38 protein-coding genes and 1 other annotated feature are annotated in these 51,389 nt (G+C 38.0%); of the genes, 11 read left to right on the top strand and 27 right to left on the bottom strand.

Annotated elements, in window-relative coordinates:
- Positions 1–137 precede the first annotated feature (137 nt).
- The gene (gene tyrS, locus ACQKOF_RS21290) at positions 138–1,406 is read right to left on the bottom strand and encodes a tyrosine--tRNA ligase (RefSeq protein WP_427561438.1); all 1,269 of its coding nucleotides are present in this window, start codon (positions 1,404–1,406) and stop codon (positions 138–140) included.
- Positions 1,407–1,489: 83 nt separating this feature from the next.
- Positions 1,490–1,694: a binding site (T-box leader), on the bottom strand.
- Positions 1,695–1,796: 102 nt separating this feature from the next.
- On the opposite strand from tyrS, the gene ACQKOF_RS21285 reads away from it, so the two are divergent.
- Both ACQKOF_RS21285 and ACQKOF_RS21280 read left to right on the top strand, forming a co-directional pair.
- Complete coding sequence (locus tag ACQKOF_RS21285; protein ID WP_427561435.1) at positions 1,797–4,886, top strand: transglycosylase domain-containing protein; 3,090 nt, start codon at positions 1,797–1,799, stop codon at positions 4,884–4,886.
- Between the two features lie 90 nt (positions 4,887–4,976).
- Positions 4,977–5,858 (top strand): NAD-dependent epimerase/dehydratase family protein, encoded by an 882-nt coding sequence (locus ACQKOF_RS21280; RefSeq protein ID WP_427561433.1) that lies wholly within the window; start codon positions 4,977–4,979, stop codon positions 5,856–5,858.
- A gap of 352 nt (positions 5,859–6,210) precedes the next feature.
- On the opposite strand, the gene ACQKOF_RS21275 is transcribed toward ACQKOF_RS21280, so the two are convergent.
- The 4 genes from ACQKOF_RS21275 to argC all read right to left on the bottom strand — a co-directional run bounded on the left by ACQKOF_RS21275 (position 6,211) and on the right by argC (position 10,537).
- Positions 6,211–7,341, bottom strand: coding sequence for an acetylornithine transaminase (locus ACQKOF_RS21275; protein ID WP_427561430.1), 1,131 nt, complete (start codon positions 7,339–7,341; stop codon positions 6,211–6,213).
- Positions 7,342–7,479: 138 nt separating this feature from the next.
- Positions 7,480–8,250, bottom strand: coding sequence for an acetylglutamate kinase (gene argB / locus ACQKOF_RS21270; protein ID WP_427561427.1), 771 nt, complete (start codon positions 8,248–8,250; stop codon positions 7,480–7,482).
- Positions 8,213–9,445, bottom strand: coding sequence for a bifunctional glutamate N-acetyltransferase/amino-acid acetyltransferase ArgJ (argJ, locus tag ACQKOF_RS21265; protein WP_427561425.1), 1,233 nt, complete (start codon positions 9,443–9,445; stop codon positions 8,213–8,215). The genes argB and argJ overlap by 38 nt, the downstream gene beginning before the upstream one ends.
- 57 nt (positions 9,446–9,502) lie before the next feature.
- Entirely contained in the window at positions 9,503–10,537 is a 1,035-nt protein-coding gene (argC, locus tag ACQKOF_RS21260; RefSeq protein WP_427561423.1) for an N-acetyl-gamma-glutamyl-phosphate reductase, read from the bottom strand.
- A 504-nt stretch (positions 10,538–11,041) separates the two neighbouring features.
- On the opposite strand from argC, the gene ACQKOF_RS21255 reads away from it, so the two are divergent.
- Positions 11,042–11,413, top strand: a complete 372-nt coding sequence (locus tag ACQKOF_RS21255; protein ID WP_427561420.1) for a hypothetical protein — start codon at positions 11,042–11,044, stop codon at positions 11,411–11,413.
- Between the two features lie 97 nt (positions 11,414–11,510).
- Here the strand turns inward: ACQKOF_RS21255 and acsA are convergent, their stop codons facing one another.
- Positions 11,511–13,238 (bottom strand): acetate--CoA ligase, encoded by a 1,728-nt coding sequence (gene acsA / locus ACQKOF_RS21250; protein ID WP_427561417.1) that lies wholly within the window; start codon positions 13,236–13,238, stop codon positions 11,511–11,513.
- 342 nt (positions 13,239–13,580) lie between these two features.
- Here acsA and ACQKOF_RS21245 point away from each other — a divergent pair, with 342 nt between their 5' ends.
- The 3 genes from ACQKOF_RS21245 to ACQKOF_RS21235 are packed head-to-tail and all read left to right on the top strand — an operon-like array spanning position 13,581 to position 16,045.
- Positions 13,581–14,213, top strand: coding sequence for a GNAT family N-acetyltransferase (locus ACQKOF_RS21245; RefSeq protein ID WP_427561414.1), 633 nt, complete (start codon positions 13,581–13,583; stop codon positions 14,211–14,213).
- A 24-nt stretch (positions 14,214–14,237) separates the two neighbouring features.
- A complete protein-coding gene (locus tag ACQKOF_RS21240) occupies positions 14,238–14,888 on the top strand; it encodes an acetoin utilization AcuB family protein (protein ID WP_427561411.1) in 651 nt (216 codons plus the stop codon).
- A complete protein-coding gene (locus ACQKOF_RS21235; protein ID WP_427561408.1) occupies positions 14,885–16,045 on the top strand; it encodes an acetoin utilization protein AcuC in 1,161 nt (386 codons plus the stop codon). Before ACQKOF_RS21240 ends, ACQKOF_RS21235 begins: the two co-directional genes overlap by 4 nt.
- A gap of 92 nt (positions 16,046–16,137) precedes the next feature.
- Here ACQKOF_RS21235 and ccpA read toward each other — a convergent pair whose 3' ends face one another.
- The gene (gene ccpA / locus ACQKOF_RS21230; RefSeq protein ID WP_100542405.1) at positions 16,138–17,142 is read right to left on the bottom strand and encodes a catabolite control protein A; all 1,005 of its coding nucleotides are present in this window, start codon (positions 17,140–17,142) and stop codon (positions 16,138–16,140) included.
- 628 nt (positions 17,143–17,770) lie between these two features.
- Positions 17,771–18,856 carry a bifunctional 3-deoxy-7-phosphoheptulonate synthase/chorismate mutase gene (locus ACQKOF_RS21225; RefSeq protein WP_427561404.1) on the bottom strand — a complete coding sequence of 362 codons (1,086 nt, stop codon included), beginning with the start codon at positions 18,854–18,856 and terminating at the stop codon, positions 17,771–17,773.
- A 181-nt stretch (positions 18,857–19,037) separates the two neighbouring features.
- Here ACQKOF_RS21225 and ACQKOF_RS21220 point away from each other — a divergent pair, with 181 nt between their 5' ends.
- Positions 19,038–21,191, top strand: a complete 2,154-nt coding sequence (locus ACQKOF_RS21220) for a cell division FtsA domain-containing protein (RefSeq protein WP_427561400.1) — start codon at positions 19,038–19,040, stop codon at positions 21,189–21,191.
- A 51-nt stretch (positions 21,192–21,242) separates the two neighbouring features.
- Here the strand turns inward: ACQKOF_RS21220 and ACQKOF_RS21215 are convergent, their stop codons facing one another.
- From ACQKOF_RS21215 to ACQKOF_RS21180, 8 genes are all read right to left on the bottom strand, one after another.
- A complete protein-coding gene (locus tag ACQKOF_RS21215; protein ID WP_427561397.1) occupies positions 21,243–21,743 on the bottom strand; it encodes a YtxH domain-containing protein in 501 nt (166 codons plus the stop codon).
- A gap of 134 nt (positions 21,744–21,877) precedes the next feature.
- Positions 21,878–22,384 (bottom strand): DUF948 domain-containing protein, encoded by a 507-nt coding sequence (locus ACQKOF_RS21210; protein ID WP_427561395.1) that lies wholly within the window; start codon positions 22,382–22,384, stop codon positions 21,878–21,880.
- Between the two features lie 110 nt (positions 22,385–22,494).
- Positions 22,495–23,808 carry a UDP-N-acetylmuramate--L-alanine ligase gene (gene murC / locus ACQKOF_RS21205; protein ID WP_427561392.1) on the bottom strand — a complete coding sequence of 438 codons (1,314 nt, stop codon included), beginning with the start codon at positions 23,806–23,808 and terminating at the stop codon, positions 22,495–22,497.
- Between the two features lie 220 nt (positions 23,809–24,028).
- Positions 24,029–27,163 carry a DNA translocase FtsK gene (locus ACQKOF_RS21200; protein WP_427561389.1) on the bottom strand — a complete coding sequence of 1,045 codons (3,135 nt, stop codon included), beginning with the start codon at positions 27,161–27,163 and terminating at the stop codon, positions 24,029–24,031.
- Positions 27,164–27,438: 275 nt separating this feature from the next.
- Positions 27,439–28,053 carry a YtpR family tRNA-binding protein gene (gene ytpR / locus ACQKOF_RS21195; protein WP_427561386.1) on the bottom strand — a complete coding sequence of 205 codons (615 nt, stop codon included), beginning with the start codon at positions 28,051–28,053 and terminating at the stop codon, positions 27,439–27,441.
- Complete coding sequence (locus ACQKOF_RS21190) at positions 28,050–28,874, bottom strand: DUF1444 domain-containing protein (RefSeq protein WP_427561383.1); 825 nt, start codon at positions 28,872–28,874, stop codon at positions 28,050–28,052. Before ACQKOF_RS21190 ends, ytpR begins: the two co-directional genes overlap by 4 nt.
- Before the next feature lie 400 nt (positions 28,875–29,274).
- A complete protein-coding gene (locus ACQKOF_RS21185) occupies positions 29,275–29,796 on the bottom strand; it encodes a DUF84 family protein (protein ID WP_427561380.1) in 522 nt (173 codons plus the stop codon).
- A 74-nt stretch (positions 29,797–29,870) separates the two neighbouring features.
- Positions 29,871–30,947, bottom strand: a complete 1,077-nt coding sequence (locus tag ACQKOF_RS21180) for a M42 family metallopeptidase (RefSeq protein WP_427561377.1) — start codon at positions 30,945–30,947, stop codon at positions 29,871–29,873.
- Between the two features lie 313 nt (positions 30,948–31,260).
- Between ACQKOF_RS21180 and ACQKOF_RS21175 the strand changes: the two genes are divergently transcribed.
- On the top strand, positions 31,261–31,575 hold the full coding sequence (locus ACQKOF_RS21175) for a hypothetical protein (protein ID WP_376071568.1): 315 nt from the start codon (positions 31,261–31,263) through the stop codon (positions 31,573–31,575).
- Between the two features lie 81 nt (positions 31,576–31,656).
- Here ACQKOF_RS21175 and ACQKOF_RS21170 read toward each other — a convergent pair whose 3' ends face one another.
- The 7 genes from ACQKOF_RS21170 to pepV form a co-directional block, all read right to left on the bottom strand.
- Entirely contained in the window at positions 31,657–32,883 is a 1,227-nt protein-coding gene (locus tag ACQKOF_RS21170) for an ATP-grasp domain-containing protein (protein WP_427561374.1), read from the bottom strand.
- 607 nt (positions 32,884–33,490) lie between these two features.
- The gene (locus ACQKOF_RS21165; RefSeq protein ID WP_427561371.1) at positions 33,491–34,354 is read right to left on the bottom strand and encodes a YtnP family quorum-quenching lactonase; all 864 of its coding nucleotides are present in this window, start codon (positions 34,352–34,354) and stop codon (positions 33,491–33,493) included.
- An 11-nt stretch (positions 34,355–34,365) separates the two neighbouring features.
- Complete coding sequence (gene trmB / locus ACQKOF_RS21160) at positions 34,366–35,013, bottom strand: tRNA (guanosine(46)-N7)-methyltransferase TrmB (protein WP_427561368.1); 648 nt, start codon at positions 35,011–35,013, stop codon at positions 34,366–34,368.
- Positions 35,014–35,481: 468 nt separating this feature from the next.
- Positions 35,482–36,432, bottom strand: a complete 951-nt coding sequence (locus ACQKOF_RS21155; protein ID WP_427561365.1) for a diacylglycerol/lipid kinase family protein — start codon at positions 36,430–36,432, stop codon at positions 35,482–35,484.
- A 3-nt stretch (positions 36,433–36,435) separates the two neighbouring features.
- Positions 36,436–37,440 (bottom strand): nuclease-related domain-containing protein, encoded by a 1,005-nt coding sequence (locus ACQKOF_RS21150; protein WP_427561362.1) that lies wholly within the window; start codon positions 37,438–37,440, stop codon positions 36,436–36,438.
- Between the two features lie 311 nt (positions 37,441–37,751).
- Positions 37,752–38,597 (bottom strand): D-amino-acid transaminase, encoded by an 846-nt coding sequence (dat, locus tag ACQKOF_RS21145; protein ID WP_427561359.1) that lies wholly within the window; start codon positions 38,595–38,597, stop codon positions 37,752–37,754.
- A gap of 3 nt (positions 38,598–38,600) precedes the next feature.
- Positions 38,601–40,031: a dipeptidase PepV gene (pepV, locus tag ACQKOF_RS21140; protein WP_427561356.1), complete on the bottom strand. Its 1,431-nt coding sequence runs from the start codon at positions 40,029–40,031 to the stop codon at positions 38,601–38,603.
- Positions 40,032–40,384: 353 nt separating this feature from the next.
- Between pepV and ACQKOF_RS21135 the strand changes: the two genes are divergently transcribed.
- Positions 40,385–40,606 carry a DeoR family transcriptional regulator gene (locus ACQKOF_RS21135; protein ID WP_036118795.1) on the top strand — a complete coding sequence of 74 codons (222 nt, stop codon included), beginning with the start codon at positions 40,385–40,387 and terminating at the stop codon, positions 40,604–40,606.
- A 581-nt stretch (positions 40,607–41,187) separates the two neighbouring features.
- Entirely contained in the window at positions 41,188–42,363 is a 1,176-nt protein-coding gene (locus ACQKOF_RS21130; RefSeq protein ID WP_427561353.1) for an MDR family MFS transporter, read from the top strand.
- Positions 42,364–42,709: 346 nt separating this feature from the next.
- On the opposite strand, the gene ACQKOF_RS21125 is transcribed toward ACQKOF_RS21130, so the two are convergent.
- From ACQKOF_RS21125 to asnB, 4 genes are all read right to left on the bottom strand, one after another.
- Positions 42,710–44,224 carry a GGDEF domain-containing protein gene (locus ACQKOF_RS21125; protein WP_427561350.1) on the bottom strand — a complete coding sequence of 505 codons (1,515 nt, stop codon included), beginning with the start codon at positions 44,222–44,224 and terminating at the stop codon, positions 42,710–42,712.
- A gap of 174 nt (positions 44,225–44,398) precedes the next feature.
- Positions 44,399–45,112 (bottom strand): pseudouridine synthase, encoded by a 714-nt coding sequence (locus tag ACQKOF_RS21120; RefSeq protein WP_427561348.1) that lies wholly within the window; start codon positions 45,110–45,112, stop codon positions 44,399–44,401.
- Between the two features lie 9 nt (positions 45,113–45,121).
- Positions 45,122–46,735, bottom strand: coding sequence for a putative polysaccharide biosynthesis protein (locus ACQKOF_RS21115; RefSeq protein ID WP_427561346.1), 1,614 nt, complete (start codon positions 46,733–46,735; stop codon positions 45,122–45,124).
- 747 nt (positions 46,736–47,482) lie between these two features.
- Positions 47,483–49,330 (bottom strand): asparagine synthase (glutamine-hydrolyzing), encoded by a 1,848-nt coding sequence (gene asnB, locus ACQKOF_RS21110; protein WP_427561343.1) that lies wholly within the window; start codon positions 49,328–49,330, stop codon positions 47,483–47,485.
- Between the two features lie 604 nt (positions 49,331–49,934).
- On the opposite strand from asnB, the gene ACQKOF_RS21105 reads away from it, so the two are divergent.
- A complete protein-coding gene (locus ACQKOF_RS21105; protein WP_427561340.1) occupies positions 49,935–51,185 on the top strand; it encodes an NAD(P)/FAD-dependent oxidoreductase in 1,251 nt (416 codons plus the stop codon).
- Positions 51,186–51,389: the final 204 nt, after the last annotated feature.

Below are 51,389 nucleotides of genomic sequence, written 5' to 3'. Positions count from 1 at the left end.
ATCCAATGAAACGCTCATGAAGTGTTTCGAAATAGTTCGGTTTTTCTATTTATCGTGTTTTGTTAATTTAGAGATTATTCGGCTTTATGAAGGAAGTATTTAGTTATGTCCCAGCCTCTTCTTTTTGTGAGTCTGAATTAAACAAACTTCACCATATGGTATTTTTTCTTACCACGACGAACAATGCTGAATGCATCTTCTAAACGATCTTTGCCGTCGATTACATATTCTAATTCAGTGACCTTTTCACCATTCACGCTAATCGCACCATTCGTTACGTCTTCACGGGCTTGACGTTTTGAAGGTGAAATACCTGCTTCCACTAGTAAGTCCACGATGTTTTTATCTTCTTTCGCCATTTCAATAGAAGGAACATCTTTAAATGCATCCTTCATTTCATCGGCAGAAAGTGCTTTTAAGTCACCAGAGAATAAAGCAGCTGTAATGCGGATTGCTTGGTCTAATGCTTCTTGACCATGAATTAAGCGAGTCATTTCTTCAGCTAGTGCTTTTTGTGCCTTACGTAAATGTGGTTCCTCATCTACAGATACTGCTAACGCTTCGATTTCTTCACGAGAAAGGAATGTGAAGATTTTTAAGTATTTTACAACATCAGCATCCGCAGCATTAATCCAGAATTGGTAGAACTCGTATGGAGATGTTTTCTTACTATCTAACCATACAGCACCACCTGCTGTTTTACCAAACTTCGTACCGTCTGCTTTCGTTACTAAAGGAATTGTTATGCCAAATGCTTTCGTCTCTTCCTCATGTGTTTTACGAATAACTTCTAAACCTGTTGTAATATTCCCCCACTGGTCAGAGCCACCTACTTGAATGCGACAGTTGTAATGGTTGTATAAATGATTGTAATCAATACCTTGAATTAAAGTATACGCAAACTCAGTAAATGAAATCCCTGTATCAAGGCGTGATGCAATCGTATCCTTTGCTAACATGTAGTTCACGTTAATTAATTTCCCATAATCACGTAAAAACTCAATCGTATTTATATTGCCAATCCAGTCACGGTTATTAACTAACTGAGCACCATTACCATCTTCTGCAAAATCAAAAATACGCTCTAATTGACTACGGATACCTTGAACATTTTTATCAATTTGCTCAACTGTTTGTAATTGGCGTTCTTCAGAGCGACCCGATGGATCTCCAATCATACCCGTTGCACCACCAACTAACAAAATTGGACGGTGGCCTGCTTTTTGGAATCGACGTAGCGTTAAAAGAGGCACAATATGCCCAATATGCATAGAATCCGCAGTTGGATCAACACCACAGTATAAAGATACGGATTGTTCATCTAATAATTTGGTCATACCTTCAGCATCAGTTTGTTGGTATAACAATCCGCGCCATTCTAAGTCTAGTAATAATTCGTTCGTCATTTTTATTCCTCCTAAGTGTTTAATATTTCGTGTAGGGAGAATTATTTTAGAAACAAAAAGTCCCTACACGCAAAAACATTGCATGCAGGGACGTTAATAACTAACGCGGTACCACCCGGCTTGAAGATGTCATCCATCTTCCTCTTCATTCAATCGCCTTTATCGCAGGCGCGCACGTCTAAGCTCCAAGCACGTAATTCGTCTCTACATTATGACCAGCTTTCACCAACCGCTGGCTCTCTAAACAGGGAATAATAGACACTACTGCAAGCTCTTCATCACTAGAAAACTATAAGCATTATTCTATACGATTCTTTTTCATTGTCAATAACTATGTTCGACCTAAATCAATATGTGCTATAATAGACAAGATTTTAGGAGGTCGATACATTGAAAGATTGGATTGAGAAAATCAATGCAAAGATCGATGAATTAATTCAACAAAAATGGATGAAGAAATTACGTATTTCAGGAAGTGTTGCCTGGAACTTATTTTTACTATTTTTAGTCTTTGCATTGGTAGGTACTGTATTTGCTGGTTCAGTTGGCGCTGGCTATTTTGCGTCACTTGTAAAAGAAGAGCCACTACGCTCAAAGCAAGAATTACGAAATGAAATTTTTAACTACGATTCAACAAGTGAGATTTATTTTGCCAACGATATTTATATCGGAAAATTACGTACAGATTTGGACCGTCGAGCAACAACATTAAGCAATGTCGCACCTGATGTTCTTAATGCGGTATTAGCGACAGAGGACGAGTATTTCCGTGAACATAACGGAATAGTTCCGAAGGCCGTCATCCGAGGACTACTTCAAGACGTAACAAACTCTTCCACTCAAACTGGTGGTTCTACATTAACACAGCAGCTTATTAAAAACCAAGTATTAACAAACGAAGTATCTTATGAACGAAAAGCAAAAGAACTTTTACTTGCTATGCGTATAGAGCACTTTATGTCAAAGGAAGAAATTTTAGAGGCCTATTTAAACATAGTTCCTTATGGTCGTAACTCTTCCGGTCGAAACATTGCAGGAGTTGAAACAGCTGCTGAAGGTATTTTCAATGTAAAAGCAAAGGATTTAACGCTTCCTCAAGCAGCGTATATAGCTGGTATTCCTCAATCACCTTTTACTTACACACCTTTTACAAATACAGGTGTACTTAAAAGTAAAGAAGCACTTCAACTGGGTATTGATCGTATGAAAATTGTACTTTATCGTATGAAAGACGCTGGTTACATTAACGAAGCTCAATATAAAGAAGCACTCGCTTATGATATTACTGCTGACTTCCGTTCACCAGAGATGCGCACGGAGGATCGCTACCCATGGCTAACGTATGAGCTTGAAAGTCGCGCGACAGAAATTATTGCTGAAAAACTAGCAGTAGAAGATGGTATTGATCCAGAACGCTTAAAAAATGAAAAAAAATTAAAAGACAAGTATATGATCCTAGCAGATCGTGATGTCCGCTCAAAAGGTTATCGTATCTATTCAACAATTAATAAGGATATGTACGATTCGATGCAAAAAGCAGCGGAAAATTTTCAAAATTACGGTCATACTTACACCGTTAAAGACAAAGATCCTGCAACAAGTGAAGAAGTTGATGTTCAAATGCCTGTACAGGTTGGTAGTGTTTTAATTGAAAATACTACTGGACGTATTTTAAGCTTTGTCGGTGGTCGTGACTTTGAATTAAAAAGTTATAACTACGCTACACAGGCAAAACGCTCAAATGGCTCGACAATGAAACCACTACTCGTATATGCACCTGCAATAGAATACGGTGTAATCGGTGCAGGTAGCCCCTTAGTCGACGTAAAATTCTCTGTTGGCGGTTGGAGTCCTAGTAACTATATTACTAGTGATGAACGAGGACTAATCCCTGCTCGTGAAGCATTAGCCGATTCACAAAACTTATCTGCTTTACGTCTATATAATGATATTCTTAACAGACGTCCTGCCGATTATTTAGTAAAAATGGGGATCTCAAGCTTGCAGCCTGATGACTTCACAAACCTTGCAGCTGGGATTGGTGCAGTAAAAGATGGTATTACTGTTGAAGAGAACACCAATGCCTTTGCAACCTTCGCAAACGGCGGACAATTCATTGACGCTTATATGATTGATAGAATTGAAGATCAAAATGGAAATATCATATATAAACACGAAGTCAAACCTGAACAAGTATTTAGTCCTGAAACTTCTTATATCGTTACAGATATGTTACGAGATGTGTTAACAAAAGGTACTGGTACAGTTGCAAGAAATACGCTGAAATTCTCTGCAGACTTTGCCGCTAAAACAGGTACTTCACAAAATTATAAAGATGTTTGGCTAGTTGGCTATAACCCGAATGTTTCTCTTGGTGTATGGATGGGTTATGATAACAATCAATCACTGTATACATTTAATAATACGTATCAGCAACCTAGTGTACGAATTAACAAACTATGGGGAACATTAATGAATTCTGTGTATGATGTTGATCCACAATTAATTGCCCCTAAAACTAGATTTAAGCAACCGAAAAACGTTGTCACTGCATCATTCTGTGGTATTTCTGGTTTAGCGCCTTCTGCAGCATGTGCTAATGCTGGTCTCGTGCGCTCTGACTTGTTTAACGCGAAAGTATTTTTACCTTCTCAGCCTGATGATAGCTTAGCTTCCTCAAGCGTTGTTACGATTAAAGGTAAAACCTATAATGCACTCCCTAACACACCGCCAGAATTTGTAAAACCAGGTGGTGCAGGTATTAATCAAGCATTTATTAAACGTATGCTAGGTAGACTTGGCGGTAACCCAGGCAGCCTATTACCAAAAAATTCGTCATTATCGAATTCATCGGTATCAGCTGTTGATTTCCCGGCAGATAACAATTCACCAGCAGCAGTAACTGCTTCAATTAATGGTAATACATTATCTTGGACAGGCTCTTCAAATGACGTAGTCGGTTATCGAATATATAAAGTAACAAACGGTGGTAGAACTCTTGTCGGATCAGTGCTTGAATCATCACAAAGTATGACGGTAGCAAGTGGTCAAGCCTATGTTGTTGTAGCTGTAGATATTACAGGTTTAACTTCATCGCAATCTAATGTCGTTTCTACTGGTGGTAGTGCGGATGAAAGACAACCTGAAAAAGACAATCAAGAAAAAGTTCCACCAACTACCCCACCTACTAACGACAATGATTCGAACCATAATGGAAACGGTTCGGAAAATGGCAATGGCTCAAATGGTAGTAACGGGAATGGCTCGAATAGTGGTAATGGTTCCGGAAATAACGGAAACGGCTCTAATAACGGCAATGGTTCCGGAAATAACGGAAATGGCTCTAATAACGGCAATGGTTCCGGGAATAACGGAAGTGGCTCTAATAACGGCAACGGTTCCGGAAACACCGGGAATGGCTCTAATGGAGGAGACAACGGAAATACAACTCCTCCGACTGATCCACCACCTACCCAATAATAAACATGCAGGCATACTACAAAGTAATTGTAGTATGCCTGTTTTTTTGTCATTATAAAGGGGACTACTAATTTGAAGGGGTGGAAATAATTGAACATTTTAGTTTTAGGAGGCACTCGTTTTTTCGGTAAAACGCTTGTTGAACTCTTTCTTCAAAATGGCCATAGCGTAACTATTTTAACGCGTGGACAAAGCGGAAATCCTTTTGGTACTAAGGTGAAACAGCTAATTGTTAATCGAGATGATGCTGATTCGTTGTCACAGACACTATCAAGTACAACATGGGATATTGTCTATGATAATATTTGCTACTCTCCCAATGAAGCTCTTAAAATATGTGAAATTTTAAAAGGTAAAACGAAAAAGCTCGTTTTTACATCTACTCTATCCACCTACGAAATAGACGGCATTGTCAAGACTGAGAAAGATTTTAATCCATATGATTATGAAGTTCGGATGGGGAACCGTGAAGATTTTTCATATGGTGAGGGTAAGCGTCAAGCAGAGGCAGTACTCTTCAAGGAGGCTACGTTCCCTGTTGTCGCAGTACGTTTCCCAATTGTTATGGGTGAGAACGACTATACACGCCGTTTACATTTTCATGTTGAACGAGTTTTACAGGAACAGCCTATTTCATTACCAAATATTGAAGCAAAGATGAGCTTTATTACGGATGACGAAGCAGCTGCATTTTTGTATTTTGCTGGCATTACACCAATTGAAGGACCTTATAATGCGACAGCTGCAGGTGCAATTTCATTAAATGATTTACTAGGGCTTATTGAAGAAGCAACCGGAAAGCATGCAAAAATTTCTCTAGTAGGTGGCGATGAAATGTCACAGTCACCGTATGGGGTTCCAGCAGATTGGTATATGTCTACTACAAAGGCAGAAGATGCAGGCTTTACATTTAGTCAACTTCATGATTGGCTCCCTACTCTAGTGAAAATATTAGTAAAAGAGCTGCAATAAGATTTTACTAGATGTAAAACTTATCACCATAATGTGGGATTGATTTCCGTTCCGGCTGGGCGCTTTCCTGGGGGCGTCCGATGAGCCGCTTTGCTTCGCTGCAGGGTCTCGGGCCAACACGATGTTGGTCACGAAGGCGTTATCACAGGACGTGATGTTCTTAGCCTTCGTTCCTCTATCGCTGATCCCCAAGGAGTCGCCCAGCCTCCACTCCAATCAACTTATTCACATGGCATACGTTTTAACAAAATGCCATCCCAAACTTCCGATAATGGGCCATTAAAAATCTGCTAGACTTCTCACCAAAGAAAGTCTAGCAGATTCATTTTCATCGTATTTAATTGACCAGATACTATAACAGTATCGTTTTTAAAATCACAACCGCTTCATCGATTTCTGCTTTTGACACGGTTAATGTTGGTAGTAGACGAATAACGTTTGGTCCTGCACCTACTAATAATAAGCCGTTTTCCTCCGCCGCAGCTATATACGAGGCTACCTCAGTATCGCCACAGCCAATGCCAAGAAGTAAGCCCTGGCCCTGTACCGTATACGTAGACGGTAGATTCGCTTTCAACTGCTTAACAAAATAAGTAGATAGCTCCTGTACATTTTGTAAAAATGCAGGTTCAAAGACATGATCAAGCACGGTTTCAGCAACACTCATCGCAAGCGGGTTCCCACCAAATGTTGTTCCATGTGTGCCAGGACTAAATGTATCATATAGTTCGGCTGTTCCAAGCATCCCACCGACTGGGAAACCACCTCCTAGCCCTTTTGCCAATGTCACGATATTTGGTTTTAAAATCGTTTGCTCATAAGCATATCTTGTTCCCGTTCGTCCAATCCCTGTTTGAACCTCATCGATAATTAGTAATATTCCTTTGTCGTCACAGGCTTTAGCTATTGCTGTTGCGAATTCTGGTGATACGCTGTTAACACCACCCTCACCTTGAATCATTTCCAGCATAATTGCTGCGACAGAATCATCAATCGTTGCTTCAAGTGCTGCCACATCATTAAAAGGAAGTATCGTAAATTTTTCAACAAGTGGTCCGAAGCCATTATGTATCTTGCCCTGACCTGTTGCAGACATCGCTCCAAAAGTTCGCCCATGAAAAGATTTCTCAAAAGTAATAATATGATTTTTCTCTGTATGCTTACGTGCAAGCTTGATGGCTGCTTCATTCGCTTCCGCACCACTATTACAGAAAAATGCATAAGAAAAATGTGTTTCGGCTATTAATTTTTGCGCAACTTTTTCCTGACCAGGAATATCAAATAAATTAGAAATATGCCAAAGCTTTTGACTTTGATCATGAATAGCCTTTACAATCGCAGGATGCGCATGACCAAGACTCACTACAGCAATCCCACTTGTAAAATCTAAATATTTTTTCCCAGCAGAATCTTCTACAATAGTTCCTTGCCCTTTGACAATTTGGGCGCGGCGTTTGCCATAGTTTCCAAATAAAGCACTCATTTTATCAACTCCTACTAATTTTGACTATAACAATCATCTTCTCTAAACAACTATATTGCTACCTCTATGCCATTAGAACGGTCACTCTTATCTATAAAGAAGTGAGGATGAAGGGAACTTTATTCATTCGGGTTTTCTTCATCCCCCGGATAAAATCGTCGTACCTACTAGCGATTCCCCAACAATTTGCACTGTTGGAATACCCGCACTTAAACATTCAAGGGCTCCTTGAACTTTAGGTATCATCCCACCATAAATATGTCCCTCCTCAATCCATTGATTGATGACGGAAGGTGTTACTTTCGATTGATATTCATCGTTAATGCGAATACCACTTACATCCGTTACAAGTAATAAGCTATCTGCATCTATAGCTAGTGCTATTTCACTTGCTACCGTATCCCCATTAATATTTAATGCCTGACCAAGTTCGTTTGCTCCAACGCAAGCAATAACCGGTACAACCCCCACACTAATTAATGCTTCCAGCAAAGATGTATTGACGGTTTTTACTTCACCAACAAAACCGTATACATCTTTGTCTAAATAATCCGCTACAATTAATTGACCATCAAAGCCGTTTATTCCAATTGCAGCGATGCCAGCCGTTATTAATTCATGAACAAGCGCAGGATTAACCTTTCCTATTAACGTTGACTGTACAATATCAATTGCAGCTTCGCTCGTTACACGAATACCGTTTAAAGCATGTGATTCAATTCCGCGCACTGCAAGTTCACGGTTAATGGCTGGGCCACCACCATGGGTAATAATAAGCTCTACTCCGCTCTCTTGGAGTTTTTTAAAATTCTCAAAAAACGACTCATTTAAACCTTCAAGCGTACTGCCACCAAGCTTAATAACCATTCGTTTACGAGCGGTATGAGGCGTTGATTTGAACGTAGTCATAAGTTAGATCACATCCCCAAGCATGCCCCTTGCCGTCCCCAATACCAAGTGACACATAGATTTTCACTTCATGCATTTTTAAAATTCGAATTAACTCATCCTCTGAAAATGGAACCGGCTCACCGTTTTCAACCATTGTTACACCACCAATTTGAATCGTGATTCTTTCCGGATCAACCGTTGCGCCACTATAGCCTACAGCGGCAATAATACGTCCCCAGTTTGCATCACAGCCAAAAACTGCCGTTTTCACAAGCGGAGAACCAACTACTGTTTTAGCAATTTTACGCGCCTCTTCATCCGAAATTGCCCCTTCAACTTCAGCCTCAATCAGCTTCGTTGCACCCTCACCATCTTTGGCGATCATTTTCGCTAAGTCTTGAGCTACTGTTTTCAATGTATAGTAGAAATTTTGCCAATCAGGATGATTAGGAGTTAAAGCTTCATTACCCGCTAAGCCGTTTGCCATCACAACTACTGTGTCATTTGTAGATGTATCCCCATCTACTGTAATTGCGTTAAAAGTCAAATTTGTTATATCAGATAATGTAGCCTGGAGGACATCTGATTCAATATGTGCATCCGTCGTTATAAAACCAAGCATCGTTGCCATATTTGGTTCAATCATACCTGAACCTTTTGCAACCCCAGCGATAATAACCTCATTACCATCGATAATAGTGCTGTAGCTTGTGTTTTTCATAACCGTATCTGTTGTCATAATCGCTTGTGCAAAATCAATAGCACTTTCTAAACTATCTTTTGGCTCTAACTGATTAATCCCATATGCCACTGGCACCATATTCATAATTTCACCGATAACACCCGTTGAGCAAACACCTACTAAATTTACCTCGATACCAAGCTTTTCTGCCATTAGGGCCTGCATTGTTTGTGCATCCTTCGCCCCTTGCTTCCCTGTACATGCATTAGCATTTCCAGAGTTGACAATCATCGCCTGCATTTTCTTCGTTGTGTATACAACCTCTTGCGTTACTTTTAATGGTGCTGCCTGCACAGCATTCGTTGTAAAGACGCCCGCTACACTTGCCGGTACTTCACTGACTAATACAGCTAAATCTTTTTTCTTATGCTTTAAACCACAATGTAAACCCGCAGCTTTAAAGCCCTTTGGTGAAACAATATTTTTACTTGATAATTTTTTCATAATACTTGCAGATGCTATTAATGTCATAAAATCTTTCCTCCTTAGTTTTCTAAATAAAAGAAGCATACAGTTTCCTTCATGCTATTAAAGAAAGAACGGAACGACAGCTAATCCTGTCGTTTGTGGTAAATCAAATTGAACGTTCATATTTTGAATCGCTTGCCCTGCAGCCCCTTTGACTAAATTATCGATAACGCCAACAATTGTGGCACGATTCGTACGGCTATCAACTTTCACCAAAATGTCGCAATAGTTCGAACCTTTAACGCGGTTTGTTCCTAGACTATTTACATCTGTAACAACCCGTACAAATGGATGTTTTTCATAGGCATTCTGTAAACAAGCTACTAGCTGTTTCTCTGTAACACCAGACATAACAGGTGCATATGAGGTAGATAAAATCCCTCTAGTCATTGGCACTAAATGAGTATTAAAAGAAATGGTTGTATCAATCCCTGCAAACATTGAAATGGCCTGCTCGATTTCTGGTATATGCTGATGTGTATTCGTTTTATAGATTGAAAAGCTTTCATTTGCCTCACTAAAATGCGTAGTTTGCGATGGTTTATTTCCAGCTCCTGAAATCCCACTTTTCGCATCAATCACTAAAAAGCTCGAATCTATCAATCGTTCTTTTAGCAATGGTAACAACGAAAGTAAAACGGCTGTTGGATAGCACCCTGGATTTGCGATAAGAGGAGCATGTTTAACATTTTCTGCGTTCCATTCAGTTAAGCCATATACACTTTGTTGAACGAATTCCAATGGCGCCGCTTTTTTACCGTACCATGCTTCATAGCTCGCTGGATCTTGTAAACGGAAGTCACCAGACAAGTCTATTAATTTAGGACCTTTCCCTACCAATGGAGGTAATAGCTCACTTGTCACCCCTGAAGGTGTACTTGTAAAAACAACATCAAACTTCTCTAAAGCCCCATAATCAATTTTTTGTAAAGGTGTATCGGCAATATGAACGAGATGACCAAACTTAGAAGAAAAAATTACACCTTCTTCTGAAGATGTGAATAAATCAATCCGTTCCACCACTTTATGATTATGTAAAAATCGAATAAGCTCTAAGCCACCATATCCGGTTGCACCAACAATTCCTACTTTCAATGCACTCACCTCTGAAATAAGTTAAAATTAGTATACGTCTGCATATTTATTAAGTCAACTGAATTTTTATTTATATTCGGATTTTTCGCAATCCTTATTAAGAATTGATTTCGAGAATAATTTGAATAACTAAACGCTATAAAAAATAAAATCCCTAAAAGGGTGACCTATTCACTAGTAAGGAATCAGTTTTATCTTCTGCATTTTAATGATTAAGCAATCCTCATCTCCATAATGTGGGGTTGATTTCCGTTCCGACTGGGGGCGTCCGATGAGCCGATCCCCAAGGAGTCGCCCAGTCTCCACTACAATCAACATCGCATTGTGTTGAAATAATTTCCTTTTTATAAATGCGCCCAAAAATAAAAATAGTTTTACACCTTACTTATCTTTTTTTATATTATTGTATTAAATAATAGCAATATGATTTTTTCCTAAAAGGTATAAAATGAGGAAACTAATTTCTCTATTATCGAGTAAGGCATTGAAAGGAGATGTGTTATTATGCAAAAAAATTTAGTATATTCCTTTTTGTTTCTATTAGTACTTACAGGATGTTCTTCTGTTATACCAGATAATCCAACAGCCAAAACTATACTTAAAGAAGATGCCCAAGCAGATATTTTACAAATTGATCAATTAATCTATATTAAAGCAGCCGATCAAGAATCTCTAATAAAGAATATTTTTATAAAAGGAGACAAAATCGGAGAAATAAAAAAAACGACGACATCCACTCTATTTTTCAAAGACTTTTGTGCTACTAAATTGCCAGTTGGATCTGAAATTTTCACTACAAATGATCAAGACACCTACACGATTATTGTCGAAATAGATGGTAAACAAATATTATATAAGGCGCTTGTAGAGGGCTAATCCTAACCTAAAAAAAACTCTGTTGAATGAAGTTTTACTTTTTCAAAAAAGAAAGCAGGAATTTTTCGTCGATCGAATAAATTCCTGCTTCTTATAATTACTCTTCCATCGTAGATAAATCACCAGTTGGTAAATTTAACTCCCAAGCCTTTAACACACGACGCATAATCTTACCACTGCGTGTTTTTGGTAGCTTATCCTTAAATTCGATTTCACGTGGTGCTGCGTGTGCAGATAAGCCCTTCTTAACAAAATTACGAATATCCTCAATCAATGCATCTGAAGGTTCAACACCCTCACGTAATGATACAAAGGCTTTAATAATTTCGCCTCGTACAGGATCCGGCTTTCCGATCACCCCTGCCTCGACTATATCAGGATGCTCTAGTAACTTACTTTCCACCTCGAAAGGACCTACACGCTCACCAGCTGTCATAATAACATCATCTACACGTCCTTGGAACCAGAAGTAACCCTCATCATCCATATAGGCAGAGTCCCCAGACACATACCACTCACCTTTTAAGAAATAGGATTCATAACGCTCTGGATTTCCCCAAATTTGACGCATCATTGCAGGCCAACCACGTCGAATTGCTAAATTCCCCATTGTAAAAGGTGGTACTTCATTGCCAGCATCATCAACAATTGTCGCCTGGATGCCTGGTAATGGTTTCCCCATAGATCCTGGCTTAATATCCATAGAAGGATAGTTACAAATCATATGTGCTCCAGTTTCTGTCATCCACCACGTATCATGAATACGATGACCTAGCTCATCAATCCCCCAACGAATTACCTCTGGATTTAACGGCTCACCAACAGATAATATGTGGCGTAAAGAAGATAGATCATAATTCTCGAGCATACCACTACCAGCTCCCATTAACATTCTGAAAGCTGTTGGTGCACTATACCAAACTGTTACACTATAATCCTCAATTGCTTGATACCAAGCTTGTGGTGAGAATCTTCCACCAACAATTAGCATTGTGGCACCATTTAACCATGGACCAAAAATACCATATGCTGTTCCTGTTACCCATCCTGGATCTGCCGTACACCAGTAAATATCATCTTCACGCAAATCTAGTACCCATTGCGTTGATTGATATTGTTGAAGCATTGCGTTATGAACATGCAATACGCCCTTTGGAGCTCCAGTTGATCCAGAAGTATAATGAAGAATCATGCCATCTTCTCTGTCCACCCATTCAATGTCAAATTGAGAAGATGCTTCTTTCAAGCGTCTATTAAAATCTAAAATTTGTGTTGTTTCCTCTGTATCATCTCCTACTAAAAAGACGTGCTGCAAATGCGGTAGCTTTGCTAAAGGTACTCGTTCAAGTAACTCTGGTGTTGTCACTAACACTTTAGCTTCACTATCTGCAAGTCTGTCATAAACAGCACCTTCCATAAAAGCCTCGAATAATGGACCTACAATAACACCCATTTTCAATGCGCCTAATAAAGAAAAATAAAGCTCAGGTGAACGCGGCATGAAAATAAATAATCGATCACCTTTCTCTAAATTTGTTGCTGCCTTAAAAACATTTGCGGCTTTATTCGTCAGTTTTTTCATTTCATTGAAAGAATAAGCCTCTTTTCGCTTTCCATCATTAAAATAAAGTGCAACTTTGTTTTTTCGATGCGTTTCTGTATGACGATCAATTGCCTCATATGCCATATTCACAAGCCCTGTTTCATACCAACTAAATCCCTTTTCTGTCTCTGCCCAATCATGTGTTGCCGCAGTTCCCTCATAATTAGGCAAATTATATTGCCTCGGTAAAGCATTCAACTTCTCCATCATTTTCATCCCCATGAAACTACCCCTTTCTTTGCTATCGCTTCAGTACTTTAGTAAGCAAATTTCAAATCGTATTTCTTTATTTTCCCCCTTCAAAATCCGCCACCTTCTCCAAAGACAAATACGTTACGTAGCAATTGTTATACAACAGTTAATGTAATTTAACATTAGTGAATGCTTATTCACACTACATTCATCTGTTGAATAACAGATGCAGATAAATATATTTTACACGAATTCACCGATAATGTCTTAATATTTTCATTTCTCTAAAAACACAGGTATATTTCGCAAAAGATAGCGTTTTTTCGCAGGAAATCAGCTATAATGGAATTATTAAACTCAGGTGGTGTAATTATGGAACATAAAAAAACTTTTTTTTCTGTCACAAAGGAAACTAAGCATGGTACTGTGTATGTGGAAGGACCTGTTCCTCCAGAAAAATTAGCTACATATTCATTCCACGAAGGCTTGGTTGCTTTTAGACCTCCAAAGCAACAGCAGCAAGCCATTATAGAAATTGCAGGACTTCCTGAAGGACGAATTATTATTATTCGAAATGAAAACATTATTGTTGGCTACGTCACTTATCTATATCCCGATCCACTCGAACGATGGGCGGAGGATCGGATTGATAACATGATTGAGCTAGGTGCTATTGAAGTCATTCCAGACTATCGTGGTACAGGTGCAGGTAAGGCACTACTAGCTGTGTCTTTTATGGGAGATGAAATGGAAGACTATCTTGTTATCACTACCGAATATTATTGGCATTGGGATTTAAAAGGGACTGGTTTAAATGTTTGGGATTATCGCAAAATGATGGAGAAAATGATGGGCTCTGCCAACTTCGAATATTTTGCTACAGATGACCCTGAAATTACATCACATCCTGCTAACTGCCTGATGGCACGTGAAGGAAAACGCGTTCCTCCTGAGACAATAGAAAGATTTGATAGACTTCGTTTTAAAAATCGCTTCATGTATTAAAGCCAACACAAAGGGGATGAGTATATGATCGTAGAAGAAATTATGAATGAAGAGCCCTATACGTTGGCTCCGACCAATTCAGTGTTAGAAGCGCTGAAGTTAATGCGTGAGAAAAAAGTACGTCATTTGCCAGTTATAGATGAGGAGCGTCATGTTCTTGGTGTTATCACTGAACGAGATATTAAAGAGGCTTTGCCTTCCTCGTTACGGGATGAACCTAATTCTCCTGTTTTTAATGCAAAAGTGGAAGAAATTATGGTTAAAAATCCACTTGTCGGTCATCCACTTGATTTTGTAGAAGAAGTTGCTCTTACTTTTTATGAATCCAAAATAGGGTGTTTACCAATAGTCTCTGGAGGAAAACTAGTTGGAATTGTCACTACCACAGATTTACTCTATACATATATAGAGTTAACCGGTGCCACTGAACCTGGCTCTAAAATTGAAATTCGTGTATCTGATACACCAGGAATATTATTTGAAATCACAAAAATTTTCAATGCACATCATGCAAATGTCCAAAGCGTCTTAGTTTATCCTGACTCTGAAAATACCCAAAATAAAATTTTAAGTGTCCGAGTAAAAACATTGAATCCACTAGCTATGATTGAAGATCTTCGCAAAGAAGGCTTTGATGTATTATGGCCTAATTTACCAGGTGTTTCGTTACAATGAAAAAAGCAGTATTTGTTTACTCGCCAGAACAACTCGGATATAAATTTTCAGATACCCATCCTTTCAATCATAAACGCTTGACGCTTACAATGGAGTTATTAAAGAATATTGATGCTCTTGATGATTTAGATATTGTTCCAGCTCGTGTCGCAACAGAGAATGAGCTTTTACTTGCACATGATCCAAAATATATTGAAATCGTTAAAAAAGCAGGACATGGTGAGCTTTCAGAGGCACAATGTGAAAGCTACGGCATAGGCACCGAAGATACACCTATTTTTGAAAATATGCACGAAGCAAGTGCACAGCTTGTCGGCGGAACATTAACAGCTGTCGATTATGTTATGGAAGGAAAAGCCGAGCACGCCCTCAATCTAGGTGGAGGGCTACATCATGGCTTCCGTGGCCGTGCATCAGGTTTTTGTATTTATAACGATAGTACAGTAGCTATTCGCTATTTGCAGGAAAAATACAATGCTCGTGTACTTTATGTAGATACCGATGCCCATCATGGAGATGGGGTGCAATGGAGTTTTTATGAAGATCCAGATGTTTGTACATTGTCTATTCATGAAACAGGTCGTTATCTTTTCCCCGGAACTGGTAATATTACGGAACGCGGAAATGGACAGGGCTACGGCACTTCTTTTAATTTCCCAATTGATGCTTTTACAGAAGATGAGAGTTTCCTAGAAATATATGAAAAGGCTATGCGAGAAATCTTTGAATTTTTCAAGCCGGATGTTGTGCTAACGCAAAACGGCGCAGATGCACATTATTTTGATCCATTAACACATTTATATGGAACAATGAACATTTATAGAGAAATTCCAAAGCTTGCGCATAAATTAGCACATGAATATTGTGGGGGGAAATGGATTGCTGTTGGCGGTGGAGGCTACGATATTTGGCGTGTTGTGCCTCGCGCATGGTCTATGCTATGGCTTGAAATGACAGATCAGCAATTACCAACAGGACCCCTACCTCAAGCATGGTTAGATCGTTGGCAGCCTGAAGCACCAGTGCCTTTTATTCCAACTTGGGAGGATCCAAATCCATTGTATGAGCCGATCCCTCGAAAGGCTGAGATTGAAGAAAAAAACGCGCAAATGCTAACCAAAGCGCTTCATATTATTCGCAATGAAAAACACATTTAACACTATGCCTCACGACAATCGTGAGGCTCTTTGCATTCTATCCGACTAAAAAAACACGTAAATCCATTATCAGATTTACGTGTTAAGTACTGTTATTTACTTTTGACAGATTGTCGATGTTCAATACGATGAGGTAAAATAACCGCTTCGTCCTCAACAGGCTCTTTGTTCATCAATTTTGTCAGCAAGCGCATTGCGACAGCTCCGATATCGTACAGTGGTAACGCGACACTTGTTAACTGTGGACGAACCATACGTGCTAATTTTGAATTTTCAAAGCTGATCACTTCGATATCCTCAGGTACATCTTTGCCTGCATCCTGTGCACCATGAATCAATCCAATTGCTAATTCATCACTACCTGCAAAATAAGCAGTTGGAGGATTTTCAAGTGAGGATAATGTTTCCCATGCCTCTAAGCCCATATCATAGCTCGATTCCTCTGCAGCAATTAGTGATTCATCTATAGGTAAGCCTGCGTCTTGTAAGGCTTTTTTATAAGCTTCAAGTTTGAATTTTCCATTAATAGTATACGAAAGCGGACCTGTTACGAAAGCGATTCTCTTATGACCATTTTGAATAAGTAATGTAATCGCCTCATAAGCTGCTTGGTAATAATCAATGTTAACAGTCGCAATTGTTTGCGATTCATCTACTGAACCTGCAAGCACAATTGGTACAGGTGAATGATCCATAGTTTGTTGCATTTTTTCAGTAACTTCATCACTCATCATAACAATACCGTCAACCTGTTTTCCAAGCATTGTATCCAGTAGCTGAAGCTCTTTATCTTCATGTTGGTCTGAGTTGGCTAAAATAATATTGTAACGATACATTGTTGCAATATCCTCTACACCACGTGCCAGCTCCGCATAAACATTGTTTGCAATATCCGGGATAATCACGCCAACTGTTGTTGTTTTCTTACTTGCTAATCCACGCGCTACTGCGTTTGGACGATACTCTAATCGTTCAATTACTTCTAGTACTTTTTTTCGTGTTGCCGGTTTTACGTTTTGATTACCATTGACTACACGAGAGACCGTTGCCATAGAAACATTTGCTTCTCTTGCAACATCATAAATTGTAACAGTCATCGTACGTGCCTCCCTTTTTTCCTTTTATAGCCTTATCATACGATAATTTTCATATTCTTTTCAAGAAGCAGTATGTACATGAAAAGAAAAACCAAGTACAAATAGTACTTTTCTAGTCATTATTTTGTCACTATATAGTAAACACCGCCTGCCGATTAAAGCAAGCGGTGTTTATCAACATATCAATTATGCCCCGGCATAATTGCGTCTGGAATCGGCTTTGTGCTTAGGCCTGCACGATGCAGGTCAGTCAGCCGTTATCGCATGGATGCGATGATTTTAGGCTAACATCCTTTCCGATTCCGTGACATCCGCCGGAGGCTTTGGGCCAACAGATGTTTTTTGCGCGAAAGCGAAGCGTCAGCAGCACGATGTTGGTCACTCAGTCGTTGCCACAGGACGTGGCGTTCTTAGACGGAGTTCCTCTATTTCAGCGGGTGTTTGGACACCCACTGAAAAGTAACTTAAATCTGCATTTATCTCACCACCTATAGAGGTGGGAGACTTCTGTACCTGCCGCTACGCTTTCGGTACAAAAGTGATTTGTAACTGCCGTTTCACTTACGTTACATAAATCATCTGTAGCTGACGCTTTGCTTTCGCTACAGAAAATAATTGCTGAAAGAAGTTATGCATTGATTTCATGGCTCTTCATGAAATTTTGTAGTGTTTGGTAGAAAGCATCAAATGTTGGAATATCCATTTGTTGTTGTGAATCAGAAAGTGCTACAGATGGATCTGGATGCACCTCTGCCATAACGCCATCAGCTCCAATAGCAATTGCTGCCTTAGCACATGGTAATAGTAAATCACGACGACCTGTTGAATGCGTTACGTCTACAAATACTGGTAAATGCGTTTCTTGTTTTAAAATTGGTACAGCAGAAATATCTAATGTGTTACGAGTTGCTTTTTCGTAAGTACGAATACCACGCTCACAAAGAATGATGTTCTCATTTCCTTTAGACATAATGTATTCTGCTGCGTGAATGAATTCATCAATTGTCGCTGCTAAGCCTCGTTTTAAAAGGACAGGTTTATTTGTTGCACCCGCTGCTTTTAATAATTCGAAGTTTTGCATATTACGTGCACCAATTTGGATAACATCGATGTAATCTAATGCTTCCTCTAAATGACCTGGTGTAACAATTTCCGTAATAACACCTAAACCGAATTCCTCAGACACACGTTTTAAAATTTTAAGCCCTTCTAATCCAAGACCTTGGAAGTCATATGGAGAAGTACGTGGTTTATAAGCACCGCCACGAATTAACTTTTCACCTTTTGCTTTAATAGATGCCGCTACTGCTGCTACTTGCTCGTATGATTCTACAGCACAAGGTCCAAATACGAAAGATGGTTTTCCTTGGCCAATCAGCTCACCATTTACATTAATGACAGTATCTTCTGATTTTTTCTTACGAGATACAAGTAATTCTTTTTTCTTATCCGCTTCAAGTTGTTTTAAAGCTGTTTTAAAGATTTGCTTAAATATATAATCAACCGTCATTTGGTTTAATGGACCTTGATTGTGTTCTTTAATAAGATCAAGCATATGGCGTTCACGTAATGGATCATAGCGATTCACACCTTGTTTTTCTTTAATCTTACCGATTTCATCAACTACTGCTGCACGTTCATTAATTAGACGAAGAATTTCTAAGTTTAAACCGTCTATTTGACTACGTAAGCTTTCTAAATCTTTTTGGCTCATGCTTTCTTGCTCCTCTCCTCATGACAGACACTTCCAGAACTCTGAAATGTATGTTACATTTTTAGATATTAGCAACATTATAATCAATGTTGCACAGAATGTCACGCATTTTTAATTTAGCGCTTCAACTCGCTAAACTATATAATTATATTAACATATTTCGAGAAAGGAAGCGAGTACATTGAGTTCAAAATTATTTGCACTTGATATCGGTACACGTTCAGTAGTAGGCATTATTTTAGCTGAAGATAATGACCGCTTTCACGTGGAAGACATCTTAGTAAAAGAACATAAAGAACGCGCCATGGTTGATGGTCAAATACATAATGTCATGTATGTGGCAGATTTAATCAATGAAATTAAACACGAACTTGAAGAGAAGCATGGTCCGTTAACAAAAGTGAGTGTCGCTGCGGCTGGTCGCTCATTAAAAACAGAACAAGCAAGCGTGACGATTAATATACGTAATCGACCAATCTTTACAGAAGAAGATATAAGTCGTTTAGAACTACAAGCTGTTCAACAGGCTCAGCAACAGCTCCTTCAACACAAAGAAGATGCTAAAATAAGCCACTATTATTGTGTTGGTTATTCAGTTTTATACTATCGTTTAGATGGTGAAGAAATTGGTAGCCTACTCGATCAGCAAGGTGATGAAGCACAAATTGAAGTTATTGCTACGTTCTTGCCACGAGTTGTCGTAGAATCACTTATTGCGGCTCTTAAACGCGCGGATTTAGAAATGGATGCACTAACATTAGAACCTATTGCAGCTATTAATGTGCTTATCCCCCCAACAATGCGTCGTTTAAATGTAGCGCTTGTTGATATTGGTGCTGGTACATCTGATATTGCCATTACCGATAAAAGTACTGTTGTCGCATATGGCATGGTACCAACAGCTGGTGATGAAATAACAGAGGCTTTAAGTGACCACTACTTACTCGACTTTCCAGTTGCCGAAAAAGCGAAACGTCAACTGCAAACAGAAGAAGAAATTTTAATTCAGGATATTTTAGGCTTTGATCAATACTATCCGAAAGAAGAAGTTCTTCAAGCAATTGATCCAGCTGTTAAGCAACTTGCAAAAGCCATTGGGGAAGAAATTTTGCGTCTTAATAATCGCATAGCTCCTAAGGCGGTAATGCTTGTTGGTGGAGGTAGCTTAACACCAAATCTTACGACCGAACTTGGGCTAGTACTAGATTTACCTGCCAATCGCATTGCCGTTCGAGGGATTGACGCCATTCAAAACTTAACGAAGGAAGATCATATTAAAGCATCACCTGAATTGGTGACCCCAATCGGTATCGCCATCGCAGCAAAAAAAATGCCTATTCAATATATGAGTCTAACTGTCAATGAACAAGTAGTTCGCCTTTTTGAATTAAAGGAAATGACCGTTGCCGATGCTTTTTTAGCAGGCAATATTCGGGCAAAGCAGTTATATGGAAAACCAGGACATGGATTATCAGTGAATGTAAATGGACAAGATATTTTCATCCCTGGTGGTCACGGTCAACCGGCGGAAATTTTAGTGAATGGTCATCAGGCATCCACAAAAACAATAATTAAAACAGGCGATGCCATCCAGTTAATTGAAGGCCAAGACGGTCAGACAGCTAATGCTACAGTGAGAGATATTGTAGATGATGCTTCGATTAAAACCGTTACAATTCAACATACAAAATATGTAATTGAACCACAAATAACTGTTAATGGTTCCCCTGCATCACTCGATAGTGCATTAAATGATCGAGATGTTGTGATGTTTGAAATAGCCGAAACAGTCGAGGATGTATTTAAGCTCACAAATAATTGGGAGTTATTAAAACAATTTGAGTCATTTTATATTCAAGTGGACGGAAAGCCACTTTATTTACCAGAGTTTTCAGCCCATTTAATGATGAATTGTAAACCATCAAAAATGTCATATGCTGTACAAGATGGTGATGTTATTTCGTTTCAGCAACAATCACTTCCTACTGTTCAACGGATTGCTGACCAAATGAATGTTTTACTTGAGGATAAAATTATCATACACTTTCAAAACGAAGTGTTAGAGCTAAAGAAGATGGCCAACGAAGTTCTCGTTAATCATGTAGTAGTTTCACCTCTTTCAACCGTTCCAAATGGAGCAACAATTTCATTTAAAGAAAAAGACCGAAGTCGTTGGATATATCAAGATGTGTTCCGCTTCTCTAATTGGCAACTACCTACTACATTTAAAGGTAATTTTACGATTTTACGAAATGGTCAACCAGCAAGCTTCGATATGGAGATTTTCGGCGGGGATAAATTAGAGATTTTACTAGAAAAAGCACCTATTTCTTAAAAAAGGGATACGTTACATCTATGATTAGATGTAGCGTATCCCTTTGATCTTTTATGCGCGAACTTCTTCACTTTTTTCTTCAGCTTGTTCCTCTTTTTCACTAGCATCCTCTGCTTTAGGTTCTTCACTAGGAATGAAATCCTCCAGTGGCTCTTCACCCTCAAAAGAAACAGTACCATCGTCAAAAACAGTTGGTGCCTTTGCTGATTTTAATGTTTTAACTTTCTCTACTAATTGTGTAGATTGTTCTTGAATTTGTTTAGATAATTGAACCGTCTTATCTTTTGCAGTTGTCGAGAAATCTGCACTCTTATCTTTTAAGTTAACAGCTTGTACTGCTACATCGCTACGTAAATCTTTCCCTGATTTTGGAGCTAGTAATAAGCCTGCTGCTGCACCTACTATACCCCCAACTAATGCGCCAATAACAAAATCCTTCATGTTCACTCGCTCCTCTTCATAGATCGATTCTTGCGGTTGATAAAGCTGTGGCAATGAACTTTCAAGTTGTTGTTCCTTCACTTCATTAAAATTTGGTTTTTGAGTTGTCATGCAACAATTCCTCCCCATCTTATTATCTAATTTGCTTAGATTGGTTGTCCATCTGCTTTCGCGGATGCATTCTTCAACATATGCCTAAGACTTTATTTTTATTCCGTTGACATTTAATGTCTACCGAATAATAATTATTTTTTTCGGCCCCATTTTCTTTTCGACTTTTCCGACTGCTCTGATTCAGATGAATAAACATCTTCTTGAATCACCTCATTGGCCTGATCGATAATTTTGCGTTTCTTCCACTTATCTGCAATGCCTATTGCGACATTGCTCCATTGTACAACTTGTGCAATTTTTTCTTCATTTTGTTCCACACTATTAGAAATTGAAGAAGTAATTTGCTGTACAGATGTATTTAAACCATTTACAGAGTCGCCAATTCCTTTGACTGCATGAACAACAGAATTTAACTGTTCGGATTTTTCTTGAATATCCTCTGCCAAGCTATTTGTTTTGGATAGTAAGGAAGTCGTTTCACGTGTAATACCTTCCATTTGTCCTTCAATACCCGATAATGTTCCAGCTAAACTGTTAAGGATTGGTTTGAGCGAAAATAATGTCATTCCAACGCTCACACAAAAAATTAAAAAACCGATTGCTGCAATGATTGCTGCAATATACAAAATAACTTCCATAACTAGACCTCCTGCAAGTAAAAATTCTCTTTACTATTACTTTCCTTATTTTCGACAAAAAAAACTGAATTCCTTCTCATTTTGAGAAAAAACAGCTTATCCCTTGCGGATTAAGCTGTTTCGTTGTTCTTTAGCACGTCTTCAAAAGCATCTTGGAATTTATGAACATCGCCTGCGCCCATAAATAAAAATACTGCGCCTTTATGCTTTGTTAACACTTCAATTCCTTCAGTGGTAATCACTGCACTGCCTTCAATTAAAGACGCCAAATCTTGGATTGAAAGTGCGCCTTGTGTTTCCCTTGCAGAACCAAAAATATCACATAAGTATGCTGTATCTGCAAGACTTAGACTATCTGCAAAATCCTGTAAAAAAGCTTGTGTACGTGTAAATGTATGTGGTTGGAAAATAGCTACTAACTCACGATCCGGAAATTTTTGTCGCGCCGATTGAATCGTTGCACGGATTTCAGTTGGATGGTGTGCATAGTCATCTATTAAAACATTATTCCCAATATCCGTTTCTGTAAAACGTCTTTTTACACCTTTGTATGTGTTTAAACGTTCTTGAACGATGTCTGGTGAAATACCTTCATATTGGCAAAGTGTAATAACAGCTAAAGTATTTAATACCGCATGATCTCCAAACAATGGGATAAAGAAAGTACTATAAAATTCATTGCGGACAAATACATCAAATTTTGTACCCTTTGTTGTTTTTTCAACATTACGAGCCTCAAAATCATTTTCAGCTCCAAATCCATAATAAACAACAGGTACTTTCGCTTGAATACGTTGTAGATGTTCATCATCACCGCAAGCAATAATTGCTTTTTTAACCTGTAATGCTAATGATTGAAAGGCTGAATAAACATCCTCTATGTTTGCAAAGTAGTCTGGATGGTCAAAATCAATATTAGTCATTACCGCGTAATCAGGATTGTAAGCTAAAAAGTGTCGACGGTATTCACATGCTTCCATCACAAAGAAGTCAGCACTTTCATGTCCAGCTCCTGTTCCATCTCCGATTAAATAAGAAGTTGGCTTATAACCTCCTACAACATGAGCCATTAAGCCTGTCGTAGATGTTTTACCATGTGCACCTGTAATAGCAATCGACGTATAATTACCGATATATTCACCTAAAAATTTATGGTAGCGAATAACTTCTACACCGATTTGACGAGCACGCTCTAATTCAGGATGGTCATCAGGAAATGCGTTCCCTGCAATAACTGTCATACCTTCTTTAATATTATCTGCATTAAATGTAAAAATTGGAATATTACGCTCACGTAACGGCTGTTCCGTGAAGAAATATTTATCAATATCTGAGCCCTGTACTTGTTCACCAGCATCAAATAAGATTTGTGCAAGTGAACTCATGCCAGAACCTTTAATGCCTGTGAAATGAAAAACTGTCATTAATTAAACCCCCCGGGAATTCAATATCCCTTCTATCATCTATTAGGTGTATCGTATTTTTATTAGGTATTAATACCTTTGTAAATACTAAAAAAATACGTACTAGTCATCACATCTTGTCTATTATAGCACTATTTATGCACAAGGATAAATGTGTAACTTTTCTAAAAAAACTATTTTTGGCGTAAATAAGATAATCTATACGAAAATAATGCATTTCTTATTCAAACATGGCAATTAAATCTTCTTCTGTAATGTAACTTTCTCGTGGTTTACTGCCTCTTGCCTCAGACACAAAGCCATGCGATTCCAACATATCGATTAACCGAGCAGCACGATTATAGCCAATATGGTATTTACGCTGAACCAAGGAAGTAGAAGCTCCTCCCTGCTCATAGACAAATCGACATACATCCTCAAACAGATCATCTTGTTCAGCGGAAACCTCCGTCTTCTTTAAAAGTTCCTCTTGATCGAATATATAATCAGGCTCTCCTTGCTCACGAACATGCTCAATAATCGCTTCAATTTCATCATCAGTCACGAATGTACCCTGCAAACGCACAGGAGCAGACATACCATTACCCAAATATAACATATCACCTCGTCCAAGTAATCTTTCTGCACCTTGCCCATCTAAAATAGTACGCGAATCGATTTGTGAAGATACCGCAAAAGCAATACGTGTAGGAATATTAGATTTAATAAGCCCTGTAATAACGTCAACAGACGGTCTTTGAGTTGCAACAATTAAATGGATACCACAAGCACGTGCCTTTTGCGCAATACGACAAATCGCCTCCTCTACATCTGCAGGAGACATCATCATTAAATCTGCCAATTCATCAATGACAATTAAAATATACGGTAATTTTAAGCTATGTTCATTATTTTTATCCGCAATTGCATTATAACGTGTAATATCACGTGCACCTGCATGCGCAAATAACTGATAACGACGCTCCATTTCCTCCACTGCCCATTTCAGTGCGGCTGTAGCAGCCTTCACATCTGTAATGACTGGGCTGACTAAATGTGGAATATGATTAAACGGTGCTAATTCTACCATTTTAGGATCGATAAGCATCAGCTTTAATTCATGTGGTGCAGCTTTATATAATAAACTAACCAAAATCGAATTGATACAAACCGATTTACCAGAACCTGTAGCTCCGGCAATTAAGCCATGTGGCATTTTTCGTAAATCAATGGTTACTGGCTTCCCTGTTAAATCCAGACCCAATGCTGCTTCTAACGGTGAATCTGACTCGAGGAAAGAAGGACTATTTGTCACTTCTGATAATCGAACAGCGCGAGATACACGGTTCGGTATCTCAATGCCAATTGAGCTCTTCCCAGGAATCGGAGCTTGGATGCGGATGTCTTTCGCTGCCAGTGCAAGTTTCAAATCATCTGATAGATTGCGGATTTTGCTAACCTTCGTACCATGACTCACTGTTATTTCAAATTGTGTCACGGCAGGTCCTTGCATAATGGATTCTATTTGAGCTGAGACTTGGAAATAAGACAAAGCTTCGACCAACGTATCTCCCTGTTGCTCCATCCACTCAGTATCCTGTGTTTTTTCCTCAGGTGGCTCTAAAAACTCATCATCTGGCTTTTGATACACATGAACAGGTTTTCGAGGTGTTTCTTCTATTACTTGATCTTCCACTAATGTTTCATCTAATACGGAAGATTGCTCTGGATATTTTCCTGTATCAATAGGATTCTCCTCGGGAATAACTACATTTTCGTTTTCGGTAGTAAGTTCCTGTTCAGTAGTTTTTTCAACATCCATTTCAGTAGTTGCTGAAATTTCGTCGAAGCTGTCGATATCAATCACTGTTTTTTCTAATGTCGATACATTTGACATCGATGTTACTGGTGCCATTGTAATGACTGATATACTCTCTGTTGCAGCATTGAATGGAGCAAGATTTTGATCAGAAACCTCGTTTTCCTCCGTCGTTTGTGATGCTATTTTATTGTCCGTCTCTAACTCACTAATCACTAAATCTATAGATTGTTGAAATTCTTTATCGGATTGCACTAATTGATGGTCTGCCTCCAAATTAATAAGCTCAGAAGAAGGCTCCTGTTCCTCTTGGCTCTCCTGTTCCTCTTGGCCTTTTTCAACAATTGTTGGTGTCAGCTTCGTATTTTTAAATTGCTTTTGTTGGATTCTCCATTTTTCTTTATCAGTTTTTAGCATTAAAACATTAAATGGAATGCCACTTTTTTCTTTCTTTTCTATAGATTGCTCTTCTAAAGATTGTTCTTGCAATACATCTTGCACATCGTCTTCATTCATTGAAGGCTGGACTACTGTAACTTCACCAATGTGGATGGTAGAATTTTCAATTTGCAATTGTTCTACAACTACTTCTTTTACACGGATTTCTGATTGATCAGCTGAAAGTTGTTCAACATTCAGCTCATGCTGAACGGCTTCTTTCACTTGGTCTTCAAATTCTACGGCAAAAGAAGTTGTTGGCAGCACAGGTAATTCCGACTCCGTTTTATCACTAGGATGATTTGTTTCGTCTAATTGATCATCAAAAGTAATCGGTTGCTTTGCTGGTGCTTCAATTGATTCAGGGATTTCAAACTGTTCAGGTCCATCTTTCTGAACTGCGCAAATAGGCTCTCTTTCTTCTAGTATATTTTCAATAGCCTCATTTGTTGTCGCTTCTTTTAAAGACTTAGATGCTGTAGGTATTTCTAACTCTTTTTTGTCATGCTCTTCCTTCCGTTTCTCCAATAACTGCTCAATTGGGCTCGGCTTAGAAAAACCATAGACTGGTGACGGAACATCACTTGGTACAAAACGCTTGCGATTTTCAGGTAAACCAATTTCATCTGTCTTTTCTACTTGATAATTCGAAGCTTTATGCGAAATCGGTAGCTCATTTTGCGCATCTCGAAAAACAAGACTTGCTTTTGAACGATTCTCCTGTTCGGGCTGACTTCGTGTAATCGTCGTTCTACCGGTTCTCTTCGTTCGATTTGCTAATAATTCTCGAATGCCTGAAACCTCAATATCATAAACACTCGAATCCACAATATGATTTTTTAAATGCCTCGGTAGCGATAAATCTTCAATTTGTCCGGAGTATGCATCGTCCATTTGATTGAATGCTTCTTTTGATGATGGTGTTGATGGTGGAGCTGAAAATTCCTCATCCTCAATTAACGGAAAACGAAAAGTTTTTTGCTTTGCTACAGTTGTTTCTTTAAATGAATGCAGCTGCTCAGATTGTTCTTCTTCATAGTCTTCATAAAACTCTTCATATTCGTAATCATTGTCATCTTTATTTATAAATTTATTCATTTGTTTTTTTAACCAATTCACATTGTTCACTCATTTCTCTTACACTTCATTTATAGCATTGTCTTAGTTCAATAAAAAACTACAATGTCTATAACAAAAAGCATACCATAAAAATGTTATAGAAACTTGCATTTAGAGGCTCATTCTAGACAAAAAAATCGTTATGTTACTAGCATATTAGTAGCATAACGATTTTAAGTATATATAATCAATTTTGTCTTGGCGTTAATTGTGCTATCTCACAGAAAACACTTGTCGCTGCGCTTTCACACAGCTAAAGAGTGCTTCCGAAGGCTTTATCTAGCTGGCGTTTCAAACGCACTACCAGTTATCGCATCTTCTGATAACACTAAAATCCCTTTTTCAGAAGGTGCATTTGGTATTGCTAATTCGCGTGCTGAACATAGCATACCGTAGGATTCAACACCTCGTAAATTCCCCTCTTTAATAAGCATTCCAGAAGGCATTACTGCACCAATTTTGGCTACGACAACCTTTTGACCTGCTTCCACATTCGGTGCGCCACATACAATTTGTAATGTTTCTTCACCTACGTTTACAGAACAAATGCTTAGTTTATCAGCATTTGGATGCTTGTCCTTTGTTTCTACATAACCTACGACAAATTTTGGAGAAAAATCTACATTAAGGCTGATTACAGCTCCATTTTTTGCAATAGCTGCTTCTAGCTGTGCTACTAATTCTGGAGTAACCTCAACTAGACCTTTTGCATCAGTTTGAATATAATTGCTAGCATTAAATAAATTAAATGCTTTAATTTCTCCTGTTTGTGCTTCCTTTAAAATAGCGATATCACCTGCACGTTCTACCTCTGTTTTCACGATTGATTCTGTCGCTAATTGTACTAGCAATACATCTCCTACATGCTCTTTGTTGTAAAATACATTCATTGTTTCTCTTGCTCCTTTTTAACTCTGTTTTTTGCTAATATAAAGATTGGTTCTAGCTCTCCATCTTCATAAATAAAAGATAATGACGTAATCGGTACTGTACCGACAGCGAAGAAATGCATCGTCATCTGCGCTAATACATCATACCCTGTTTCATTACGAATATCACCTACTATTAATACATCCTGATGTGGCACAGATAACGTCATGTCACCCTCAATGTTAGTTTGCATTTCTTTCAAAAAGCTTTCATTTAAAATGCGACTTGCATCGTAGCCATCATTAGCATTAACAAAATAGAAAATATTCCCTGCAACTTCATCTTTCTTATAAACAGTTGGTAGTTGCTTAACAGAAAATCGTGCCATTTCACGAATTTGCTCTACTGTTAATTGTAGTACCTCTAACATGGATTCATCAATAAAACGATAGGTTTTTCCTAAATCAAGCGCATAAAATATACGAGTTTCAGCTGTATGTTCAGTAGTGATGAATGCATGTCCCTCCTTCGAGGCTTGAGGGTAGGATGTTGCGCGAATAACTGGATAAATTTGTGTAGTAGTTTGGAATCCTTGTTCCACCTCTTGCTCCATAGCATTAAAGGTTTGCTCGATTGTATAAACGACTTCATCGATTGCAGCGCCTTGCTTATCATTATATTTTGTTAAAATGCCTGGTAGAGATAGCTCCATCCCTTTACCAATCTTTTTATGGTTTAAGCGTAATTTATCGTGCTTTTTATCAAATTCAAAATCAAACTTATCTTCATTCAATCGTTGTTTTAATAGGGACACAAGTTGTTCTGATTCAATTTGTTTCACGTAGCTCACATCCTTTCTTCAAAATCAATTTAGTTTTGGCGTAAAACCCGCTGTCGCGCATTTGGTTATCCGTCGAAAATGAATTACATCCTTATTTAACTCATCAACTATAGAGGTAGGAGTCGATTGTAGCTTAAATGCTAAATGAAGAGAAAACGGCTCACATGTTTGTGAACCGTTCTGTTCAAAACTATCCAATTATTTAATCTTAACCGAATGAACGATTTTCGTCATCTTGTGTAAATTATTTTTAATATGTTTTGCCTGAGAAATGGTCGTCATCTTTACATCACCGCTACTTACAATAAGCTCAAATTCATTTTCGTGAACGGTTTTTGAAACAACTGCAAAGCCAAAAATACTATCCTTAACTATTTTAAAGTTGCAACATCAAAAGACACTACTCATGGGCTAATGTAAATAAATATTGGCCAAGAAGAAGCGAGACTATATGTTCGAACATCATCTGACGACTTACTAATCCTTGTGTGAAAACACCTACAGCTCCCGCACCTTGTCGGATATCTAGACGTTGTGTATATTGCTCCATTACAGGCCCAAGTTCCTTCCCAGCTCTTATTTCCTGGGCAATTTCTTCTGGTAATATAATTTGTGCGCCAGCAGCTGTATAGGTTGTGCCATTTGATACTGTAAGTGCTCCCCAGTTACAAACATACATAACACCATCAATTTCAGTCACTCCACCCTCTAGTCCAAACGATAATTGCGCATCCGTCTTATTGATGGCGTTTTTCGAACGGTTTATTGCTCCCAATCGTGTTTCTTCATGAGTCATCGGTTGCTCAGAAACTTGTGAAGCAGCCTTAACGTAGGTGAAATTCGGTTTATCAAAATATTTTCTAGCTATAACTTCAACTGCCTCTATTTTTGCTTTGTTTGTTGTACCAATAGCTATATTCATTTTTCAAATCCCTCTTTCTTTGCATAGAAAAAGATGCCCCTAAAGGCACCTTCTAACTTCTTTCGGGTGTTACTTTACACATTAGCGCGAATCGTTGCTAATGTCGAACGATCTGCTTTCTTCACTAGTTCCACAATTAAAGCTTTTGCAGCTGCATAGTCATCAATATGAATGATTGACGCAGATGTATGAATATAGCGTGAGCAAACACCAATTACTGCACTAGGAACACCGTCATTTGCTGTGTGAACACGACCTGCATCCGTACCACCTTGTGATACAAAATATTGATAAGGGATATTATTCGTTTCCGCAGTATCTAAGATGAATTCACGCATACCTCTATGTGTAACCATCGTACGGTCAAGAATACGTAATAATGTCCCTTTTCCAAGCTGACCAAATTGATTTTTTTCACCTGACATATCATTTGCAGGTGAAGCATCTAGAGCAAAGAATAAATCTGGTTTAATCATATTTGCGGATACTTGAGCACCTCGTAGACCAACTTCTTCCATTACATTGGCACCTGAATATAAATGTGAAGCGAGCTTTTCATCCTTTACTTCTTTCATCAATTCAATTGCCAATCCACAGCCATAGCGGTTATCCCAAGCTTTGGCCATAATTTTTTTCGGATTGGCCATTGGTGTAAATGGGCAGACAGGGATAATGGATTGACCCGGACGAACGCCAAGTGCAATAGCATCTTCTTTATTATCTGCGCCAACATCTATTAGCATATTTTTAATATCCATCGGTTTTGAACGTTCAGCATCTGTTAATAAATGTGGTGGTATTGATGAAATTACACCAGGAATCGCACCATTTTTGGTAAACACTTCAACACGTTGCGCTAGCATAACCTGGTTCCACCAGCCACCTAATGTTTGAAAGCGGATCATCCCGTTATCAGTAATAGAAGTAACCATGAATGCCACTTCATCCATATGGCCAGCAACTAACACTTTTGGTGCATCAGCAACTTCACTATGCTTCACACCGAAAATACCCCCTAAATTATCCTGAACGATCTCATCTGAGTACTTTTCCAACTCAGAACGCATGAACGCACGTACTGCATGTTCATTACCCGGAGCGCCTGGTAATTCCGTTAATGTTTTGAATAATTGTAATGTTTCCTCTTTCATGATGACTCTCTCCCCACGAAGTAGAATATTCTTCCTTGCCCATTGTAACATATTTATCTATATTCAGCAGAAGACCCCCATTTTTCAATAAGTAGCGAGATAAAGGAGAGTGTAGTTCATCTTCAAAGGTTATCCTAATTTTCCTGAAATATTTATCTATGCGAAAGCGAAGCGGCAGCACAATTGCGCCAAGGCGAAATCGATTTTCAAATTCGAAATATTGATACATTTCCTAAAAAGTGCTAAAGTGTGAACGTGCATTCACTCTGTATGCTATGTTAAAATGGAGCTATAGAAAAAGGAGGAAAAAAGCATGAAATTACGTGATTTTTTAATTGGTGTTGCTACTGGCCTAGCTGCCGCAGTCATTGTTAAAGAAGCAAGTGAAAAGGTTTCTCCGTATGTACCTGCAGGACAAGTACTCGAAAACATAAAAAAGGAATTTAAAAAGGATTCACCGATTGACGGTTCTTGGATTTTTATGAAAACAGACAATTTCTCAAACGGCATTATGACTATTCCAGTATACCGTGGAGGTATCTCTCGTTTGCATGAAGGCGAAATGCAAACATTTGAATTTGCTGCTGACGCTCGCTCAGGTGTTGTAGTAGAGCTCACAGAAGTATAACGTTACTCAACAATACACGAACAAAAATTATAGAACCCTACAAAAGAAGCCATCTCATTTATTGGAGATGGCTTCTTTGTTTTACTCAGACAATCCTTTATTGTTGAAGTATTTTTTATATTTTCGATAATAATTTAAATTATTTAACGTTAGTTTCACCCAACGTTTCGCATTCATATCTTGATTAAAGTAAAGAGAGTTTGTATATTTCCCTTCACGAATTAATTTTTTAGCTTCTAGTTTAAGCTTTTCATTTGATGCATATTTGAATAGTACACCCTTAGGAATGATCATCCATAAATGCTTGTCCTGAACATAAGTTACTTCCTGTTCAATATTTAACATATGGTCATCAGCTACATACTTCATTAAATTATGACCACTTGCTGTTACATAATAGCTAGAGCGGCCATTACGTAAGTTAATTTCAAACAACTTATACTGTTTGTCACGCATATCGTATTTCATATCGAAGTTAGCAAAACCTGTATAACCGATATCCTCTAAGAAGACGCGTACTTGGTCCATTAACTCTTTATCGTATGTTGTAACAATGGCTGCATAACTACCGATCCCTTCAGGTGAGTGCTCCTCTAAGATTGGGTTTCCAAGACACATTAGCTTCACTTTGCCATCTTTCCCTACATACGCATTTAATACACGCATATAAGAATCATCACCTGGAATGAATTCTTGAATAATCATTGTATCCTGATAAGTTGAGCTATAGATTGCTTTTAAAATAGCTGTTTTTTCTGCTTCATCATGTGCAACGAATACTTTTTTCTTACCTGGGAATTTACATGCCCAGTATTCCACCGAGTTTGATGCTTTTAAAATAATTGGGTAATCAAATGGTGGTGTAAAGTTTTCGTAATTGTCTGCTGTTACAGTTGTCGTACCTGGATATTTAAAATCGTACTTATCACACATTTTATAGAAATTTTCTTTTAATAAAATTTCATCCATAAGTGATTCATCAATGTATGGTACTGTAAAATGTTCCTGCAATGCTGGTTTATTTTTGATAATAAGCTTTGCATAATCATCTCCACAAGCTAACAACAGTAGTTTTTTATCCGTATATTTTTTTGCGACCTTTGCAAGTGCAGGTGCAAATACATCCTGTTCATTTAAGCGATCAATCTCTTGGAAATTTATAATATGACTATCTTGCGTTGCCGTTAAATGTGAACGCCCTAATACAAGTGGTTTAATACCATATGCCTCATAAAATGCACGTGCCATACCATATGCATTCATATCTGATCCTAGTAATACTGGTAAAAATGGTTGCTCAGTTGCCATGTAATTTCAACTCTCTTTTGTGTTTTAGTATAGTTTTTAGTGTATCATATTTTCCAAGATGTTCACGAGAAAAGTGTCAAAAAAATGGGGTACAATTAAGCACATCTTCAAAACTTTAAGTTGATTTCTGTTCCTACTATGCAACTACAATAGCTTATATCACTTAGCTTACGTTTGCATAAAACAATAGGCGAAGTTACGTTTTATCACTATAAATTAGAGTGATATACCAGAGATACATACTTTGTTAAGCGTTTGATTGGAGTGGAGACTGGGCGACTCCTCGGGGATTAGCGTCACAGATGAGACCCTGGAGCGAGCAGATAGGGGAACGAAGGCTAAAACCATCACGTCCTGTGATAACGCCTTCGTGACCAACTTCATGTTGGCCCAAGCGGCTCATCGGACGCCCCCAGGAAGCTTAGCTCTGTGCGAAAGCGTAGTGCTAACGTAGCGGCAGCAACAAAGCGCCCAGTCGAACGGAAATCAAACCCTAGTTTTGCCAAAGAGCAATACTTTATTTAATTACCTTAATTTTATTAACACAATAGTTTTCAACACGATGAAAAAAAACGTGCGAACACAAAAGGTTCACACGTTCTATTTATTAGAATGTAATAACAGCTTGTCTGCTGCGTTCTAGTTTATCTACAATTTCTTTACCTGTTTCATCCCATTTAATCATGCGGTAATACGCATCATGGTAGAAGATAAAGCCATAACCATTCGCAAGTGCTTCTTTCATTATGCGTTCCTTCGCAAAGACACTCGCCATTGGATAATCGTCATACGCTAAAACCCATAATGGATTTTGATGTGCATGTGTTGGCATAATATCTGCCATATGCAATAATACCTCGCCATTTTGAGTTAATTTTATAATGGCATGTCCATCACTATGACCACCCGTATGGATCATTTCAATACCCGAAGCTACCTCTAACGTACCTTCATACGTTTCTACTAAGTGCTGAACTGGCTCCCAGTTTTCTTTCCAATACGTATTTTTCGAGCGAATATTTGGCTCACGCATTTCATCCCACTCGATTTTCGTTACAAAGATTTTTGCATTCGGGAATGTTGGTACAAGTACATCATCTTCCCATTGCGTTAGACCTCCAGCATGGTCAAAATGTAAATGCGTCATTAATACTGCATCAATATCAGCTGTTGTTAATCCAAGCTCCTGTAAGCTAGCCGCTAATGTTGATTCCTCAGTAACCCCAAAGTTACGTAGCTGTTTTTCATTTAATTTGTTAAAGCCAACGCCTGTATCAACAATATAGTTTTTACCTTCATACTGAATTAATATTGGTTCAGTTGGTAACTCGATTTGATTTTTTTCGTTGACTGGATATTTGCGTGACCAAAGTGGTTTTGGTACAACACCAAACATAGCACCGCCATCAAGGCAAGTGACACCCCCGTTTAGCCATGATAATGACATTTTGTGAAACTTTAACTCATCCATCCATACTCCCCCTATTTAGTAAAGAATTGCGATTCTAGACGATAAATTGGCTGTCCTTTAGCAGAAAATTTCTCCTCATATTCAGTCATAACATTATCTTCAGGCATATTCGCATGTAGGTCGAGTGATACATACTTTAGTAACATACCATATTCAGACATACTCATTAATGAATACTCAAACAAACCACGGTTGTCCGTTTTAAAATGGATTTCCCCGTCATCCACTAAAATCGACTCATATAATTTCAAAAAACCCCCGTGCGTTAAACGTCGCTTAGCATGGCGCGTTTTTGGCCAAGGATCTGAGAAATTCAGATATACACGATCTACATCATTTTTTTCAAAAAATTTATTTAAATCTGCGCCATTTACTTTTAATAGTCGTAAATTCGCTGGAGATTTAGCCTCTAAAATTTTTTCCAATGCACAAACAATTACACTGTCATAAAGCTCAATGCCAATATAATTTATATCCGGATTTTGTAAGGCCATACCTGTGACAAATTGACCTTTCCCAGTACCTACTTCAATATGTAATGGGTTGTCATTTCCGAAAACAGCCTGCCAATTTCCTTTAAAGTCTTCAGGTTTTGGAACAATCACCTCTGGATGATTCGTAAGCATTTCCTCCGCCCAAGGCTTATTTCTTAATCTCAATTTTTTTCCTCATTTCTTTCTCGTGAAATTATTAATTTTTTATAGTATAACGTATAACCATAAAATTCGCATGAAATTATTGCGAAATGATATTTTTCAGACTCATCGCTATAACGTAGGGTTGATTTCCGTTCCGACTGGGTGCTTTGTTGCTGACGCTTCGCTTTCGCACAGATAAAACATTTGTTGCTGTCGCTTCGCTTTCGCACAGATAAAACATTTGTCGCTGTCGCTTTCACACAGAAAACATCCGCTTCGCTCCAGGGTCTCGGGCCAACAGATGTTTTTTGCGCGAAAGCGTAGTGCTAACGAAGCGGCAGCAGCACGATGTTGGTCACGAAGGCGTTATCACAGGATGTGATGCTTTTAGCCTTCGTTCCTCTATCGCTGATCCCCAAGGAGTCGCCCAGCCTCCACTCCAATCAACTTTTATGCATAGCATAGTTTAACAATTGTCATCCCTAATTTTTAGTGATTGGCCATTTTTTTATGTTCCTTTGATATAACCTGCCAAGCATTACGTTGCACTGTACAATGAATATTCGTTCCCTCTCTAATTTCTCCAATATAGTTACCATCCGTATGACAATCAACATCATTTGCTTGCACGAAAATGTTAAATTGATTGCCTTGCAAAAAAGTAATCTCTTTAAATTTTGTATGTTTTTCAAAAAACACAGTAACAAATACTAGCAGCAATTTAAGTCGTGAAATACCGTGAACGATTGTTATTTCGATTAGTCCATCATCAGGTTTCGAAGAAGGGGAAATTTTCATACCCCCTCCGAAATAAGGTTGATTGCTCATCGCAACAAACCATGCCTGCTGAAATCGCCATTCTTTATTGTCAGTACGAATAGTTACATCAAAGCGTCTAAAGCTAAATAGCCCTCTTATAACAGCCGCAGCATAGGATAGCTTGCCGAGCCCTATTTTATTGAGGTAAAACTTTAAACGGGATTTATTAATACGTTTTGTGACAAATGCATCAAAGCCCACTCCAGCATTATTGACAAATAACTCGTGCTGTGGATCTCCAAACTGAACGGCACCAACATCCATTGGGAGATTAGCCATTTCTGTTTGTATATAGCTTTCAATTTGAAAAGCATTTTGAAATGTAGTAAAGTATCGTGCGAAATCATTCCCAGAGCCCGCACGGACTACACCAATCACTATAAATTTATTATGTACAACACCACTAACAACCTCATGTATTGTGCCGTCACCGCCAACAATAACAATTAATTTTTTTGTTTGAATATCTTGCGCCCAATTTTTTGCAAGTTCCTGTCCATGTCCCTCATATTCTGTAAAGGCGACTTCATAGTTCATTGTTAAATGCTGTTGAAGATGATGCCAAACTTTCTTACCTTTGCCGTGCCCTGCTGCTTCGTTCACTATAAATAATACTTGCATTCACTAATCCCCAGCTGGTTGAGAAGATTGCTGCCAAATATCTCGATTAAAGGATGTTGTTTGTACATTGTTTAAAATCGTTTGAGAAGAACGAATTTGCATATGTTTCATAGGAGAGGATACTTTCCTTAAATGCTCCATCCACTCTCCATAATTTCGACGATCAACAAATTGAATTCCGTAAGGTGACCCTGGATAATCGAAATAGCCATTCTGTGTTAAAATAACCTTGCGAATCGGCATATTTATATCGTCCTGTTTAAATAATTGAGTTAATACAGATTCCATACGATTTAAACTTATCATCGGATTAAGGACTTTTGAATCCTTCGTTCCTACTTTTTTTATCCAGAATCGCTCACTGCCTCCCACATAAACTGCTTGATTTTCCGCTTCTAGCACTGTTATACAAATACATTCTGTCGGTGACATTAGCACGACATCAAGCTCTATGGGTGCTTTTCTAATTTGTAAAATAGGATAATAAAAAAGCAAATAATTATCCGGTAATTTTTGTAACAAATTTCGTAGTAAGGGGTCACGCGTAAAACGAGGATCTACATACGACTTTTCTCGTAATGTTGAACTTGCCCATTTCATTTGGAAATGGAAAAATTGATCGATAAACATTCGTTTTAATTCATGAACAGATTGCGGTGCATAGACAATTTTTGGTTCAAACGTTAAAGTAGTTTCTTCTTCTGGTATGCTATCTTCATCACTCACTAGTTCATTCGTTATTTCTATTTGTTCAATGTCCTCATTTTCTTCCTTCTGACGACCTGCAAATATCTTTTTGAATAAAGAGAATCTCTCTTTTTCTGCGAAAGAATCATTTTCTGAATCGTCGTCGGTATGTTGCCACTCACTAATTTCTTCTCCTAACTCCCACTGTCGCTTAACACGCTCCCATTGACTTTTCTTTAAGCGTACAAATTGTGTTGGATATCTTGCTAAATCAATTTGATAGCGTGAAATATAATCTTGTATTTTCACCAATTGTGCCATGTTAAGGTCACTCCAATCTTACTCGCTCTATATCTAATTTGCTAATTTCACCACTATTGCTTGGAAGGTAAACCAATCACAATTTCAATTTCACCTTATAGCTTTCGCGTTGCTGAATATAGATAAATAGACATTTGCATTCATTACATCGACATTTGCTCTTTGACTTTAAATCCCGATAGTAATTATTCTGTAGTTATCCTTTATATTTTACATGACGTTTCATGAGAAAACATCCATAATTTGTTCTATAGAAAAAGAGAACTACCCAAGTTTAAGGTAGCTCTCTTAGAAGATTCATTTATTTCGCATCATATAGAAAGCGGTAATTTTGCCTCGAAAGCTTGCTGTAATTTACGAGTCCATTCACCTGGAACTCCAGCACCGATTTTGTTTCCATCAACATCGATAACAGGTGTTACTTCAGAAGATACAGATGACACAATTACCTCATCCATTGTTAATAAATCAGCCTTTGTCATTGGTTCTTCAATAACAGATAAATTAATTTCCTCAGCACATTTCAAAATAACTTGGCGTGTAATACCATTTAAAATGAAGTTATTTGCAGGGTGTGTATAAAGCTTACCATCTTTAATGCCGTAAACATTTGCTGATGAACATTCTGTTACGATGTCACCGCGATGTAAAATAGCTTCATAGCAACCTTTTTCAGATGCTTCCTGTTTTGCCAATACAGCACCTAATAAGTTTAAAGATTTAATATCACAACGTAACCAACGAATATCCTCTACAAAGGTAGCCTTAACACCTTTTTCAAAATTTTCATATGAACGCTCGCCAGCTTTGACATTCCCAGTTAATACAGCTGGAACACTTGCGTCTGGGAAAATGTGATTACGAGAAGTTGTACCACGTGTGATTTGGAAGTAAACATGACCCGTTTCCAAATTATTTTTTTCGATAAGTTCATGTAATAATTTGTGTAATACGTCTTTAGTATAAGGAATGACAAGACGAATTTTTTCGGCACTCGCATAGAAACGATCAATGTGTTCTTGTGCTGTGAACATATTTCCGTTATAAACTTTAATTACTTCATAAATGCCGTCACCAAATTGGTAACCTCTGTCTTCTGGAGATACTGCAATAGATCCTTCTTCAACGATTTGATCATTCCATAATGAATATGCCATGTTTCATACATCCTTTTCATCTTTAAGTTTTTTGTTTCCTGCAAGTTCAACAATTGCTTCAGCATAAATAGCTGTTGCTTTTATGAGATTTTCAATGACGACAAACTCATCCACACGATGCGCCACGTCAGGTTCACCTGGGAATAGCATGCCAAATGCCACACCTTTTTTCATCACACGTGCATACGTACCACCACCTGTAGAAAGTAAAGGCGTTTCATAATCTCCTGTTTGACGTCTATAAATACCTGCTAAAGTCTGGATAAATGCATCGTCCTCGCTTACATAATGAGGTTTTGAGTCATCTTGAATATCCAATGAAAATCCTTTTGCTACAGCTAAACATTGTGCTTCCGTAATTTTTTCATCAAACGGATATGTGACAGAATAACGCATGCTAATTACCATACTGCCACCTTTAGCCACATCATAGGTTACAATGCCTGGATTTAATGTAGTTTTACCAGACATTTTGTCCTCAAATTGTAAATCAAGCTTGTTACCATAATGATCTTGATAAAAAACATCTGCGGTAAAGTCGACAAATTGTTTACTTGCCTCTGTCGTCAACTCTTGTTGTAAAAATGCTGTAAGATAAACAGCTGCATTGACACCTTTTTCCGGCTCCATTGCATGGGCTGCTTTACCTTTGATAGTTATTATATAGTGAGAACCCTCGATTAATAAAGAGCCTTCTAGCTGATTTTTGCTTAAAAATGTGTGAAAATTCTGTTCGAATTGTGGGGAAACAAACTGCACCGTTGCTTTTGCAAAATCAGGTACCATATTTGGTCGCTTTCCAGCATTAAATAATAATAGCTGTTCTTTCGAAGCATCGCCTGTTTTATTTTGAGAGAACACTAGCTCTGCAATGCCTTTTTCAGCATTGATGAGTGGGAAATCCGCATCTGGTGCAAATCCAATCGCCGGCATTTCCTCATGTTTAAAATAGTGGTCGACACAGCGGAAGCCTGTTTCTTCATCCGTACCGATAATCATCCGTACTCTTTTATTAAGCTTAATGCCTGCATCTTTGACAAGTTTCATGGCCATCCATGCCGCAATTGTTGGGCCTTTATCATCTATTGCACCACGAGCAAATAGCTTACCATCTGCTACAGTGCCGCTAAAAGGTGGGTATGTCCAATTTGATTCATCACCAACTGGTACTACGTCAACATGACATAAAATACCTAATAAATCATCACCTTCACCCATCTGTATGTGACCTGCATAATTATCGATATTTTTCGTTTGTAGTCCTTCAACTTGGCCCTTTACTAATAACCATTCAAGAGCCTTTAGTGGACCATCACCAAAAGGTACTTCAGTTGTAATCGTATTCTCATCGAGAACACTATTAATTTGCACAAGCTCCTGTAACTCTTGTATCAATTCATCTTGCCTTTCCTTTGCAGCTTGTAACCAATCCATTTGATGTACCTCCCTCAATGTATTAACATTATTCTACTCTTTACAACGTAAATTACAATCATCTTTCTGACAACTTTTCTAAATCTTACTTTGAACGCTACCACATATAGCACGTTTTTCACTTATTCCCACAAAATACAGTATAAATTTTATGTCTTAATTGTAAATTTCCCTTGCATTCACTAGAAAATTGACTAGCTTTTCTATATAATGAAGTTATCAGAATAATTCTGACCTATAAAATTAGAAAAGGGGATGTCTAAGGCAGCTACTTATTAGCCTAAGTGCACTCCGCACATATTGTCGTCCGCTAGTCTTTGCCAAGAGAATTAAGATGAAGGAGTGGTTCATTTATGAAACCAACTACTGATCGAATGCTTAATCGTATTAAAGACGTGTACATGTTTATTTTAGACAAAGGAACCGTGTCTACACAGGATTTAGTCGAAGAGTTTAGTATCACTCCTCGCACTGTTCAAAGAGATTTGAACGTGTTAGCCTTTAACGATTTGGTGATGAGTCCAAGTCGAGGCAAATGGACAACGACGAAGAAAAAAGTAAAAATGACGTCTTAGTTTTTACGTGTAACACGTAAAGCATTTTGTATGGGAAAAGAATGACCTTTCGTCGTGGTCATTCTTTTTTTTGTACTATTTTTTGATCACCCCACAATTTATCATGCTCCCAAGCAAATACCTCTCAAAAGATTGTGATTACTTTAAGTGACATTTTTTAAACGTATGCCAGTTGATTGGAGTGAAGGTTAAGAGCACCACGTCCTGTGATAACACCTTCGTGACCAACATCCTTTTAAGCAGCTCATCGGACGCCCCCAGGAAGCTTTGCTCTGCGCGAAAGCGAAGCGCCAGCAACAAATGTTTTATCTGTGCGAAAGCGAAGCGCCAGCAACAAATGTTTTATCTGTGCGAAAGCGAAGCGTCAGCAACAAAGCCCCCAGTCGGAACGGAAATCAACCCCACATTATGGTGATGAGCCATATTTATGCAAAGCATTTCTCCCCTATAATTGCTAAGCATCCATGTATTTTTTAAAATATTCGTTTTCTCGGCGTTATCTCCAAATATTTTTTGACTATTTACAATTGATTAATAATCCGTTAAAATCGAAACATTCTACATTTTGAGAGGAGGATTCTATGAAACTTCCCAAACTGTTTCATCCACTTGTTTGGATTATTTTAGGGGGAACTATTTTCACACGCATTGCAAGTTTTATGGCAATGCCCTTTTTAGCAATTTACTTACATAATGAAATTGAAGCATCCCCTTTACAAATAGGCTTGACGATTGGTATTGCACCGTTAATCTCCACTATAGGCGGATTCTTTGGTGGTTATTTAACTGACCGATTTGGTAGAAAAAACGTCATTTTGCTTACGATTATTGTTTGGAGCATTGTGTTCTTTGGCTTTGCAACAGCACAAACGATTTGGTTCTTTGTAGCATTGAATGCCCTTAATGGCTTATGTCGCTCCTTCTTTGAACCCTCGACACAGGCATTAATGATTGATTTTACTCCTGCTGACAAACGAAAAAGATTGTTTTCGTTTCGTTACACAGCCATTAACATAGCCGCTGTTATCGGTCCTATCATTGGTGTTTATATTTCTCAATTGTCCAGCCCAAGTATTCCATTCATGCTGACAGGGACTATGTATATTATTTATGCCGTATTTTTATTTTTCGTTTTAAATCGCTATGAAATGCAACAACCAAAAGCTTCAACACCAACGAAAATACTGCAAACCTTTACGATTCTATTAACAAATCGTGTACTACTAAGCTTTATTTTTGGGGCAATTTTAATAAATATTGGTTACTCTCAATTTGATTCAACATTGCCACAAATCATTGAACTTAAAATTGAAGATGGTGCCAAGCTCTATTCTCTACTAATCTCGCTAAATGCAGCAGTTGTGTTATTACTACAATTACCGATTAGTATACTTTCAGAACGTTTTTCATCGACAGCTACTCTCTTAGTAGGGATTCTGTTCTTCGCGTTTGGTCTTTTATTATTTGGCTTCTCAAATAACTATCCGTTATATATTATCGCTATGATTATATTCACGATTGGTGAAATTTTCGCCTTTCCGACTATGAATGTCATGATTGATGAAATTGCGCCTGATACACAAAAGGGAACCTATTTAGGAGCAGCTCAATTTAAAAATTTAGGGGGCTTTCTTGGACCAATTCTTGGTGGGTGGCTGTTAACACATTATATGAACGCAATGTTTGCGGTCATTGCTGTTCTAGTTTTATGCAGTTGTCTATTTTATAGATCAAAGCTTAAGCCGCAACAGGAATAAAGTGGCTCATCACCATAACGTGTGGTTGATTTCCGTTCCGACTGGGCGCTTTCCTGGGGGCGTCGGGGCAACAGGATGTTGGTCACGAAGGCGTTATCACAGGATGTGATGATTTTAGCCTTCGTTCCTCTATTGCTGATCCCCAATATTTTAACAAATGTCATCCACAACTTTTGGTGATAAGCCAATAAAATGTAAGTAATAGGGCTTTTACGGGAGTTAACTTCAGACAAAAAATCGCTCCATTTCTAGAAGCGAATCTCAAGCATTTGATATACTTGCTTGGACTCACTATTAGGGATGGAGCGAGCAATATTACAATTCATCCTTAAAATTTTATGTGGCTTTAACTTTCTTCATTAGCAGGAGCCTTTACATAACTTGTGTATTGGTCTTTACCAGCATTTTTCGATTGATATAATGCCTTATCTGCACGCTCAAATAAGCTTCTTTCTGACTCATCAGGATGAATGCAAATGGCACCGCCCATACTGACTGAAAGTACAGACCATCTATCAACAGAAACTTTATCCTCATACTTCAAGAGACGAATTTTCTCCAAAATAGAATTCGCTAATTTTTCCATATTTTCATCTTTCGTATCATATAAAACAATTGCAAATTCATCTCCACCAAATCTAACAACAAAGCCGTTTTTCCCTACTTCTTGTTTTAAAGTTCTTGCTGTTTCAATCAGAATTTTATCACCTTCGACATGTCCAAATCGATCATTTACTTGTTTAAAATTATCTAAATCTAACAGCAATAAACCAGGTTGATTCGTCTTCCTTTTTCTTAATAAATTGTCCATTTTTCTAATATAGGTAGCACGATTATAAACATTTGTTAATGGATCATATGTTGCGAGATGAATCGTTTTGGAAAGGAGTTTGTTGATGACTAATAGCATGATGAAAGAAGTTACTAAGGCAATACAAAGCAATATCTGAAACTGCTTTGTATTTTTAGTTAGCGCTCTTATTTCTGTTAAATTCCCATATTTTACATACACAACTCTTTTAGAGGCATCTCCCCGATCCGTTTCTGCTTTATATGGTAAAAAACGGTATGTCTCGATATAGCCATTTTTAAACTCCTTTTGATATTCCGTTGGCTTCATCGTTTTTTGTGCTAGCTTAAAATGCTCTTGAAACATTTTCGATTGATCATTTACAGTTATTTTACGGGATTTAGAATTATCAAAGAAAACCCCTCCCGCATTTATCGTTTGTACTTCTAACAAATCAGCATATTTATCAATTAGATAGTTTGCAGTCTTTTCGAAGTTAAAGGTTTGAAATACAGGATCATCAAGTAAGTCTATTCCTACCTCAAATAAATATTTTTTGTCAGGTGTTGCTAAATAGGCAAATTCCCGATATCCCCCAGTGGTTGTTGAAATATCTATACCATCATTGTAGAATTCCCCGCTTGCTCGACGTTCGTCTAGTAAAGTGGAAAAACGTGTGCAGCATTTAGAAAAATCTAAACCTTTATCTTTTTCAAAAGTTGTATAAATTACGGTATTTGATCGGTCGAGTATGTACACATCCATTCCATGTTTGTTTTTTATTTTCTGCAAATCCCACTTTGCTATATATGGGTTTTCTTTATAAAATGTAATTAGTTCACGTAGTACTTCTTCCATTTTGCCAGAGATATCTTTATCAAAATAAAAATGTGCATTATCTACCGTTTGCATATCTGTCAGAATATGATTTTCAATTAATGTTCTATTCAAAATTTCTTGTTTTTCTATATCCGCCGTAAGTATTTGCCTATTGACATAAAAAATTACAGCCACCAGTATTAATGCAAAGGCAATTAAAGATATTAATAATTTTATTCTTAAGTTTTTCATGAACTTACCCTCTACTTATTTTCACCATCATTTTTTCTGAAACATTTAGAGATTTATTAGTACGATAGACTAAATGGCTTTTCACTAAAAGTTATATTAATTATATTATTACTGGTATAAGTATGTATATAAAAAATGCCTCGATACTAATCGTCGTTAGCATCGAGGAATTCTTTAATCCCTATTTTGTAAGCAGGCTAGCTCTTCAGCCGTTAATTCTCGATATTCACCTAACACTAGACTGTCATCTAGCTTTAGGCTGCCCATCGATAGGCGTTTTAAATACGTTACACGTTTACCAACAGCTTCAAACATACGCTTCACCTGATGAAACTTACCTTCTTGGATCGTTAACTCAATTTCTGATTGCTGAGCAGATTTTAATATGATGAGCTCCCCTGGTTTTGTTACATAACCATCGTCTAGCTCAACACCTTGAGCAAATTTCTCACAGTCTTCCTCAGTCACAATTCCTTCTATTTGTGCATAGTAAACCTTTGGCACATGTTTTTTAGGAGACAATAAATTATGTGCCAATATGCCATCATTTGTTATCAGCAATAATCCCTCTGTATCTTTATCTAGGCGACCTACAGGGAAAGGCTGGAAATGTTGATGTAAAGGCTCTAACAACTCGATGACGGTTTCATCTCGTAAATCTTCCGTTGCAGAAATAACTCCGGGAGGCTTATTCATCATAAAGTATACAAATTCTGTATAGTTCACACGTTCACCAAATATGGAGACCTCCTGCTTTTCAGGATCAACATGTAATGCTGCATCCTTCGCATATGCGCCATCTACTGTTACTGCTTTTTGTTTTAGAAGCTGCTTAACTTCCTTGCGTGACCCGTAACCCATATTCGACAGTAATTTATCTAAACGCATTAGTACCTCCTATTTAATTCCCAGTTTGTTCGTAATTCTTGTCAATCGTTCACCGAGAAGCTTTTGTGCTAAGCCTAGGCGTAAAGACAAATAGCCATATACTGCTACACCTACTCCAGCACAAATAACAGAATAAACAAATGCAGAGAATTTACCACTTACTGGTCCCATTAATAACACTAAAAGTTTATGAACGATTAGTACACTTACCGCCATTGCCGCTGTCAAAAGAGAAATGAGCATGACACGACGAATAACCATTTCTGATCTGTAGTTCAGTGTTTTTCGTAGCACAAGCATATTAATGATAATTGAAACACTATAGCCAATAGCTGTAGCAAGAAGTGCGCCATCTGCCTCCATCCAACGAATTAACGGAATGTTAATCGCTAGCTTGACGAAAATTCCAGTTAATAAGCTAAAGACAATCCACTTTTGGAAGTCAATGCCCTGTAAAAGAGCTGCTGTCACTTGGAATAATGCAAATAAAATAGCAACAGGAGCATAATGGGCTAAAATCATAGCCCCCATCTCGCTTTCAGTATAGAGCATAAAGTAAATTTCATTTGATAACAATGAAATCCCAACTACCGCAGGCAATGTAATAAAAATTAATATTTGATATGTTTTATCCATTGCATGTCGTAGCGATAAATATTCGCCTTGCGTAAAGTATTTTGTAATCGTCGGTACTAGTGCCGACGAAAAACCTGTAGCTAACATTACTGGGATAATGACAACCTTTTGTGTTGTAAAGTTAATCATTGATAAATACTTATCCGTTACTTCCGCTAAGCCTATAGATATCATAGCTCCATTAAACGTTAGCATATCCACTAATTGGAACAACGGATTGGCTACGCCTACAAATACCATAGGAATTGAATACGTAATTACTTCTTTATATATGTTGGACATTGGTAGCTGTGTAGACGTCACACTTTGACTTCGCAGTAAATCAAATTCAGGTTGATATTTCTTCCAATAATAATAAAGTACTAGCAACCCACCAATTGCCCCAATAAAGGCAGCAAATACTGCAAAAGAAACAGCCGTTTCTGGTTTCCCGTTGAAAACTACCACAACTAAGAATGAACCACCTAATAACACAACAATACGAACAATTTGTTCCACTAACTGAGAAACCGCTGTAGGCTCCATTTTGTCATAGCCTTGGAAAAATCCACGCCAGAGACTCATAAATGGCACGACAATTAACGCAAAGCTAACCCAGCGAATAACCGAAGCAATTTGCTCTACCGTAAATGCCTGTTCATCACTTTTTATAACAAGACCCGCTATTGGCGTAGCTAACATAAAGAGAACAATAAATGCAGCTAACCCCGTACACATCATAATAAGTATGCCTGATTTCATAAGCTTGCGGCCTGATTGGTAATCACCCAATGCATTGTATTTAGAAACAAACTTAGATACAGCAATTGGCGCACCTGAGATGGCTATTGCTAGCATTATCGAATAGGGAATATATGCATATTGATAGAGGGCAACATTTTCCTCACCCACAATCGCATAAAAAGGAAAAATATAAATTAATCCCAGCACCTTCGATAAAAACATTCCCATTGTTAATATCGCGGTACCTTTCATTAAATTGGACATCGTACCCATCCATTCATCGTAAAATCAATATTTTCATTATCGTAACACTTATAAAATATTAACTGATCAATTATGCCTCGGCATAATTGCGTCCGGAATCGGCTTTGTGCTTAGGCCTGCACGAGGGCCGACACGATGTCGGTCATTTCGGTAATGCCACATTACCGATGCAGGTCAGTTAGCCGTTATCGCATGGATGCGATGATTTTAGGCTAACATCCTTTATGAACCTCTTTCCGATTCCGTGACATCCGCCGGAGGCTTTAGGCCAACAGGATGTTGGTCACTCAGTCGTTGCCACAGGACGTGGCGTTCTTAGACTGAGTTCCTTTATTTCAGCCGATGTTTGGACACCCGCTGAAAAGGGACATAAAACCGCATTCATCTCACCACCTATAGAGGTGGGAGACTTCTGCTGAAAGAAGTTAAAGATGCTTGTTTCAGTACAAGCAGAGCAGGCGTTTTTCAAAGCATTCGAGGTTTAACCCTCTTTCTGCTACTTGAGCAGTTTTACTGGGCCAACAAAATTCAGCAAAAAAAACAAGAAAGCACATAATCGCAAAATATTAAATAAGTAAACCAACTGTAATCTTAACATATTTATAGGTAAACAGACGCATAAATACATTAAAAAGTTCTAGAAGCTCCATAAAAAAATAGCGGTTATGTCCTCCCCACGGAAAGTAGAAGGCTCAAAATAATCGGTGGAGATTAAGAAAACCCCCACCGATTAAAGCTACTTCTCTATTACATCTCTACGAAAAATTGTTTATACCATACTAAGAACACATAGGCTGTCCAAATATAACGTCCACGATTTGCTTTTCCTTCATAGTGCTCATCTAGATAGCCTACTAATTGTTTTGTATCAAAGAATTCATTAGCAAAGTCAGTTGTAAACATTTCTTTTACCATCTTATAATACTTTTCTTCACGTAGCCAGTGACGAATTGGCACTGGGAAGCCAAGCTTTGGACGTTTTGCCCATTCTTCAGGTAACTCCTGATGCGCAGCTTGACGAAGAACATATTTCGTATCAATGTCATTTACGCGATACTTTGATGGAATGTTTTTCGCTAATTCCATCACTTCTTTATCTAAAAATGGTACACGTAATTCTATAGAATGAGCCATACTCATTTTATCTGCTTTTAATAAAATATCGCCTGGCATCCAAAGATTTAAATCAAGATACTGCATTTTAGTAACATCATCATCACCTGGAACTTCATCGTAAATACGTTTTGTAATCGATTTTACAGATGGACCATTTTTATAGTCTGGTTTCAATACATTTAATGCATCGTCTTCGTCCCATACAACCGCTTCCCCAATGAAGCGTTCTTCTACTGTTTGTCCACCTTTAACGAGGAAGTTCGAATATTGATTTTTAGGTAACGCCTCTGCTATGCCACGTAACGCTTTACGAATACCAAATGGAATTTTCTCATATTTTTGCATTTTACCAGAATTTTGGTACCATGAGTAACCACCAAAAATTTCATCCGCACCTTCACCTGAAAGTACTACTGTTACATCCTTCGATGCTAACTCTGAAAGGAAGTAAAGTGGTACAGAAGATGGGTTTGATTGTGGCTCGTCCATATGCCACTGAATTTTTGGTAATGCTTCAAAACACTCATCTGCCGAAATATATTTACGTTCATTTTGAATATTTAATGTATCCGATAAATCTTTTGCTAAATTTGTTTCATTAAACATATCCTCGTAGTCAGAGAAACCAACAGAGAAGGATTTATCAGGGCGTAATAATGAAGTAATATAACTTGAATCAATACCACCTGATAAGAAAGAACCAACCTTTACATCACTTATTTGATGCGCGTCTACTGATTCACTTACAGTCGTACGAATGTCTTCTACATATTTTTCAATTGGAGCTTCTTTGGCATGGAATTTTTTATCCCAATACTGCACAATTTGCTTTTGTCCATTTTGAATAAGCATATAATGTGCTGGTTGTAATTTGTACACACCTTTAAAGAACGTTTCGTCCATTGAAGAATATTGGAACGTCAAATAGGGACGTAGCGCATTTTTATTTAATTCTTTAATAAATGATGGGTGTGGTAAAAATGATTTAATTTCTGAACCGAAAATAAAAGTACCATCTGTTGTGTTTTCTGTATAATACAGTGGCTTAATACCAAAGCCATCACGAGCGATGAATTGTAAATCATTCTTTTTATCCCAAATACAGAATGCGAACATTCCGCGAAGCTTTTTGACAAATTCTACTCCGTATTCAACATAACCATAAATAATAACTTCACTATCAGAGTGTGTTTTAAAGTTGTGACCTTTTTCAATCAAATCAGCACGTAGCTCTTGGAAGTTAAAGATCTCTCCATTAAATACGAGAACGATGTTACCATCCGCACTGTATAATGGCTGATTTGCCACGTCTGATAAGTCGATAATACTTAATCGACGGAATCCTAACGTTACTGTATCATCACTGTGAATCCCACCGCTGTCTGGTCCACGGTGAATAATTGTATTCATCATATTTTCGATCGTTTGATGATGATCGATCACATTTGTTCCATTAATATAGCCTATAAATCCGCACATTCTATTTTTCACCTCATAATTTAGTGCATAACCTTTACCATAATAGCATGAAAAGACATTCATTTCATACAGACAATACAGATAAAGCATAACTTTCATCAGTGAGTTTATTCTACACCGATTATTCGTTCAACCAACGAGCACTTTCTCTCTCTTAAAAACACTTCAATTTTCCATCTTCCATCTAAAATCCACACATGAAAGCTCTTCACCGAAAGTTTCGGATGACATTGTGTTAAAAAGTATATCATGGGTATAAGTTGATTGTAGTGGAGACTGGGCGACTTCTCGGGGATTAGCGTCACAGATGAGATCCTGCAGCGAAACGAAGCGGCTCATCGGACGCCCCCAGGAAGCTTTGCTCTGCGCGAAAGCGTAGCGTCAGCAACAAATGTTTTATCTGTGCGAAAGCGTAGCGTCAGCAACAAAGCGCCCAGTCGGAACGGAAATCAACCCCACGTTATGGTGAGGAACTACTTAAAGTAGAAGATAAGGAATTATAAAATACTTTTATTTTATTTTCAATGTGAAAGAAGCCCCTCTATATAGACTTCATGTATAATAGGAAAGATTCCTAATTTGAAGAGAAAGTGAGTTTAAATATATGTACGATGTTATCGTTATCGGTGGAGGCCCATCTGGTTTAATGGCTGCTGTCGCTGCTGCAGAGCGTAAAAAGAAAGTATTATTACTAGAAAAAGGGACAAAGCTTGGCAAAAAATTGGCCATTTCAGGTGGTGGTCGCTGCAATGTCACAAATCGTTTGCCTGTTGAAGAAATAGTCAAGCACATACCTGGAAACGGTCGTTTTCTTTACAGCCCATTCACGGTTTACAATAACGAAGATATTATCGCATTTTTCGAAGGACTTGGTGTGGCATTAAAAGAGGAGGATCATGGGCGTATGTTCCCTGTATCTAATCGCGCGCAAGATGTTGTAGATGCACTTATTCGTCAGCTTCAGAGGCTACATGTTGAAGTACGCTTAAACACACCCGTTAATAAGCTTCTAATGGATGATGAGAAAATTCTCGGTGTACGACTTACAGATGGCACAGAAATTCGTAGTGAGGCAGTAGTCGTAGCCGTTGGTGGGAAAGCTGTTCCACAAACAGGCTCAACAGGAGATGGTTATCCATGGGCAGAACGTGCTGGCCATACAATTACAACACTTTTCCCTACTGAGGTTCCCGTACTTTCAAAAGAGGATTTTATTCAAGCTCGTGAGCTACAAGGGCTAGCGTTACGCGATGTCGCTGTCTCTGTTTTAAACAAAAAGGGCAAAGTGCTCGTCACACATCAAATGGACATGCTCTTTACTCATTTCGGATTAAGCGGTCCTGCTGTTTTACGCTGTAGTCAATTTGTCGTGAAAGAATTAATGAAAACAGGTTACGAGCCTGTGACAATGCGTATTCAAACACTTGTTGATTATAATGAAGAAACATGTCTGCAATATTTAAACAGACTCATTAAAGAAGATCCAAAAAAAGCGGTGAAAAATGTTTGGAAAGGAATTGCACCTGAAAGCTGGCTTCTATTTTTATGTGAACGTGCAGATATCGATGTACAACTGACTGGCACTGAATTATCACAGGAAAAAATCCGCAATTTAGCTAAACTACTCGTTAATTTCACAATGACAGTTAGTGGTACGCAATCCCTTGAAAAAGCATTCGTCACTGGAGGTGGCGTCTCTGTTAAAGAGATTGAACCGAAGACAATGGCTTCAAAGAAAAAAGCTGGTTTATTTTTCTGCGGAGAAATCCTTGATATTCATGGCTACACGGGTGGCTATAATATAACGTCAGCACTCGTTACAGGACGTATTGCAGGGATGAATGCAGCACTGTAATATACTCTGTATCTCGGACTTCTACCAGCAATTTTTCGTGAGTTATCGGCGATTCTAAGTCTTTTATCAGCGATTTTCTGCGACTTATCAGCGATTCTAAGTCTTTTATCAGCGATTTTCTGCGACTTATCAGCGATTCTAAGTCTTTTATCAGCGATTTTCTGCGACTTATCAGCGATTCTAAGTCTTTTATCAGCGATTGTA

This window comes from Lysinibacillus sp. NPDC093190, assembly GCF_050280425.1.
In the GTDB taxonomy this organism is placed as follows: Bacteria; Bacillota; Bacilli; order Bacillales_A; family Planococcaceae; genus Lysinibacillus.
Note: the sequence above shows the minus strand (reverse complement) of the source record. Positions and strands in the feature narration are given on the sequence as shown.

Excerpts from the sequence above, each read along its gene's own strand:
- tyrS (WP_427561438.1), bottom strand. The coding sequence starts at position 1,406 with ATGACGAACGAATTATTACTAGACTTAGAATGGCGCGGATTGTTATAC.
- ACQKOF_RS21275 (WP_427561430.1), bottom strand. The coding sequence starts at position 7,341 with ATGAGTGCTTTATTTGGAAACTATGGCAAACGCCGCGCCCAAATTGTC.
- argB (WP_427561427.1), bottom strand. The coding sequence starts at position 8,250 with ATGACTACGTTCAAATCAACGCCTCATACCGCTCGTAAACGAATGGTT.
- argJ (WP_427561425.1), bottom strand. The coding sequence starts at position 9,445 with ATGACATTAATAGCATCTGCAAGTATTATGAAAAAATTATCAAGTAAA.
- ACQKOF_RS21255 (WP_427561420.1), top strand. The coding sequence starts at position 11,042 with ATGCAAAAAAATTTAGTATATTCCTTTTTGTTTCTATTAGTACTTACA.
- acsA (WP_427561417.1), bottom strand. The coding sequence starts at position 13,238 with ATGGGGATGAAAATGATGGAGAAGTTGAATGCTTTACCGAGGCAATAT.
- ACQKOF_RS21245 (WP_427561414.1), top strand. The coding sequence starts at position 13,581 with ATGGAACATAAAAAAACTTTTTTTTCTGTCACAAAGGAAACTAAGCAT.
- ACQKOF_RS21240 (WP_427561411.1), top strand. The coding sequence starts at position 14,238 with ATGATCGTAGAAGAAATTATGAATGAAGAGCCCTATACGTTGGCTCCG.
- ACQKOF_RS21235 (WP_427561408.1), top strand. The coding sequence starts at position 14,885 with ATGAAAAAAGCAGTATTTGTTTACTCGCCAGAACAACTCGGATATAAA.
- ccpA (WP_100542405.1), bottom strand. The coding sequence starts at position 17,142 with ATGACTGTTACAATTTATGATGTTGCAAGAGAAGCAAATGTTTCTATG.
- ACQKOF_RS21225 (WP_427561404.1), bottom strand. The coding sequence starts at position 18,856 with ATGAGCCAAAAAGATTTAGAAAGCTTACGTAGTCAAATAGACGGTTTA.
- ACQKOF_RS21215 (WP_427561397.1), bottom strand. The coding sequence starts at position 21,743 with ATGACAACTCAAAAACCAAATTTTAATGAAGTGAAGGAACAACAACTT.
- ACQKOF_RS21210 (WP_427561395.1), bottom strand. The coding sequence starts at position 22,384 with ATGGAAGTTATTTTGTATATTGCAGCAATCATTGCAGCAATCGGTTTT.
- murC (WP_427561392.1), bottom strand. The coding sequence starts at position 23,808 with ATGACAGTTTTTCATTTCACAGGCATTAAAGGTTCTGGCATGAGTTCA.
- ytpR (WP_427561386.1), bottom strand. The coding sequence starts at position 28,053 with ATGAATGTATTTTACAACAAAGAGCATGTAGGAGATGTATTGCTAGTA.
- ACQKOF_RS21185 (WP_427561380.1), bottom strand. The coding sequence starts at position 29,796 with ATGAATATAGCTATTGGTACAACAAACAAAGCAAAAATAGAGGCAGTT.
- ACQKOF_RS21180 (WP_427561377.1), bottom strand. The coding sequence starts at position 30,947 with ATGAAAGAGGAAACATTACAATTATTCAAAACATTAACGGAATTACCA.
- ACQKOF_RS21175 (WP_376071568.1), top strand. The coding sequence starts at position 31,261 with ATGAAATTACGTGATTTTTTAATTGGTGTTGCTACTGGCCTAGCTGCC.
- ACQKOF_RS21170 (WP_427561374.1), bottom strand. The coding sequence starts at position 32,883 with ATGGCAACTGAGCAACCATTTTTACCAGTATTACTAGGATCAGATATG.
- ACQKOF_RS21165 (WP_427561371.1), bottom strand. The coding sequence starts at position 34,354 with ATGGATGAGTTAAAGTTTCACAAAATGTCATTATCATGGCTAAACGGG.
- ACQKOF_RS21155 (WP_427561365.1), bottom strand. The coding sequence starts at position 36,432 with ATGCAAGTATTATTTATAGTGAACGAAGCAGCAGGGCACGGCAAAGGT.
- ACQKOF_RS21150 (WP_427561362.1), bottom strand. The coding sequence starts at position 37,440 with ATGGCACAATTGGTGAAAATACAAGATTATATTTCACGCTATCAAATT.
- dat (WP_427561359.1), bottom strand. The coding sequence starts at position 38,597 with ATGGCATATTCATTATGGAATGATCAAATCGTTGAAGAAGGATCTATT.
- pepV (WP_427561356.1), bottom strand. The coding sequence starts at position 40,031 with ATGGATTGGTTACAAGCTGCAAAGGAAAGGCAAGATGAATTGATACAA.
- ACQKOF_RS21135 (WP_036118795.1), top strand. The coding sequence starts at position 40,385 with ATGAAACCAACTACTGATCGAATGCTTAATCGTATTAAAGACGTGTAC.
- ACQKOF_RS21130 (WP_427561353.1), top strand. The coding sequence starts at position 41,188 with ATGAAACTTCCCAAACTGTTTCATCCACTTGTTTGGATTATTTTAGGG.
- ACQKOF_RS21125 (WP_427561350.1), bottom strand. The coding sequence starts at position 44,224 with ATGAAAAACTTAAGAATAAAATTATTAATATCTTTAATTGCCTTTGCA.
- ACQKOF_RS21120 (WP_427561348.1), bottom strand. The coding sequence starts at position 45,112 with ATGCGTTTAGATAAATTACTGTCGAATATGGGTTACGGGTCACGCAAG.
- ACQKOF_RS21115 (WP_427561346.1), bottom strand. The coding sequence starts at position 46,735 with ATGTCCAATTTAATGAAAGGTACCGCGATATTAACAATGGGAATGTTT.
- asnB (WP_427561343.1), bottom strand. The coding sequence starts at position 49,330 with ATGTGCGGATTTATAGGCTATATTAATGGAACAAATGTGATCGATCAT.
- ACQKOF_RS21105 (WP_427561340.1), top strand. The coding sequence starts at position 49,935 with ATGTACGATGTTATCGTTATCGGTGGAGGCCCATCTGGTTTAATGGCT.